Below are 57,671 nucleotides of genomic sequence, written 5' to 3'. Positions count from 1 at the left end.
AATACAAAGCTCCGTGGCTTTTTTTATATTGGCGGAGAAGCCATTACTTCCATCACTTATATAACGGGACTTTGCCTAGGAGCTTATTTTGTTTCTAAATCAATGATTACAGTTGGTTCGCTGCTCACCTTTGTTACTCTGATGCAGCATCTGATCTCCCCGCTTACCGGTTTAGCAGGAATTTGGGGCAGCTTCCAAAGTTCAGCATCAGCAGTTGAAAGACTATCAAACGTATTAAATGAAGAAGTTGAACTAAACCATCTTCCTGAATACGTTCCATCAAAAATCAAAGGCTCTATTCAACTGAAGAACATTACCTTCAGTTACGATCAGCAAAAAAAATCGATAGATAACCTTACTTTAGATATATCAGCGGGCCAAACAGTTGCGATTGTCGGGCCAAGCGGTGCAGGAAAATCAACACTCTTTCACCTCATCCAAGGCTTCTATCAGTCAGATAGCGGAACGATCATGCTGGATCACAATCCAGAAGAACACCTTCCGCCCTCTGTGGTAAGAAATTCTTTTGCATATGTTGCGCAAGAGACCTTTCTTTTCTCTGGAACAATCAAAGATAACCTCTTGCTCGCACGGCCAAACATCTCAAATTCAGAGCTGATCACTGCAGCAAAACAAGCAAACATTCATGATTTTATCATGACATTGCCAAATCAGTATGACACAGAAGTCGGCGAAAGAGGCGTTCGCCTTTCAGGAGGACAAAAACAAAGGCTTTCTATTGCAAGAGCCATCCTAAAAAAGGCACCTATTCTGTTACTAGATGAAGCAACATCAGCACTAGACAGTGAGAGTGAGCACTTTGTCAAAGAAGCATTAGCCGCAATCAAAAACAAAACAACACTCATTATCGCCCATCGATTATCAACGATTCAGCATGCAGATCTTATTATAGTTATGGATGAGGGGAAAATTGTTCAGTTGGGAAGACATGAGGAGCTGATTACTCAAGAAGGTCTATATAGAAAATTATTACACCTGCAATTTAAAGCAAAAGAAAAGCTGCCTTCATTACAAGCAATCTCTCAATAAGGGATGGATGAAAGATGATCATACACTTTTTACAATCAATATATAATCAAACTAAATTACCAGAAAAGGAAAGTGATTATCAATATTTAATAGAAGACATCCATCACTTTTCAATTGAATCTCAAGTTTATTACCTATTAAAACAACATGACCGTCTTAATGAAACACCTGCTTTTTTCACTGACTACTTAAAGAAAGCAACAGATCAAATCTTGCTTCAAAACCTTTTTATTAAAGTACAAATGGAAAAGATATTAAAATTATTTGAAACTCAAAAAATAGACACCATCCCTTTAAAAGGTGTCTATTTTGCGGAAAAATACTTTGGCCATATCGCAGCAAGATCTACTTCTGATATTGACTTACTGATCCATCAAAAGGACAAACAAACGGTTGATGAATTACTAAGAAATCGAGGATTCATCTATGAAGATGAGGGTCCTAAAGATCACTTTCACTGCTGCTACAGATTGGATTTGCCTGGTTCTTCCATTCCATTAAGAGTCGAAATACATTGGAACCTATTAAAAGAAAATACCTCAGATCTGGACATTATTGAGTTTTGGAATGATGCGGTTCCTATAATGGCTTATCAACATATTAAAGAACTCTCCCACCAGCATGCTTTTTATATGATTGTGCTTCATGCATGGCGTCATAATTTAGATTCCCTGAGGCATTTTATTGATGTGATTCAAACGGTGTATATTTTGGATAATAAGATTTGCTTTGAATCTCTGTTTAACCAGGCAAAGAAAGATAAAACTTTGAAAAGAGTTCAGAGAACGTTGAAAATCGTTTATAGGGTGTTTGATGAAATAATATATCCTGAACAACTCTCGGTACCAGAGAATTACGGTAAGTGGTGGGAATATGAGAAGATTAGGGATCGGGAGTATCGGAGTTTGAGGGTTTATTTGGATCTTGTGGATTACTTATTGTTTAGTGTTGATAACAGAATATAAATAAAAGCCACTATAAAAGATTTATAGTGGCTTTTAACGTTATCTTTCATCTATTTGACGTTAAAGACTTGCATCTTTTTGATTGTTTAATAATTTCCCAAAAAGATTTTTCTTATCTTTCGCCAGCTGACCAAACTCACCTTTTTGAATGACATTCCCTTGATCTAAGACAATTACCTGATCTGCGTTTCTTATTGTTGACAGTCGATGAGCAATGACAATGATTGTCATACTTCCTTTAAGCCTTTCTAATGCTCTTTGAATATTTGCTTCGTTTTCATTATCTAAAGCACTTGTAGCTTCATCTAAAACAAGTATAGAAGGCTTCCGTAATATTGCTCTGGATAGGACAATTCGCTGTCTCTCCCCACCTGATAAACGAATACCCCTATCTCCAATTAATGTTTCTAATCCATTGGGCAGTTTTCTAACAAATTCAGCAGCTGATGAGAATTCTAATGCTCTCCATATTTCTTCATCTGTAGCATCAGATACAACCATTAGAAGATTTTCTTTAATACTCGCATTGAATAGAAATGGATCTTGCGGCACGTAACTAACAGCTTTACGCATTGAAAGCAGGTTTTCACTCGTCAGAGGTTTACCGTCTATTAATACTTGACCTTTTTCTGGAAGATTTAATCCCATCAAAATATCTATTAATGTACTCTTTCCTGCGCCAGATCTTCCGACGAATGCTGTCATTTTATTCGAAGGTATAACAAGATTGATATCTTCTAATGCATAGGAATCTAAGGGTTTTTGAGAATAACGGAAATATACACTTTTACATTCAATTTCTTTCTTGATTTGAATAGGACTAATTGAAAGGTTCTCAGATTCTTTGAATTCAACAGCTATTCTGGATTCATTTTGTAGATTCTTCACAGCATGAAATGAGGGAAGCATAGTAGCAATCTGCTCTAAAGAACTTTGAATACCTGCAACTCTTGGCCATAATCTTGAAAAGATCACAATAATCAGCATTAATTCCCCCGCCTGTGCATGAAACATGTTTGCTGCAATGAAAATAAACACAGCTATAAGTACAGAAGAAGCCACTTTGTAATAGAGTTGGGACATAGTCCTTAATGTGGTGTATTCAATCTGTTCATCTTGCATTCCTTTAGTAACATTTAGAAACCAATTCATTTTGGATTTTTCAAGAGTATTGCTTTTAATATCCTTAATACCATTAATTTGGTCGGTAATTCCAGCAAGGTATTCTTTCCCTAGAGAATAATTTTTTTTCCCTAAAGCTAGTGACATCTTTAAAAATTCCCTGTTTAGAAAGACAATAAAAGCCCCGCAAAGCAATAAGAAAAACGTAATACTGGGAGAAAGAAAGAAGGCTAGACCGATTTGAATAACAGTAAAAATTAGAGATGCCAAAAACAGCAGCAGCGAATGAGTTCCGGCGCTAGAACGGGCAACTTCAGTTGTTAATAAATTGATTAAGTCGGATTTTCTATTTTTTATAAAAAAAGCCCAGTTTGCGTGGAGCAAAGAATGATACGTGTTTACTCGCAAGTGGCGAAAAAAACCATGCTGGATTTTTATGTTCTGAATCGTTATGTAACGATGTAAAATATTTTGTAAGATCACGATAAGAACAAAAATTAATAGAATGAAAGGCAGACCGACACTGCTTGGAATACGGTCAAAAAAAGAGAAAATCTCGTTAAAAGGGGTATTCCCCACATTAAAATCGATAATGCCAGTAATGCTTATCATGGGAATAAGCAATAAAATACCTACACCATCTAATAAACTTATAAACACAGTAGCTAATAAGTTTATATATAGTCTTTTCCCAGCATAAGATTGTATTTGCTTCAGAAAATACAAGATTAGATTCAAGATTTTTGCCCCCTAAGGTATCTTGTTTCTCTTTTCGTTTTCCTCCATGCCCATAAAAAGGGGCGTAAAGGAAAATACAAAAAATGAAGTCGATTTGGCAACCGGAGTGTTTCAGCGTCCTCTGGCAAAGGATGAATGCAACTAAATAAAAAGAGTAATTTTTGTTTTGGCGACATTAAACTAAATAAATGTTTTGCATGATATTTCCAGATCTCATCAGGCACAGGATCAGTATGTAAGTTAACCATTCTTTCAAAATAAAAAATTGCCTCCTGAGCGAGTCCTCTTGATTTTTTATTTTCCACCATATGTGTCATATTGGTTTTAACGTCTGCATTTAACAATTCCGATGCTAAAACCAAAGCTTGTGAACCTTGATTAATGAAATGGTGCTTTTTTAGCAATACCTGTATTTTATTCCAGTCTATATCCTGCCCCATCATATGCTGAATATCTGACAGCCACCTTAATCTTGACCATCCATGCCTTGCTCCGTGCGACACCAGAAACAAAAATAAGTCTTCTTTTCCTAAAAAGTAAATTGGTGAAGATGTCAGTTCACTTTTACGCCTTTCCTTCCATAGATCTTCAAAATGAGGTTCAAGGCCAGGTCCAGGATTCAATCGCCAATGAACTTCAGCTTTAGTTTTTTTGACAGGATGAAAATAAGTAAAATGATGATGTCTCCACTTCCAATCGCCCAGCACAGAATGTATATATTCATCTTTTTCATACCCAAGGGTTTTCAAAAGTTCTTCTGTTCTTTCAAGTTTTTCAAAAGGAACGAGAAAATCCAGATCACTAGAAGTCCGGAGAGATATATCTCCGTATAAATCGTGGGCAATTACTGGCCCTTTTAAAAAAAGAACACGTATCTGGTGTTCTGAAAGTTTCTTGCTCAGCTGCTCCATTTCTGCACTTAAGAAAAGCATTTTGAATGTATTATTCCTGTATTTGTCAGCCAGATATTGAATAACGTTTGATGGGATTATGTCTTCAGGAAGCTGTTTTAAGCGGGGATAAATCATTGTATAAACACGATGATGTATACTTAATTTTAAAAATAGAGTCCAATCAATCTTAGTAAACAAATACCTGCTTTTTTCAACTAAGTTTTCAATACTTTCGTCTTTTAAAAGTTCGAAAATGATCTTTAATTCTCTAGGCACCTTTGCTAAATTAAGTCTCATTCTCTAATCCTCCAATTTTCTTAGCAAATTTGCCAACAACCGTATAATTCTCCTTACCTTCTGAACCCGTGACAAAATATGGTCCACTTCGCAGCCAAGCATGAGCTACAAGTTCCCCTGACTCATCTCTTGCTGTTCCCAAATATAAAGTGCTTTCGATGTTACGCTTCTCCAGCATTTTCATTGCTGCAATAGCTTTTACAAGACATTGGCTTTCCCAAAATGTATATTTGCTCATTATATTAATTGCTTGAGAGACACTGGCTATAGTTTTTTTGTTAAAATTAATAGTTTCATACGCTGTCTCTTCCATATGCTGCCCCAACGAAGGAGCTACTTTTGAAAAAGGTATGCTTTTAAGATATCGACCAAGTCCTAAGTAAAAAAAAGATTCTGCCAAAAGTAATTTAGTCTTCAAATCCATTGAATGAAGCAGTACTAATTTATTCAAGATCTCACTATCCCTTACATAAAATAGATCCCACTACACTAGATATCTTTTTCTAATTTAATTAATTTTTCTTTATTTAAGGACTCTAAAAAAGAAAGTACCTGTTTCTGACACTCATCTCTTTCAACTTGATATTGTGAAAGCAAACTTTCGATTAATTGATTAAAGTTTATAGGGCTTTCTATAAGATCCCAAATCACACTACCCATTTCACCTAGATTATAGTATTTTCCATTACTTATACTGAGCATCACTTTTTCCCCGTTCATATCACTTACGATGTTTCCTTCTCCTTGGCTTACAATAGAATTTGTTAAAGAGATTACTGCGTTATCCATACAAAATTTCCTCCTCTTTGATAGCATTTATTATTTCTTCAGCCAGTTCATGTGAAGTGAAACGGTTAGTTGGCCTGCTAAGCTGGTATAAATTGATTTTCTCAGCCATTGCTACAGTTGTATTAAAATGCCATTCCATCAAACCCATTTGAGCGATAAAGAAATTACGATATGTATGTTTGAACAAAGTTTGAAGACTGTTTAGTTTATGGATTGGGTTTACTATTATCTCTGTATTGTCCGATTTAACTAACTCAAAAACCCCCGAAAGCTGAAGCTTCTGAGAAACGAATTGATTTTTTACTGGAACTGCGTATTTAGTTTCTCTATTAAAAATCTGTTTATAACCATTTGCATTCATTCCAAACTCATTGAGACTTTCTAACCAAAGTTTTTGCTGAGGATAAGCCGGAGTTATTAAGGGAAGTTTTTCTTCATTTAGAGTTACGGGAATGACATCATCACTGATAAGTTGATACCCCATATTTATTAAAGAAGAAGCCAGAGTTGATTTGCCTGCTCCTGAGTCACCAATAATTGCGTATGCTTTACCGTCGATTGCGATAGCACTGCCGTGCAATGGTAAAACTCTTCTTTGCATTAATATTGCACCCATGCATGTTCCAAGCAGGTAAAGACGAATTAGATCATCTTCGGCATCCGCCAAGGGCGAATAGAGAATTTCTCTTCCTTTTTGCACCAAAAAAATACCAACTGATTGTATTTTGAACAAGATAAATTCCTTTTTAATAACAAAAGATTTGTTTTCATCTGATAGTTCTTTCCAAATCAAAGTCAAATCTGATATTTCTATTATTATTTGAGGTTCATTCTCTTCTATTTTAATTAGAGGCAGTTCCAGCAAATCTATATCCGACTGTATATTAAATCCAAAAGCATGGTACAGCTGTGTCTTCAATCGAATTTTATTCAAGAAAACATCCCCCGAATTTGTATTAAAAGCATGTAGAAAAGATTATCTGTAAGTACCCCTATACTAGAAATGTATAAGGGTACGTTTTAATTTCATTAAAATAATTAACTATAATGGATCGTCTCATCAACGTCGGGCTGAACAGCATCAGGTGTTTTTATCCCTGGTCCAGCCATTGTCAAACTAACATCTAATACCTCAAGTTCTGGAGTTTGCCAAGATTTCATATAATCACCTCCCTTCAATTTTATTTAAAAATCTATATAATATTAAACTTCGCATTAAAATTCTAAATTCAAATTCAAAGATAAGCCTAGGTGTGTAGTCCATTTCAATTCTCTTAATGTATTTCGCCAATAGTTCGTTATTTACAAAAGATGAAACATTAGGATCTTTAAGTAGGTTGTAGAGTTCATCTATAAATACTTTCCATGAGCTTATCATTCTATGAACTCCATCAGCCCCTTGTACTCCACGGGATCTTTGATTAAGTCTTATATCTTCTGGCAATAGTCCGTTAGTAGCTCTGCGGACAAGTGCCCGATCAAGTCCCCTCTGAACGAATTGTTCATCTGGAACAGATAGACAAAATTGAACTACCCTTATATCGTTTGTAGGATCGCGCTCCCATAATGAATGTCTTAATGATAATTTGGTGCCAATGGTCCCGTTTAATCCCCAAAAATGTAATTGATTAAACTGATTATTTTTTATATGATAAGCATCAGTCGTATTTGTCCCACTAATATCGATTTCCTGCTCTTCCAGTTTTTCGAAAATTTTAGTACGAGATGCAAATTCAGGATTTATCCAAATAGGAAAACATTCTTGATTTTTCGAGTTAGAGAGTCTTGCAATTTCAGGAAACGCTTTCCTACATACAAATTTCATAATTCTTGATTTTTTCACACCTATATTTTTACTGTATAAGTTTACTTCTTTGTATAAGCTCGGAAATTTGAATTGCCTTAACAAGCGGGCATAGTAATCTAGAGCTGGACCAAAAGAAATCGTCCAATTGCCTCTTTGGCCATTTAGCAGTAATCCAACTCCCTGACTACTTGCTTGCTCATAAATTCCTTTTAGCCAAAAAGAGTTTTCAAAAAACTTATAAGGCATCTCCATAGTTTGCAGCCAATCATCGATTTCAGAATATGGATTAGTATCCGGAAAGCTTAAATACTTGTCATTAATGTTACCTACAAAGTTAACCGTCGATTCAATTAACGGTCTCTCATTAGCCACTCTATATCTATGTGTCCAATCAACAAAGTCATCCACTGGAACGTAACTAAATGTATGTAATCTCTTCTTTTTCTCCTTCAAAGCTTTAGCTGCAAAGCTAACCACTGAGCCAGAATCTAACCCTCCGCTAAGATGAGCCCCAACACTTCGATGAGTCCGCAGTCTATCAACAACTGCTGTATTAAATACTTCTTTAAAAGCTTCCTCATATTCTCCATTAGATTTTAATTTCAATTTAACTGAATAATCAAATTTTGAATATTGTCTTAGGTATAAACGTCCATTTTCTAATTTAATTGTATGTGAAGGCGGTAGTTGCTTAATATTGTTATAAACAGTCGTGTCGGTGGAAATGGAATCCGTTGTAACAGGTATTGCAATAAATTCAGCAAGCCACTGGTCATTCAGTTTTTTACTAATATTAGAGATGGAGAAAAGAGGTTCAATAATTGTACTAAACGCAAATTTTGAACCATCATTGTAGAAATAAAGTGTTCTAGTACCCGAAAAGTCTCTAGCCCCAAAGAGCAATTGACGCTTTTCATCCCAGATCATAAAGGCAAAATCACCAACTAAATACTTTGGGGCTTCTTCTCCCCATTTTTCATATGCAAGCAATATTAATTTGCTGTCGGTAATATCTTTTCTCAAAAATTTAGCGACTTGTAATCTATCAAATAGTTCCATACGGTTGTCAATAATGACATCCGCAGTAATTGCCATTTTTAACTCATAATCATAGTAAGGCAATACTTCGCCAACTGATTCAGGTGTGATCCATTGTGCGTGGCAGCCAAGAAATAAATTCTTATTAGTCCATGTCTGAACATCATCTGCGGGAAACTTTTGCATAGTTTTCATTACATTCTTACATTCTTCAATTCTTATTGGTTCACCGTCAAAATGATAAATTCCAACTATTGCACTCATTTTCCCACTCCTACAAATCCTTTCAATAGCAAAAAATTCTTATTAAAGAACGAAAAAACTATGCGGATTTGAATATATTCTATATTAAGAACATTACATTACTTTTATACTAAAATCAACAAATTTTTACCTTTTTTACTGGATTAATTAATATATTTTCAACTTTAAATTCTAGCTATACTGTGGTTTTTATTATCTGCTTATCTGAAACAGGAATTGATGAAAAAGAGCTTATTCGTTTTTCATTGTCAACCTCATATCCATTTGGATTATTCAGCTGCCAACGCCAAGAATCACAACACATTTCTTCAATTCCTTTTTTTGCAACCCAATCTAACTCCTTTTGAGCTTTTGTAGAATCCGCATAACTAATTCCAATATCCCCTGATCTCCGGTCAATTATTTTGTATGGTATATTCTTACCTATTACTTTTTCAAATGCGTGGATCATTTCCAATACACTATACCCTTTACCAGTCCCAAGATTATAGGCACTAACACCTACAGAGGATATTACCTTTTCAAGTGCTTTTATATGACCAGCTGCAAGATCAACAACGTGAATAAAATCTCTTATTCCCGTTCCATCATGGGTATCATAATCATTACCAAAGACGTTTATCTCTTTCCTCTTTCCTATTGCAACTTGTGTAATGTAAGGAACTAAATTATTTGGAATACCATTTGGATCTTCACCTATTAGGCCACTAGGATGAGCCCCAACAGGATTAAAATACCGCAGGAGTGCTATGCTCCATTTATTGTTTGACACATATATATCTCTCAAAATCTCCTCGATCATCAATTTGGTTCTGCCATATGGATTGGTTGCTTCAAGAGGTAATTCCTCTGTAAGTGGAACCTGTTCTTGCGTACCGTAAACGGTTGCTGATGAACTGAATACAAGGTTTCTTACTCCGAACTTTTCCATCAATTCAAATAGAATAACAGAACCTGTAATATTGTTGTGATAATAATGCAGCGGCATTTCTACTGATTCTCCTACAGCTTTAAGCCCTGCGAAATGAATTACAGCTTCAATTTTATTTTCTATAAATACAAATTCTAAAGCATGTTTGTCTAATAAATCTAAGTTGTAAAATTTGAAATCTTTATCAGTAATTTCTTTAATTCGGTCTAGAGAAGTTTTTTTTGAATTAGATAAATTATCAATAATAATTATGTCATGTCCAGCATTTAACAATTCAACACATGTATGTGAGCCTATGTATCCTGCACCGCCTGTAACTAAGATTGCCATATGTTTCTACCTCCTAGTAAATGTTTTTATTATATTAACAAGATTAATTCTTAATAAAGAACGAATTGGGTTTATACTATTTTAATGTCAAGCAAATTTCTTTTAGTCCAATCAAAATACCTCTACTTAGAATTTAATATAATGAAAACTAAATATAAGTGAGAGGGAAATAATTTATTATGACGAACTATTCTGGATCCTATCTTGTAGAACTTGACCGTTGGGGAATTAAAAATGATGGATCAGATGCTCCAAATACAACTATTGGAATCAACAATGCAATCATTTGGGCAGCAAAAAATAACTTTAAAGAAATCATTTTACCAAAAGGAATTTACTTAATAGATGAAACTAAAACTCTAGAGCCAGAAAGCTATATGACACTAAATTTAAATGGGTCAACATTAAGAATAAGAGATAACAACTTACCTAATTATGCGATAATTAGCTTTAAAAGAAATCAAAAGTTTTCAAGAATTACCAATGGGAAGATTGAAGGTGATAAAAATTCCCATGATTATTCATCTGGAGGAACACATGAAGGTGGTTACGGCATTCAAATTGGCAGCTTTACTCCATCAGCAGATGGTGGAAATAATACAAGGTTCATAACCGTTGACAACCTTGAAATTTTTAATTGTACGGGAGATGCTATAACTGTAAATAGCACATTTGGGCAAATATTTCCTACACCTACCAATCTAGCCGCTTCCTGGGAGCAAGGCGGTATCAGTACAACTAATGGAACTCTAACGTCTGATCTTAATAAAATCAGATCTAAATTAACGATTGATTTGTCTCAGACACTTATAAAAAGATATGGTTATTTTGGATTGTATGGAAATGGATATGGAGCTTTAGGTTCAGGTATTCTATGTGATTACTTCGATGTAATATTTTATAGAACAGATAACACCTTTCTTTCTTCAAGAAAACAAGTACAATTCTTCGATGAAATAGAAGTACCTTTAGGAGCCAGCTATGCAAAAATTATGTTACATCAGAATCAAATCCCTAATAGCAGTAACTGTTTAATTAATGTAAGAGTACCCTCTTTTCCTCAACACTCTTATATAGAAAAATGTAATCTGCATCATTGTAGAAGACAAGGCATTAGTCTTTGTGGTACTAAACATATATATATAAGAGATAATCAAATTCATCATATTGGAGGAACACCTCCTCAAGCAGGGATTGATGTCGAGGATGGATATGATTTAAATCAATATATATATATAGAAAGAAATAATTTTCATGATAATCACTTTTATGATGTTGTCGTGGTAAACGGAAAATCAATCTTTATAAAAGAAAACAAAATCTCATATACAATTGGTGGCGGAGCTTCATTAGCAATCAATGGTGGTGCGGATAAAGTAATTATTACGAACAATAATTTGCATAACGCCAAAGTAATTCTATCTGGAGATCTTACCTTTGAGAATAATAACCTTTTTGCTACTCAGATAAACGTTTTAGGAACTTACAGTACAAGACCTATAAGTTTATACAATAATCTCTTTCATAACTGTAAATTAGTGATTGATAACCCTTTTCCTTATTTAGTTAAAATTGATGCTTGTAGGTTTTTCAATGATAATGAGAAATTAAATGCTTTTTCAAGTCTTCAATGGACGATAGAGTTTAAAAATGAGCCTCAAATCATATCAAATTGTTTATTTGAAGGACTTGATGTATTTTATTTGACATATGCTGCAGCAACTACCTTTAAAGGAGGATGGATATTTGAAAATAATACATTTAAAAATGTTAAAAACCCATCACTTTTAGCAGGAACCTATACCAACTGTTCATTTATTGGCATTGATTTTTTAGGGACGTTTGCAAATATTAATGATGATCTAGTACTAATTAACTGTGAAATTCACAGTAATGATGTCAATAATACACTGATTAACCTAAATAATCTAAAGTCATTTGTTATGAAAGGGTGCACTATACACAAAAAAAATGGTCATATTTTAAGAATAGTAAATATTACAGATTATATATATCTTAAAAATAATATTTTTAAAGTAATAGATGATACTCTACCAAGATCAATACTACAAATACAACCTTCCACAAGTGGCAACTTAATAATAGAGAATAATATCATTTCTGCTAAAAATCTTAATCAAATAGGTATGGAAATAATGGAATCTAATAATATTGAGTCAATAATTAGGAATAATATTTTAAAAAAGGCAATAATCAAGTTTAGCGGTAAAGAGATACTTGACCATAATATAATAAATAGTGTAATTGACCCTTATTACAAAATGTCAGCAGAACCAACATCTAAATACTTTAGATATGGTCAAAAATTAGAGAACACTAATTTAATGGGATCAACATTTGAAGGTTGGGTATGTGTTAAGGCTGGTTTAGCCAACAATTCATCCTGGAAAGCTAACACAGTTTTCTCATTATATGAAATAGTTAACGCAAATAATAAAGTATACAGATGTATAGTTGCTGGAAAGAGTGGCCTAACTGCTCCATCTCATACATTTGGAACAGCTGCTGATGGTACTGTTACTTGGCAGTATGTTGATGAGAAAGCAATATTTAAAACTTATGGTTTTATTAATAACTAAAAAGAGAAAATGAGGTTTGTTTAACCCCTTTTCTCTTTTTTAAATACAGGTACCATTTAATACTTTATAATTTTTTTAGACCAAATTTGCCTCTCATCATCAGCATTTACAAACATCAAATAGACATGAATGCTTTGAGTAAACCTATATTATTAATTAATATAAATTAATTACTTTTTCCTCCTAGACATCTCTAGCTAATTGCCAGTATTTAAACCTTAGAATAAGTGTTCTTAAAATATTGAATAAATATTTAAACTCATCTGTCTTTTTAAACAACATTAAAAATAAGATATTAGGAATTATTAAAGAACACAATCCCCTAATAATAATGATATTAATTGGTTCAGGATAAATCAAAATGGTAAGACCCTCAATTAATGCTATACAAATGACAACTAGCAAAGAATAACATGTGTATCTTATAAAATATGTTTTAACTGATTTTTTAAATACGAATTTAAAAATAATATAAGGATCATACCAAAAATATGTACAAATCCTACTAAAAACTGTTCCTAAAAAAACTCCTGCTATACCTATTACTTTTGCTAATATTATAGAAGCGACAATATTTATTACGGCAGCAATAATAGGTCTATATTTTCCTTTTTTAAATAAACCCGATGCATCCCTAAATGCAGTAGCAGCATCTTGCATACCAGCAGTATAAAAATTTACTATTATTGCAAATACTATAAATTTATCAAACAGGTAATTTTCTCCTAGCCATAACGTTATAAAAGGATTAATTATATTCCAAAGACAAACAGCGCAAAAACCATAAATCCAAAAATTCGCAAAATTCAAGACGCGGAATATAAAATATTTTTTCTCATCATCTTCCTGCACAATTAAATTTCCAATACTAGCTGTAATAGAATAAAATAAATAACTCAAAAAAGTAGTTAACGTTGCAATAATTAAAAAATAATTAGAATAAATTCCAACTGCTGCAATTCCAACAAACATTGAAATAATTAGGTTATCAGTTCCATTTATAACTACACCACTTATTTTATATAGTAGTAGTGCATATAAATTTTCAAAAAACATTTTTTTTTCATTACAAGTTAATGTAGCATTGTTTTTTCCTTTTAAATATGGATATAGTAAATTTGCTTTATGAGCAATATATCCATTTTCCACTATTCTACATATGATTTGAGTTGAGAGAATTAAGATATAGTTTAATCCAATTAATAATAATGTTATTTGAATCAAGTTAGAAATAAAAATAAACATACTGTGGATTTTAGAAATGATATGATTTCGCTGATCTGCAATAATAATAGAATGTTTATATACAAAATAATAAGATGAAACGGAGTTAAGTAAAAACAAAATATAAATAATGTTGATATTACTAATAGTTGTAGCACCATCAGTAATATATGGAAGAAATGGTATTAAAGATAATCCAATTATTAATACGACGATTGCAATAATCCTATATGCTTTTTTATATAAATTCATCAAAGCTTGTATTTTGTATTTATCTTCTTCAGCAATTGGTTTATAAAGGCTATAGATCATAGCTGTATCGAAACCTAAATTAGCTAGAGATAACATGATTAATATACTCGTAAAAAGTCCCTCAATACCTAAGTATTCAATACCTAATGTATAAATGAATACAGTTCTTACAATAAAACCCATAATCATACTAATGAATTGTCCTGATAAACCGAAAAATATATTTTTTAACGAATTTTGTACTCTCATAAAATTACCTTCAATTTAGACATATTTTTATGCAAATAATCTATTTACTTTTTGGGAAATTTTCCGTTTCAAAATTGGAAAAAAGTTTTCTGTTCTATATTTCAACAATGTTTTTTTACGCTCAGTTACAAAGTCATAATCTAAAAACCATTCCAGCAAATCCCTATATAGTACATTATCGTAATTTTCTTTCATTCTATTTTGAATGTTTACCCAATAAATATTAATAAATGTATTTGTAAAAAATTTAACCTCATAATTCAAGCTTGTTTTAATACTTTCAGATGTGTTATTTTGGATACTAAATCCGAAATCATTAGGATTTTTCCCTTCCGCAATAATGCCCAAAATAGTTCTAAGACATTTCTCGCATTTACAGCAGTTTTCTTCATTTTTAAAACAAACTCTAATATTAGCAATCTCTTTTTTATCTGAATAATAATCAACTACCACTTTTACCTTATCTTGCCTAGTCAGCTCATATCCATCATGAAATACCATTCCAGATGCATACCGAATTTCATTGTCTACAGTAGGATCAGATGCACATGTTACTTTATATTGTGGAGAGTTAGAACTTGCAATATATATACATTTAATCTTTAGCATAAATGCAATAGGGATTGCTGCTGAAATGATAGCTAAACCATGATGCAGTCCATGCCACCAAGAATCTCCCAACTTTTTGCTGAAATCCCTATTAATTTCTTGCCCCATAATAAATGTCCCATAATTTGATTGAACTAGTATATTATCTAATCCATAATTTTCTCCAAATTGGATTGCGTTATTCTTATCAGCTTCCCAAACTTTACTAAATTGTACGTTATTCTCATGCCATCCATACTCCGTAATTAATATGGGGTTTTTATCTTTAATTCTGATAAAAGTAGTAAGTGCATCAAGCCCTCCACTAAACAAAGATGCTGATTCTCTTTCAGGTATATACGTATTAGTAACAACTTCATTTACTACTAACGAGCCTTTAAACTCAATATTAGGAAACATATTTTGATATGCATGCTTAATATTCTTAAGACACTCAAAAAAGTTTCTATCTAATTCATCAATTAATATTCTTGCATCTGAAATCCATACTAGAGGAATTACATTTGAAATAAAAGGAATAGTTAAAACGCTTTTGGGAATATCTTTAATATCATAATTATATTCAAGAAACATATGATTTTCTTTTTTAAAATACTTTTGCATTCTTCCATTAACACTAAAAAAATAATCTACTCTGTTATTTTTGATTTCTATTTTATCGAGAATTATTTCGTTCATTTTATCCTCCATTTTAGTGTTATTTTTAGATTTAAAATTGATTTAGCCATTCATTTACTACATCAAAATTAACATTTACATTTGTTTTTATTTCAGAATTAATCATTGTTTCAAGGTTAGTAAGGTCTTTTCTATCTAATATATTTAGATTATAGCTTTCACTCATTCCACTAGCTCTTTCATCGATTGAAATTATTATCGATCTTTTTTTATGCCGCATTGCAAATATACCACCATGTAATCGAGTACCAATATAATCGACATCTTTGCTAAGAACATTCTCATAATCTTCAATAGTAGGAGGCACTATTTTTACTTTTTTAATATTTTTTAAAGAATTTAAATAATCAAGATCTTTTATATCTTGAATCCAAAAATAAATATCTTTGTAATTTCGATTCAGAGTATCTATTAATAATTGATCATTTATAGTGTCTTGAGAATGATGCGTAAGAGTAAAAATTACTGAATCTGATTTTGTTTTTGGAATTTCATTACATAGCTCTGGAGTCAGTGACCATAAAGTAGCACATCCTGTATTTAAGGCTTTAAAACCAATATCCTCCAAAATTTTCTTAGTTCTTTCATCTCTTACACTATGAACATACTCATGTGACAATATTTTTCTATATAACATTTTTGTATATCCGCTTATCTTCGTACCTTTACCTGCACCTACACCTACCAATATACTTCCTTTCAATGGTTTAGAATTAAAGATATTTATATTCCACTGAGGAAAATGAGTAAGCATATCCATCGTTAACAAATTGGAACCACCCACAAATTTATATTTTGAATTACTATATACCTGAACTCTGTAAGAATTTCTTGCAACTTGATACCAATGAAAAGGAGAAGTGTGAGTAGGTAAAGTTAAAACATATGAATTTTTTGTTTTAACTGCTAATTGCTTTTTTACACACTTCATAATGATGTCATCACCTTTGTTTAATGATCCAACTGAAGTATCTAACAAAAGAATATTATCCATTAAATCTAAACCTCTTTTCTATTTTTCTATTTCAAATATTATTATCTATTTTAAAAAAATTTATATAATTTGTTTAATTCAAACTGATTATAATAATTCGTATTTTGACAGTTCCTCATCAAACTTTCTCTGAGATTTTCATCTTTGTATAATTTTTCTATTCCATCTACAATGCCGTTGATAGATAAATCGGTAATGTACCCATCAATTCCATCTTTTACTTGACTTGGTGCAGTTGAATAATTTGTAATTACAACAGGTTTATTAAGTATTTGAGCTTCTCCTACTGTTACGGCTTTTCCTTCATATCTAGATGGTTGAACATATAAGTCAGCCACCCTAATATATGGATAAGGATTGGATTTTTTTCCAAGCAAGATAAAACTATCTTCAAGTTTAAATTCTTTAATCAAATCCTCAATTAAAGATTCATCTCCTCCGTACCCTACAACATACCAAGAAATATCATTGTAACCCTTTTCTTTCATGATCTTTAATGCTTTTACAGCATAATCAATTCCTTTTGCGTGAGAAAATCTTGCTACAGTTACAATTTTAAACCTATTGTCTTTCAACATGGGGTTGTTAACTGGTTCGATTGCCATTTTTCTTATGAAATCTGGAGATGTAATATTTTCTATGACAACTACTTTATCTTTCAAACTACTATATTTAGTAAGAAATGCATGTTTACAAGCCTCAGAAACTGCAATAATGTGATCAAATTTCCTCCACAACTTTAAATCAACAGAAATATTTGTTTCTACTGTAGAATAATCCGTATGAATCCAAGCTATTTTCTTTTTTGCCTTCACCTTTTCTGATACATAATAATGAGGCCACAAATAACTGATTGCAACATCATATTCTTTTTCTTCTTTTGGTAAAAAAGGTAAAGCATATAACCACATTAGCTGCATTTGATAATAGCCTGGCTCTTTAATTTTTTTGAGTTTTCCTAAGAAATTTGAATTTACCTTAGATAATAGTCTTGATATTGCTATTCCAAACTGTTTATCTTTTATAGTTTGACCGATTGATTTTCTGAATGAAGAGTATTGCTTAACTTCATCTAATAAATTAACTTTATTATGAACTAAATTTAAAAAGTCTCCTTGGTGCCTATATAACATTAAATCAACTGAATATTTTTCGTAATTGAAATTATTTAGCAAAGCTACAAGACTTCTTTCTACACCCCCTACTTCCATATCGTATGAGGCTACTAATATCTTTTTCATTTCTGCCACCTATACCTGAGAAATTATTTTTCTGATTTTCGCAATATTTTTTCCGCCTATCACATTCGCTGCTACTTTTTTTATGTTGCTTTTCATTCTTGAAGTGGGCGATAACCAGCTTTTATGAAAATGATGTATTGCATAAGTGTTTTCAGTAACAAACCTTCTATAATTTATATAATCAAATGGAGAAAAATAAGTTTGAGGGTAAAACACACCTAAATTTTCTATCTCTTGATATTCTCCATTCAATTTTAAGGACCTTTCTTCTAGTATCCTAGAAACAATAGCAACGTTTGTGAGTTCATCGAAAGTTCCATCATTATTTTTAAAATTTTTATCTCTATATGCATCCAAGAAAATTTTAATTAACTGATTACCCTTTGCAGCACCTATTGTACTAGTAGCGATAAAATTCTCTTGTTCAAATCCCCAAAATGAATCATGATGTAGTAGGTCATCAAATGATTTAAAAACCTCTACATCAGTGTCTAAGTAGATCCCTCCGTAATGATACAAAGCATATACTCTTACAAAATCACTAACAAAGGCAAACTTTTTTGCTTCATATGCCTGTTGAACAAAAGGATTACTATTCATATCAAAATTTTCTTCATTCCATTCTTTAAACTCATAGTCAGAGAGATTTTCGTTCCAGCTTTTTAAACACTTCTTTATAATTTCTGGCTTCTCATTTCCACCAAACCAACAGAAGTGAATAACTTTGGGAATCCTATGTTTTTTTTTCATACTGAAATCTCCATCATTGCTGTTTTCACACAGGAAATAACTCTCTCTTTTTCTTCTTCAGACATATTCGATCCTGATGGCAAACAAACGCCATTCTTAAACAAAAGATCAGAAATGCTTACATCTTCATCATGAGGAAAGTATTTATTTTCATTAAAAAGAGGCTGTAGATGAAGTGGTTTCCACACATTACGAGCCTCAATATTCTCTTCTGCAAGTAAATTTAAAATAGATTGAACTGAATCAGACGTTTTATTTCCTTTAATAGTAAAAGCGGTGAGCCATCGGTTCGATTTCGTGTGTTTTAATTCTGGCATAAATTCAATTCCTGGTATTGAACCCAATTCTTTTTGGTACCTGTCATACAAAGTCCTTCTTGCATGAACTCTTTCTTCCAAAACCTCTAATTGTCCTCTACCGATCCCAGCAAGGATATTGCTCATACGATAGTTGTATCCAATTGAGCTATGTTCGTAATGTGGGGCAGGATCTTTAGCTTGTGTTGCCAAAAATCTTGCTTTTCTTATTGCATCCACATCATCAGAAACAAGCATTCCACCACCTGAAGTCGTAATAATTTTGTTTCCGTTGAACGAAAAAATGCCGAATTTCCCAAATGATCCGCTGGCTTTCCCTTTATAAAAAGACCCAAGAGATTCTGCTGCATCTTCAATTATTGGTACATCATATTGGTTACATAATGCAATAATTTCTTCCATTTTTGCACATTGTCCATAAAGATTTACCAATACCAGTGCTTTGGGCAGCTTTCCATTTAATGAAGCTGATATTAATGCCCTTTCAAGTGCTTGAGGAGACATGTTCCAAGTTTCAGGTTCAGAATCTATGAAAACCGGTATTCCCCCCTGGTAAAGAATTGGATTAGCACTTGCAACAAAGGTTAATGTGGAGCAAAATACCTCATCCCCTTTTTGCACATCTAATAAAGAAAGAGCCAAATGAATTGCTGCAGTACCTGAACTTACGGCAACAGCTTCACTGACTCCTACATAACTTGCTATTTCTTTTTCAAAAGCATCAATATTGGGACCTAATGGCGCAATCCAATTTGTTTCAAATGCTTCATTAATATATTTTATTTCTTTACCGCTCATATGTGGAGCAGATAAATATATTTTTTTCTTAATCTTATTCCCCTCCTTAAGAGTAAGTAGCTTCTTTATCATAAGTAATAAAAAGATGTTGGAATTCCGGTATGACTGATATTTTTTTCAAGTTATTAATTTTGTAATGTGCCATGTACTCCTGTTTTTCAGTTATATTTGAATAGACTCCATTTTCTCTTTCGACATGAACAGTTTTCCAACCCAGTTTATTTGCTGTAACAAAATCCTTTTTTACATTGTCTCCTATATACATACATTCATCATGCGAAACTTGTAAATTTATACATATTTGTTCATATGGTCTTTGACTTGGTTTCCAATGGTTCCTACCGAATTGATCAGTAAGTATAATAGAATGGAATTTTTGAGTTAATCCCAATGATTGAACTTTGTTTATTTGCGCCTCAAGAAATCCGTCAGATATAAGTCCCACTTTTACTTTTTTTTCTATATGGTTTAAGACCCATTTGGCATCATCCAATAAAAGAATTGAAGGTTTATGAGATCGATAAACATTTATCATTTTTTGTATTATTTTCTCATCGTAAGGAATTTTTAATAAATCTAGGGTTTTATTAAATATGTATTTGTTCTCTCCAGTTTCAAAAAAATTCATTGCAATACCGTAAAATCCATTAACACTATAGTTCTTCATAACCCATTTTTCCAATTCATGCATGCCGCTTCTCACATAATCACTTTCATAATAAAGAGTATCATCCATATCAAAAACAACAGCCTTAATTGGCATAATTAATTCTCTCCGTGTAAACTGCTTCATCAAATCTAAGCATTGTTAGATTTTCTTTCCAAGAATAATCTTGAACCGTGAAATTTTCTCCTTTACAAGCTTGAATCGTCCATAATGGAAAATTTGCACCAGCTTGAATAGATAATGGAATTCCACCACCAAACCTCGGATTTATTTCAATAAATGTTATATCTCCATTAGTCTTCTTAAAGAGCTGCAAAGTTAAGCAACCGACTGGTTGTGGTAATAAATTTACTACTTCCTCAACAGCATTAATTATAATTCCATTCTTTTCTGTTACTCCTTTACTCACTTCACCTGCTCTTGTTTCTATGCGCATCCTAGGCACAATCGTCTTAATATTTCCTTTAAAATCAACCATAACATCAACTGTATACTCAGTACCCTCAACAAATTCCTGTACCATAGCATTTGGAATATACTCACAAAAAAAATCAAGCTCTTTTTCATTTAAAATTTTTGTAACACCTTTACTTGAACTTCCATCAAGAGGTTTAATAAGTAAAGGGAACCTAAATGCTTTTTTATCAAGTTCTTCATTAGTATAGACTTTAGGAGTTTGTAATCCTTTTTCAACAAAGAAATCATAAGTTTTCGTTTTGTCAGATGCGATCTCGTTTAATTCAACACTAGAAACTAATACCTTAACTCCTATTTCTTCAAAAAGGGTACGACTTTTAGCTAAGAGTGTTAATTCAGTATCAATTAAAGGAATAATTAAATGTATCGATTCTTGCTTACAGATATTAATTAGTTCCTCCAAGTACTTAGGGCTGCTTATTTTGGGTACTATCATATGCTTGTCGCTAAAATAAGCTGATGGGACATTATTTTTTAAATCAGCAGTTATAATTTTCCCTCTTATATTATACTGATTATAAACCTCTTTAAAATTATTTATTAACGCAACTCTTCTTCCAGAACTTGTAAATAATATATTTATCTCATTTTCCTTTTTCATTTTTTAAACTCCCTCTAAAAACTGGCATAGTTGCATGTTCACCATGCTTTATTCCTTCTGAAATTATTACCTTTTTAATTGTTAAAAACAAAATTTTTAAATCTAGGAAAAAACTTTGATTTTCAACATACCACACATCTAATTCGAACTTTTCTTCCCACGAAATACTGTTTCGACCGTTTATTTGAGCCCATCCAGTAATACCGGGTTTGACTAAGTGACGCTTTTTCTGTTCTCCAATATAAAGCGGTAAATATTCCATTAATAAGGGTCTAGGTCCAACTAAACTAATATCGCCCTTTATAACATTAATCAATTGAGGAAACTCATCAATACTTGTTTTTCTTAAAAACTTTCCAAAAGATGTTAACCTATACTGGTCATGTAAGAGTTCACCAAATTCATTTTTTTCATCAGTCATTGTTCTAAATTTATAAAAGTAAAATGGTTTACCAAACAAGCCAGGTCGCTGCTGTTTAAAAAAGATAGGTGATCCTAACTTATTTTTCACTAGAATAGTTACTGTAATCAAAATAGGAGAAAAAAGTATAAGTATTATTATAGATGCAGCTAAATCAAAAATACGTTTCATCTTCTTCCCCTTTCATGCTATTGGAATTTGCCATAATTTCAAGTTCTATTTCATTAACGAATTCGAAAACACTTATATTTTCAGACTGCTGTCCTTTTTCATAAACATTCTGGAGAAGTTTTCGTAAGTTCTCTTTGCTTATTATTTTATCTACTAATTCCATAACATTACCTCTTAAAATTTAATATAATCACTTCTGTAAATAATCCCTAATGAAATTACATGTTCATACACAAAATATATTAGGTAACAAACTAGTAACGAATAATATATGAACTTCTTATTACTTTCTTTAAATAAATGTATTAACCAGGAAATCAGAATTAAATTGTATAAACTAAAATAAATGTTAAATCTTGCAAATATCCAATTTTGTGTTGCAATAATCATGAAAATGACACTTATCATGGCTAAATTTACAATAATATCACTCTTTGGCCAAAGTTTTCGAAGCTTTTCACGACCCAAAAAAGCTATTACTAAAGGAACTGCTTCAACAAGTACCCTTAATTTATTGGCACCTCCTTCAGAAAAGCTTTCATAGTCCCCATATTGTGAATCTTCTATTGCCGAGAATATTAATTGAGAAAATTCATTAAATCCCATAACAATTAAGACAGTAGCTGTTAGCAAAATTACTGTAACCTTAGTCCAAGCTTCTCTTCTGACTATGAAATAAATTGGCAATAAAATAAGTGCGCTTTGATGAAAGGTACTTGCGAAGATCACAAGTAAAAAATACTTTTTAACTTCGCCTGCTAGCAAAAATTTTGTCCCCCAGAAAATTATCGATGCTGCTAAAAATTGACGTATACCATTCATAGAAACAGTAAACATACCAGAAGTAATATATACATATAAACTCAGTTCGAACAATCCGGTGTATTTATAAAGTGTTACTACGATTAGTAAATTGGTCGCTAATGCAGTAATGAAAATTAAGACTTGAGGATCGGAAGTTAAACTTTTTAACATCATCTGAAGAACTCCAAAAGCTGGGTCCTTATTCTCTAATATGTAATCCCATGTAAAATCAGTTTCTTGATAAGCATGCATATAAAAATAGGTATCACCAATTGTATTTCTTAGTCCTGAAACTAAAGCTAAGACTGAGAAAGTCAAAAAAACTAAAAATTTATTTGGAGAGACAAAAGTTGAGTAGGTAAAAGTACCATTCATTTTCGCCGAATACCTCGAAAAAAAAGCAAGCACAAAAACCAATAATAATGTAATCCAAAGAACTGTCACTTAAAATGACCTCTTCTCAATGCTTTTTTAATAATCTGATGCAACTGTTTTAAATAAAATATGAAAATAAAGTGCTATTCCGAATGGTAATGCTAAAATAGTAAGAAGTTTATTTGGTGACTCGTATATAAACTTACTATTTTTATAAAATAGACAGCTAGATACATAATGAATACACTGTCTATACTTAAATCCTAGATTTGCTGATTTTAATTTCATTAATTCTTTTCTATAGAAAGCAAACCCCTTTGGATTCTTTCTATATTGCTTTAACATGTTTCTTGAAGAGCCATCTTCCAAGTATTCTACGCAGCATAATACCTCATTAAAGAGAAGCATTTCATATTCTTCATCCAGTTTGAAGTACTTGTAAGCAAGGCCTACATATTTTTCCCCTTTAAAAATTGGATAGGGATAGTTTTTTGATACTTCAGTTCTGTATACGAGTTTTTTGTCACCTGTGACTCCATATTTATTATAGAGGTCAAATAATGTTGATTTTTTTAGATGTTCCGGCAGTTTTGATCCAATGATTTGTCCATTTGTATTTGAGTCAATTCCAATCATTCCGCTTACTTTATTGGATCCATTAATTGACCAAAATTTTATTATCTTTTCTACGGCATCATCAGGCATATAGTCATCAGAATCGATACAGACATTAAGCTCAGTTTCGATATGGTTGTATGCCGTGTTATGGGCTCCATGCATTCCTTGATTAGGTTGCTGGATATATTTTATATCAATAGTTCCTTCATCTATCCAGCTTTTAACTAAACTTGGAGTATAATCTGTAGAACCATCATCAATAATTAGCCATACAAAGTCCTTGCTGGTTTGACGCTTTAAACTTTCATAACAATGGTGCAAGCAATAAGCGCGATTAAAAGTTGGTGTAAAGATTGTTAACATTTTCATATGCTTCACCTCGAGATTGCTAAATAATATTCTTTAGTCCATGCAGAACTGTGTTGGATATCGTAGCCTTTATCAGAAAGATTATTAAAGTTTATATTCCTATTGATTTTGAGCTTTTGTACCTCATGTATATTTTCAATCCATTCTGACATATTTGTGTTAGAAGTATATTTAATTAAATTAACATCCATATCAACTTCATTTGAAATATTATCAGAGATGATACAAGGTAAACCTGATGCCTGTGCTTCAACCAGCGTAACCGGCAACCCTTCATGCAAAGAAGGGAAAACAAATAGGTCGAATGCTTGTAATAAAAGTTCTACATCACTTCTAATGCCTAGAAATTGAACTTTATTTTCGATATTTAAATCTTTAACCTTATCTTCAATTGTTGACCTTAATGGCCCATCACCAACTAATATTAATACTGCATTTGGAACAGCTTTTAATAATTCGTTAAAAATATCAATCAAAAATATATGGTTTTTTTGATGATTAAATCTGCCTATATGACCAATTGCTACGCTGTTTTTTTCAATTCTAAGGTCTGCTCTTACCTGATCTCTAATAGCCTGTGAGAAAGCAAACTTGTTAATCTCTATCCCATTTTTTAGGATTGTTGAGGAGCTTGCTTTACTTTTGAAAAGCCAATTTGCTGCTACTCTCGAACATGCCAGATAATGTGTCGATGCTTTAGAGATTTGACTACCCGCGTAACTTTTATAAATCTTAGCAGGAATTCCGCCTTCACTTTGAGTATTATGACTATGTGCAATTCGTGTGGGGATACAAGCCTTTTTCGCAGCACGCAAAATAAACCCGCTCATTTTATCCATATGGGCGTGAACGATTTTGTACTGGCTATTCTCTTTAAAAAATTGATCAAGATGTTTAATGTAATTTCTATGACCGCACTCAGTGATATAGGGAATCCTATGAATTCTACCTCCCAATTCAGTGATCTCATCATCAAATACTCCTGGTTTACTTGTTAAGAAATCAAATTGAACTTTTGAACGATCTATATTTCGATACAAGTTCATAATTAATGTTTCTGCACCACCGCGGTTCATGTTTACTACGGCATGCAAAACTCTTATAGGACCGCCCACTTCAAGGCCTCCGTTTCTCTCATGTATTTCTTGTAGATTTTACTTTTTTCATCAAGCACTTGTTTAATGCTGTACTGGTTTTCGATTAATATCCTGCCATTGCTACCATAGATTTTCCTTTTAAGGTGATCAGTTGCAAACGAATAAATTTGATCTTTCATTGTCTGAACATCATTGTTTCGAACAATATATCCATTCACCCCATCCACCACAAGCTCCCCATGCCCACGATTCTCAGTGGCAACAACAGGCAGCCCGCAAGCCATAGCCTCCATAATATTGACTGGGAGTCCCTCACGTAGACTTGATCCTACTGCTAAATCGCACATTGGTAAAATGGTATCGATATCTTTTCTGAATCCCAGAAAATGAACCATTTTCTCGATTCCCAGCGTCTTAGTAAGCTGTTTACATTCTTCTAAAAGAGCTCCTTCCCCAGCCAATAGAAGTTTAGCATTTTGGAGGTTATCTTTTAATCGTGACATAGCATGCAGCAAAAATTGCTGGTTCTTATTCTTGTTAAACTCTGCTGCGTAGAACAGAATGAAGTCATCTTGCTCCATTCCGAATGTTTTTCTTCTTTTCATTTTTTCATTTTCCGAAATCGGTTTGAACTTTTCAGTGTCTACCCCTACTCCATGAACGTGTTCAACTTTTCCTGCTGCAAATCGCCGTTCCATTGCCAGAAGATAATCTTCTTCATTAATCGTAATCAGACAATCCGTATAAGCTGAAAGCCATTTTTCGATTGGGTAAAAAGTCAGCCAATTTTGAATCGGCGCTCCTTTGCAAAAGTGAAAGCCATGTGCCGTATAGATGACTTTTGTGCCTTTTTTTCTTGCTTCTCTTGCAGCTAGCCGGGTAAGAACGCCACCAACAGGTGTATGGCAATGGATGATGCTGTAGTGATTTTGATTAATGATGTTCTTTAGCTGGCCAAATGCAATCGAGTTTCTACTATTAAATGGTGACCGTTGAATGGGCAGGTTGTATTTCTGGTCAACGTATGGAAGCTCAATATTCCCAAGTGCAGCTACATGAACTTCCCAGCCTTGTTCTTTAAACCATTTTAGTATTGGTAGATGAAAGCTTTTAAAGTGGTAATCAACTGTTGCCGTAAAAAGCACTTTGTCAGGCATTTTTATCACCCTGCTCAAACAAAAAACACTCAATTGCACGAGTGTTTTAGTTCATTATTTTTTGGAGAATTCTTTTTCCATTAGATTTGATAAGTAATGAAGCAAATCGTATTTCAGTTCGCTATGTTTAAGAGCAAATTCAATGGTTGTTTTGATGAAGCCGAGTTTTTCACCTACATCATAGCGGATGCCTTCAAAGTCATAGGCATAAACGGCTTCTATCTGATTAAGAGCGGCGATGGCATCTGTAAGCTGGATTTCTCCGCCGGCTCCTGGCTTTTGATTGTTTAATAGATCAAAGATTCTTGGACTTAAAATATATCTGCCCAGGATGGCTAAATTAGATGGCGCTTCTTCCATTTTTGGTTTTTCAACTAAATGGTTTACATTGTATAAACGATCGCTGATTTTGGAGCCATCAACAATCCCATACCTGGAAACCTCTTCATCCGAAACATGCTGCACGCCAATAATAGAGGCATTATAGCGTTCATATTGTTCGATCATTTGTTTTAGACAAGGTTTTTCAGCTGCTACAATATCATCACCAAGTAAGACAGCGAATGGTTCATTTCCAATGAATTTGCGTGCGCACCAGATCGCGTGTCCAAGTCCTTTTGGTTCTTTTTGACGTATATAATGAATATCCACGAGTTTAGATGACTTTTGGACTTCATTTAATAGCTCCAGTTTCCCCTTCTCCAGAAGGTTTTGTTCGAGTTCAAATGAGTTGTCGAAATGATCTTCAATCGCTCTTTTTCCTTTACCGGTAACAATGATAATGTCTTCAATCCCTGATTCTACTGCTTCTTCGACAATGTATTGGATGGTCGGTTTATCTACGATTGGAAGCATTTCTTTCGGCATCGCTTTAGTGGCTGGCAGAAATCTTGTGCCAAGTCCTGCTGCCGGAATAATGGCTTTTTTGACTTTCATAAGTAATCTCCTTTTAACTAGGTATCGACAATAGCGCCTTAATAGAAACACGATGATTAGCAAGATCTAACAGCTGTTCACGCAATTCGTTTTTCTCCATTTCAGAAAATGTATCGATGATATGTTGGATTTCCTCTATATAAAGAGTAGCTGTTTTCCCAACGTAAATCTTCGGATACACTTGCTGTTCATGCACTTCATCATCTTTAAGCAATTCTTCAAACAGCTTTTCGCCAGGCCTCATGCCGGTGACTTCAATATCAATGTCATCAAGTGAATGTCCTGACATTTTTATCAGGTTTTTAGCGAGATCAATAATTTTGACAGGTTCCCCCATATCAAGAACAAAGATCTCTCCGCCCCGTGCGAGTGCTCCTGCTTGCAAGACAAGCCTTGAAGCTTCTGGAATGGTCATAAAATAACGGACCATATCCGGATGCGTGATTGTTACGGGACCGCCTTTTTCAATTTGCTTCTTAAAAAGCGGTATCACGCTGCCTCTGCTTCCCAAAACATTTCCAAAGCGGACGGCTACAAATTTTGTCTTGCTGATCTGGTCAAAGTGCTGGATCAGCATTTCAGCGAGTTTTTTAGTTGCACCCATGACGCTAGTGGGATTTACTGCTTTATCCGTTGAAACCATGACAAAGATCTCAACATTTGCCCATCTCGCAGCACTTGCAGCATTACGTGTGCCTATAACGTTGTTTTTGACAGCTTCTTCTGGATTTCGTTCCATTAACGGTACATGTTTATGGGCGGCTGCATGGTACACAATATAGGGCTGATGCCTGCCCATGACATCAAACATTTTTTTCTCATCCTGAAGATCCGCAATTTCGGTGACAAGTTCAATCTGATGTTTTTCTGCTTCTGCTCTCAGCTCCATTTCGATGGAGTAAATGCTATTTTCTCCGTGACCCAAAAGGATCAGCTTCTTTGGTTTAAACTTTGCAATCTGTCTGCATATTTCTGAGCCGATTGATCCTCCAGCCCCAGTAACGAGAACGACTTTTCCTGAAATGTTGTCAGAAATGCTTTCTATATCAAGTTCAACAGGCTTGCGTCCTAAAAGATCTTCTACACGGACTTCTCGGATTTGATTGACAGATACTTTTCCGGTTATTAAATCTTCAAGCATGGGAATGATTTGTGTTTTTGCTTTTGTTTTTAGGCATTCGTTGAAAATATTCTGCAGTCCTCTTTTGTTTAAAGAAGGTATGGCTATAATAATATTATCAATTTCAAACTCACGGACTTGTTCTTCAATTGTGCATACCCCGCCTATAACGGGAATGCCAAGAATATCAAGCTTTTGTTTATGAACATTATCATCAATAAAAGCAACTGGATACATATCTGTATCAGCACTCTTTTTCAGCTGTCTTGCGACCATAGTTCCAGCTGAGCCTGCACCAATTATTAAGGTTCTTTTCTTGCTGCTTGATTTGCTTATGTATGTATCACGGACCATTCTCCAGCAAAAACGAGAGCCTCCTATCAAAAGCATATGAATCATCCAAGTTACTGCCAGCAGTCTGAAATGAATTTCAGTTTCAACCAGCTGCTGCATGACAGCAGTTGCAGCGATTGAGTAAGTTATGGCTTTAAAGATAATAAGCAGTTCCCCGATGCTCGCGTATTCCCAGGCCTTGTTATATAGCTTATATATGAAAGAAAAAATATGATGACTGATTAATAAGGTCAGTGAGCTGATGACTAATGGGATTGTAAGGACATGCAGGTCTGCCTCTAGAAGAAATCGGCTGAAGAAGATGGCAGAAAGAACGATAAATGAATCAACTAAAATTAATAATGAAAGCCTTCGATGGTAGGTCATCAGCTCATCCTCCTGCGCATTCTTTTTTTTCTTTCGGTCCCTTTTGAAAGAAGCAGCGATCTTTTATAAATGGAAACATTGATGAGTTTTTTTATTTCATTCAGCTGCTCTAAGCTTGCATCCTGCTTAATATAGCGGACCATTTTTTTCAATGATTTCGGGTACTGATCAAATGGATTCAAGATAAACACTCCCTTCTCTTTAATATAAATCTTAACTTTATGCTCTTTTAAAGAACATAAAGTTAAGATTTATATGAATTGGGGCATTTAACCCCTCCTCACACCACACTACCGACGACTCGCGTCTAAGGCTTTTTGGCCCACAGCATGATCGAGTGCCTCCATTGATATTGGATAGGAGACATCACCAGATATTCTTAATTAAGAACGAATTTTGCAAATTTTTTTATTTGTATTCGTTGAGCACAATTCCGAGCAGTGTTGCTCTTACAGCTGACAGGATTTTGTTTGCTTCTAACGCTTCTTCTTTATCTGTTTTGCCGTTGTTAACGACCAGTACTACTCCATCACATTCATTGGCTAAGATTTTCGTATCAACCACATCAAGAACCGGCGGACAGTCAAACAAAATCAAATCGTATTGATCAAGCAGTTTGGCCATTAAGTCTTTCATTGCCTGAGATGCTATGATTTCGGAAGGATTATGCGGAATCGATCCGCTTGTTAAAATAGCCAGCCTTCCAATCTCTGTTTGGTGAATCGCTTCACCTAAAACGGCATTTCCTATTAAAACATTTGTTAGTCCAACGTTATTTTCAAGTTTAAAAGCATTATGTATGGCAGGCTTTCTTAAATCACCGTCAATGAGCAGTACTTTTTCTCCCTGAAGGGCAAATGAAACCGCAAGATTTGTGACAGTGGTTGACTTCCCTTCTCCATACCCTGGAGAAGTAATGAGAAGAGAACGATACTTTTGATCAATAGAAGCAAATTGCAGATTTGTTAAAATCGTCCGATACTGATCTGAAATCAGGCTGTTTGGATTGAAGTAAGAAATTAAGCTTTTTTTTCTTGGCGGAACGGTGTTAAATGGATTTTGAACCAAAGGTTTCACTCCTTAAAGGCTGTTTCTTTTTTACATTTCCTTTTGTTGTATTCCGCTTTGACATTTTTGAAACAGCACCCAGAATTGGTGCATCAAAAATCTCTTCTACCTCTCTTTTGCTGCGGATGCTGTCATCCAGTGAATCCAGCAAGAAGACGAGGCCAACTCCGATGATGATTCCTGCAATAATCCCCATCATAATGTATCTGGAATGATTTTCATTGATAGGGTAATAGTTTGGCTTGGCTTTAGCCAATATCTCCATGCCATCAATGACGATAAACTCCGGAATTTCATCTTTAAATATTTTAGCTGTGGTATTAGCGATTTTAGCTGCAAGTACTGGATCTGAATCTATCACAGAAATATTGATAACTTGTGAGCTTCCTATTGTTTCAACATTTATTTGACCGCTTAGAGCTTCACCCGAACGGTCCAAATCCAGTTTTGCTGCTACTTTCTCAAGAACAGCTGGATCCTTGATAATGACGTTAAGTGTGTTAATTGTTTCTGCAGTTGTATTAATCATGATACGAGTCGATGTTGCATATAAAGGATTTGTATAAAAATAACTGTAAAAACCTGCAAACATAGTGGTCAGCAGCGTAATCACCGCAATCATCCAAAAACGCCTTTTAATAACTGTAAAAATTTCTTTAAGATCGATTTCCTTTTCTTTGCCAGAGATCAGAGGTTCATCATGAAAATTAGGATTTTTCATAGGTTCCACCTTTCAAAGTGAGAGTTCTTCATAAAGAACATTGATAGTAAATAAACAGAGATTCGATTTCCTAATATGTTCTTTATTTTAGTTCTTTATAAAGAACGTGTCAAGCAGATAGTTCTATATATTATTATGAATTTTTCAAATATATTCTATCATTCTATTTTTGTTTTCTTCTTATAGTGACAATTATCTTGTTTTCGATAATATGAGCTGTTCTTAATGTATGCTATTTTACCTAGTTGTAAAAACTGTCAAAATTCTTTGTTTTTTCGTTAAAAAGAACAATTAACTCCCGATTACTCAGTAATACTCGCTTAATCGTACAATTTTAATATTTTATAAAGAACAATATGTTCCTTATAATGAAAGAGCAAGTTACTATTTTATCAGAATTGGCTGATTAAGGAGACAAGAAATGGTTGGTGATCGCTTACGGGAGTTAAGACAGGAAAAGGGGTATTCAATTAGCGAGCTTTCAGAGCTTGCCGGAGTTTCAAAATCTTATTTAAGTTATATAGAACGCAATATTCAAAAAAATCCTTCCCTGCAGTTTCTTCGTAAAATTGCTATGACACTCGAGGTAGATTTAGAATATCTCCTAGGGCATGAAAGGAATCAGTTTAGTGAAAACATTGATGATGAGTGGCGGGAGTTATTGAACAAAGCAATTGAAGATGGACTAAGTAAAGAGGAATTTAAAGACTTTCAGGAATATGCCAAATTCAAAAAGTGGAAGCATGGAAAAAAACAGATATCTGAATTTATTATTGATGATAAGACTCATGGTTCCAAATAAAACATGTTTCCAGTTTTAATAAAGAAGACCTCTCATCCTATAGGATAAGAGGCTTATTTATTATATCCTTCTAAACACGACATCCCCCTTAACAACCTCTCCCCCATCCTGATTCACAGCCCTTACATGAAACTTTGCCAATTCGTCATTCATCTCAAAAAGATCCGCCTGCATAGTAATCACATCACCCAGGAACACCATTCCTTTAAAACGGATGGAATAGTCTTCTATATAGCCTTCTTCATAGAACGGAGAGAAGAGTTTGGACATGCTGCCCATTGTCCACATGCCGTGTGCAATGATGCCCGGAAGACCTGCTTTTTCTGCTTCTTCGTCAATGGTGTGAATTGGGTTGTAGTCGCCTGAAGCTCCGGAGTATTTAATGAGATCCATCCGTGTGACAGGCGGAAGTGTGATGTCCTCTAAGGGCTCTCCCAGCCGAAAGTCAGCGATCGTCATACGCTCATCACCTTCCTGACTGCTTCTGTAAGAATAACAACTTGTTTCATTGAAAAAATCAAATCTCCTTCTTCTGTCTCTCCCAATCTCTCAATTGTAAGCATGCCCATACTTCCTCCTCTCCCCGTCCGCTCCTTATAGTTAACAAGTCTTGAAGAACAAAAGACTGTATCGCCGACTAACAGGGGTTTTTCATAATGAAAAGACTGTTCACCATGTATCAGGCCTTTAGCCGGCAGCTTCAATCCCTCAATTGTGCCGTAATTTAAGGTAACGGGAAAGGTGGGCGGTGCCAGAATCCGCTTGTATTTTGAACGTGCGCCGGCTGCCTCATCTATAAAAAGAGGGTTCTCATCTCCGATCGCTTCAGCAAATTTTCTGACTGTTCCCTGCTCAATTGAGTTCTTCACTTTTTCGGAAGCGCTTCCAATTAAGTGTTTGAACATGGGTTTCGCCTCCTTTTTTAGATGAATTGTCCGATTTTGACATTTCCTTTTAAAAGATTGCGGGAAAGAATTAAGCGCTGAATTTCATCCGTTCCGTCATAAATTCTCCAGAGGCGGGCCTCACGATACCAGCGTTCAATCGGGAGTTCTCTTGTATAGCCCATTCCGCCATGGATTTGGAGAACACGGTCGACAACTCGATTCCCCATATTAGAGCCGTATAATTTGGCCATAGATGCCAAGTGACGGTTGTCTTCGCCTTGGTCAAGCGTGAAAGCAGCATTTAGAACCAGCCATTTGGCAGCCTCAATTTCAGTTGCTGAGTCTGCAATTTGCCATTGAATGGCTTGACGGTCAGCGATTGGCCTTCCGAATGTTTCACGTTCTTTTGAATAATCAATGGCCATCTGCAGCAGGCGTTCGGCTGCTCCGACAGCTGTTGCCCCTACGATCCATCTTGCAAAACCGATCCATTCGAGCCCAAGTTTATACCCGCCGTGCAATTCCCTGAGTATGTTTTCTTCAGGAACACGGACACCATCGAAAAATAAGCTGGCCGGTCCCCACTCGCCCATTGTATGAATATATTCAGACGTCCAGCCCATATCCCGGTCAACGATGAAACATGTTACGCCGTCACGGCCTGTTGCCCTGTGCTTTTCTTTATCTGTTATCGCAATAACCATAACGAAATCTGCTTCATTTCCGCCTGTAATAAACGTTTTTTCACCATTTAGCACCCATTCATTGCCGTCTTTTACTGCTGTCATCTGAATATTTCTTGTATCAGATCCTGCTGCTGGTTCTGTCATCGCAAAACAGGATTTTTTGTCGCCATTAATTGTTGGAATTAAATACTTTTCCTTTTGTTCTTCATTCGCATAATAGAGAATGTTGTCTGCTGAGCCGCCAAAGCGGAACGGAACGAATGTTTTGGATACTTCCATTTGTACAATGGCAAGCATCATCTGGCCAATATCTGCACCGCCGTATTCTTCAGGCGTATTAATGCCCCAGAAGCCGGACTGCTTCGCCTTTTGCTGAAGCTCGTGCATTTTTTCTTTAGAGAGACTTGGCTTTCCTTCTAATTCATTTCTAAGTACGGTATTTTCAAGAGGCATTAATTCATTTTCAACAAATTTACGGATTGTTTTTTGAACCATTCTCTGTTCATCTGTTAAACGCAAATGCATAACATTCACTCCATCCATTTAAAATACTAACCAGTTGGTATGTTACTAGTGTATTTTGAAATTTCAGAAAAAACAAGCTTTAATTTAGAAAACTTACATGTTTGTATAGAGATGATTCTGTAATTCCAGTCTAATAGCGTCTGGAATTCGTTCTGATTGTTTTTCATGAACATTATAATGCACATAGATAACTGTCCCTTTTGCGCATAATTCCCCGTCCTGATGAATTTCCTCATAAAGCTCTAAGCTTGAGTTTCCGATTCTTTTCACCCAGGAATAGACTTCGACTTTTTTTCCGTAATAAATTTGACTGATAAAATCGACATTCATGTTTAAAATAATCATTTTCCAGTCTTTAAAAGACCGTTCAGGGTTGAATAAAGCAAAGAGCTGATTTCTTCCTGCTTCAAACCAGACTGGCACTGTTGTATTGTTGATATGGCCGACGCCATCTGTTTCGGAAACTCGCGGTTCAATTGTTGTATGGAACATGCTTCATCACTCCTTCTGCCTTTAACGTTCCATATAGGGCTGCATAGTAGACTTGTTTCACATCCTGGAGCTGAAAGGCTCTTGGACTTCTTGCAAGCAGTCTTGTTTGCTTGATGCCGCCCGCCGCTAATTTTTCAATATCCTCTTCAGTAATGCCATATGCTTGAAGAGTATGGGGCAGGCCAACATCTTCCATCAGATTTCTAATTTCTAAAACGGCTGACTGCGCGAACTCACGATCGTTTTTACCTTTTCTCTCAATACCCAGCGAAGTAGCAAGAATCGTCATTTTATGTAAGCAGGACGGCAAAATATAGTCAAGAACATATGGAAGCAGCACAGCGTTTGACTCTCCATGTGATACTTTAAACAAGCCGCCGAGAGGATAAGCTAAAGCATGTACACCGGCGACACCCGCATTAAAAAAACTGAGTCCCGCAAGCATGCTTCCCCATGACATGCTGCTCCGGGCTTCGCGGTTTTCGCCCTGCCAGACTGCAGTGCCGATACTCGAAGCAATTTTTTTTACTGCTTCTAAAGCAAGAGTATCTGTAATAACCGTTGCATTGATGGATAAAAAGGATTCAATCGCATGTGTCAGCGCATCAATCCCGCTTGCAGCAGTTACTCGCGGCGGCAGAGAATAGGTTAATTCCGGATCTATGATGACGGCATCTGCGAGCAAATAGTCATGAGTAATGACATCCTTTGTTTCTTCTAATGAAAAAACGGCTATATCCGTCATTTCTGCACCGGTGCCTGATGTTGTCGGGATCATGATTTTAGGCAATCCCCGCTCTGACAGTTTTTTTGATCCTGATAAATTCAAAAAATCCGCAATTGTGCCTTCATTTTTTGCAAGAACGGATGCAGCTTTAGCTATATCAAGACAGCTTCCTCCGCCTATTCCAATGACAAGATCAGCTCCTGAGTTCCTGAGAGCTTTGACTGCACCATCACCAATAGAAACTTGCGGTTCAGGCTGAATTTCTGTATAGCATTCGAATTGGATTTTATTTTCTTCAAGCGTCTGTTCTATTGGAGAAAGAACTCCAAATTTGATTAAAATTGGATCGGCAAAAATAAAAACTTTAGAAGCGTGATATTCTTGAATAAGGTGAAGAAGATTTTGAATTGATCCTTCACCAGTTACAATTTTATTAGGTGATCTGAATGTTTTCATAATGCTCCCTCCTGTTCTTTGGAACAAAAAGTTTGAATAACACGGCCATTTACCATACGCTCTGTATAATCCCCTGCTGTAAACTCTCCAATAACCTTTCTCCAAAAGCTCTGAGCCGGTTTATTCTTTTCCACTTGCAAGACTTCCCATTTTCCGCTATGCAGCTGAAAAACATTGTGGGCAATTTTTTTACCGAGCCCCGATTGCCGAAATTTTTTCATGATGAAAAACTCCGCCATCGAAAAATAATTTCCAGATGCATCGTACCTTACCATGACAAAACCTGCATACTCTTCCCTAACTTTGATCAGATAAGGATACCGGCCTATTTCAGTCCAGTAGTTTTCGAAATAAGGATAATCATTGAATCTGCCTTGATCATTTACTCTATTGTGATTAAATTCAGTAAAATCATAAGAGTAATATTGCAGCAGGTTCTCTACAATGGTCCTTTCAGAAAAATCCGCAATCTTTAAGCTGAATTCCATTCTCCTTCCACCCTTTTCATTTGTTTATAAAGGGTACTTATTCGAGAAAAATAATCATGTTCCTCTTTTTATGAAAAGGAGACCTGTGTCAGAAAATGCTTAATGGTTTTTTCAGAATGCAGCCTCGCTGCTACATAGGGAGGCTGCACTCTGTTTGCTCCCGCAAATGGCTGTCCGAGCCATAATATTTGGTCATCAATGATAACAAATGGAAAAGGCAGATTTTCTTGAATCCAAGTACATTTAAGCACTGGCTTACTGTCAGAAATGACCGAAAGAGTGATTGCATGTCCAGCTTTTTTCAGTACATTGGTCAAATCCTTTTCGAGACTCATAGATTTCGGCAGTGAAAGAATGATCCGGTGCTTGGCAGAACGGATGTCTTCAAATAGAGGTTCCTGTTTTGGAGCGTGCATCCATTTCAATTTTGGATGATGGTGCAAAATCCATTTTCCAATATGCTGATGAGTGACGGACTGATGATTTTTCTCCTGATGATCCACTAGCTGTCTGAGCGCTTTGCTTCGGTAAACGTTTTTACGGATAAAGTCTGTATTGCTGACATGTATGAACTTTCCCTTCGTCCTTGTAATGGCAACATTGATAAGTCTTGCACTGTCCTTACCGGTAGTCAGCATTCCGGCACGATTCTCCGGAAAACTGTCAACACTGTCAAAAATCATCACATCCCGCTCGCTGCCCTGAAATTTATGGACGGTTGCTGCAAGAATATCTGCATTCAATAGTTCTTCTTCATATAAATCCCCTAAAAGCTCTTGCATCAGGGAAGCCTGTGCCCGATATGGTGTCACATATCCGATTGATCTTACACCAGAGAGATAGGATTCGTGGATGCTTTGAAATGAAAGCAGCAGATGCCACAAATTAAGCTTGGAATGCGACGTCCTTTCTTTTATACAATGCTCGCCAGTATAACTTGCATCAAGCAAAATAGATGCTCTGTTGGGAAAAGGAGCGTTTATTACTAGCTGATTTCTGCTTTTTTTGACACTCTCATGGTCGCCTACTTGATTTTGATAAACATATTGATTGGTGAATGCAGAGATTTCCGGATGCATTCTTCGCTGTTCTTTCAATAGAAGCATTTGCGGGTGCAAGTCTTGTTTGATGTCTGAAACTCCTGAGCGGATGAAAATATCTTCTTTCAGCCATTTTTCAACAAGTTCATGACGTGAAGAGGCAATAGGCGGCAGCTGTTTAAAGTCACCGCACAGAATCACCCGCTGGCCAAGCGATGCAGCAAACGCTGCCTGCGGTACGTAAGCCATACTTGTCTCATCGACAACAACAACGTCAAATTCGTCTTCATATATGTTTGAATCACTTGCTGCTTTAGCAAGGGTTGTTCCAACTATAAATGCTTCTTTTACAAATTCAGATTCCTGCTTGCGGATTTTCTCAAGGACTCTGCTTATTCTGGTTTCAAGATCAAGCAGCTGATTGGAATCCCGCTTGCTGAATGTATCCGATAAATCCTTTTTTAAGAGCTTTCTTTCATCAAGAAGCTGATGTCTGTCCTTTGATAATGCAGGGTCTTTCTGCAGAAGGAGTTCACTTGTTGTAAGGGGTACAGGAAAGGCTGTGACTGCGCTCCCAGTACCATAGCGAAGCAGCTCCCCCTCTTTAAATTTCTCCTTTTTGTGAATAAAAGCTGCGATTTCCTTCATTAATACATCCACAGCACTGTTGCTGTGTGACAGAATCAGCACCCGTTTTCCTTTAAAATAGTGATTGGCTGCTGTTCTTGCAAGCGTATAGGTTTTCCCCGTGCCGGGAGGTCCCCAAACGAAAGTGACCGGATTGTATTTGGACCTTATAAACAATTCATGGACTGAGCTTTTCCCTTTCTCTGCCGGATGTTTTGGGGGCATCGAGGGATCCATCAGCTTTTTGATTCTGGCCCGCTTAATCTTGCTTTTTTTCATGTCCTCAAGCCTTGCAATCAGTTCCTCAAGCAGTTCCCACGGGTCATGGAAAAGAAAAGCCTCATGGATGAGATCTCCAAACGATCTTTCAAAGGATAGAATGATGCTTTGTCCTTCTGAAGAGAGAACTCTTCCCTTGTGCTTCACGCCGTCCCATTCTAATTTGATTGAGGATCCAACAGGAATTTTCAGGTAACCGCTGCTTTCAAAATAGTAAGTAAAGGCATCTCCAGTTGATAATAGATGTCCATTTGCAACACGGTATTTCGTGCTCCCATATTTCTTTAAATAGCCGATTTCAATTTGAAGGGCCTGCTGCCATTCTTTTATATAGGTCTTCGTTGTAATCAAGGTAATCTGCTCCGTTCAATGAAAGAGGCAAGCCCGTTTAGCTGAGCCTGCCTGTCTGAGCTTTTAACTATACAACATTTTCACTTTGCCGTCATGTTAATTGAACCAGCGCTGTGTAACCACTTTTTTCCTCGTGTAAAATTCAACGCCATCTTTGCCGTTTGCATGAAGGTCTCCATAAAAAGAATTTTTCCAGCCTGAAAATGGAAAAAAGGCCATTGGTGCAGGGACATTCACGTTGACTCCGAGCATGCCTGCTTCAATTTTTTCACGAAATTCCCGTACTGCTTTCCCGCTTGATGTATAAAGAACGGCGCCATTGGCAAAATCAGATTCATTTGTCAGCTCAATGGCTTCCTGCAGGTTTTTCACACGGACAATACTTAATACCGGTGCGAATATTTCATCCTTCGAGATGGTCATCTCTTTTGTTACGTTATCAAAAATGGCAGCCCCGATATAGTATCCTTTATCATGTTTTTTTGCATCGATTCTGCCGTCTTTAATAAGATTTGCTTTTTCCTTTTCTCCTCCCTTTTTATAAAACGCTTACATTTTAAGCAGGTGAATCAGCTGTTTATCCCGGATGTCTAAGCTCCCGTCTTCTGTGCCGCTATATTCATAAATACCTTTGCCGGTTTTTGAACCCAGGTTCCCCTGCTTGACGCTTTCCACAATAAACCGCGGAGCTACCGTGCTGCAGTCAAGTTCGGGAAACAAATTTCCAGTTACTTTTTCCCAAATATCAAGCCCTCCCATGTCCGCAATCCGGAGAGGTCCGTTCAAGGCCCATCTCATGCCGGGTCCTTCTGACATGACCTTATCAATGTCATCTGCATTTGCGATCCTTTCTTCAAGCAGATAAAAAGCTTCCCTGACTACTGCAGCCTGCAGACGGTTCGCAATAAAACCCGGAATGTCCTTATTGAGCAGGACAACTTTTTTGCCGGCAGCTTTTAAGAGATGGATAACCTCTTCTGCAGCCCAGGGAACAGTGTGCTCATGTTTAACTACTTCAACCAGTTTGACTAAATGAGCAGGGTTGAAGAAATGTGTGATGAGCAAGCGCTCAGAAAAAGCGCACTCTTCAGCAAGCTTTGAAATCGGAAATGTGGAAGTGTTGGATGCGACGATTGCAGTTGAACGTATCCTCGTTTCAAGCAATTTGAATAACTGCAGCTTAAAATCAAGCACCTCAGGAATCGCTTCAATAATCAGATCAGCGTCATAAACAGCTTCGCCAAGGTCCGTTGAATATGAGAGCCTTTCAAGGGTTTTGTTTTGTTCCTCGCTGTTTATGTAAGATTCCTTTTTCATCACCTCTAGATTCTGATTGATCATTTGCCGAGCTTTTGTTAATAGGTCTTCTCTTAAATCATAAATGGTCACTGGACATTGAGCAGCAGCAAATACTTGGGCAATGCCGTGTCCCATTGTTCCAGATCCAATGACAGCAACCTTCTTAATCAAACTTAGCTCCCTCCTTATTTCTGAATTATCGGTATATTCTATCATTATATCTCAGTTCGAAAAAAATTGTCAGTTAAGAAGTGATGTTACCATTTGACGGGTTAGCTCGAATATTCTTTAAATGGGAGTTTTCGATAATAAATACAGGATTTTCGATATGAAAAGTTCTAGTAATAAATAGCCCGCAGAGACATTCAGCTCCAAGTCTATAAAAAAAGCACTGCTTCTAATTCAGCAGTGCTCCCTTTTCAATATTAAGCATAGACTCCGACAAAAAATTCCTCATAAAGGGCCTGAACAGCTTTTTTCTCCTGAGCTTCTTTTACACCGAACATCATGCTGACTTCTGATGATCCCTGGTTAATCATTTCGATATTGACGCCTGCTTCTGCAAGAGCTTTTGAAGCACGGGCTGCTGTGCCGATATTATGGCGCATGCCTTCCCCCACCATCATAATGAGAGACAGATTGTGTTCCACTGTCACCTCATCCGGCTTTAGGTCTGTGCGGATCCTCTCTAGAATAAGCTCTTCAGTCTCTGCATTCATTTGTTTTTGTCTCAAAATAATACTTAGATCATCAATTCCAGATGGACTGTGCTCATAGGTTAACCCGAAATCCTCTAAAATAGAGAGCAATTTCCTTCCGAATCCAATTTCTTTATTCATTAAATATTTATTTACATATATACTGCAGAAATCATCATCGCTGGCGATGCCGATAACGGGTCCATTCGTATTTTTTCGTTCGTTCACAATTCTGGTGCCTGCAGCTTCCGGATTATTCGTATTCTTAATATGAACAGGAATACCGGCCTCAAAAGCAGGAATCAGCGCTTCATCGTGAAAAACCGAAAATCCTGCATAAGAAAGCTCCCGCATTTCCCGGTAAGTAAGCTCGCGGATTTCTTTTGGATTTGGAACCACATTAGGATTAACAGAATAAACCGCATTCACATCAGTGAAATTTTCGTAAAGGTCTGCTTCTGTTCCATTTGCAAGAATGGATCCGGTAATATCTGATCCGCTTCGCGAAAACGTCACAACTTCGCCTGCTTCGTTGTATCCAAAGAATCCTGGAAAAATAAGAATGCCGGGAAGTTCCCTTAAAGCTTTCAGATTTTCGTACGATTTTTTCAGAACTTGTGCTGTTCCGCAAGTTTCTTCTACAAGCAGCCCTGCATCTTTTGGATTTATATAAGAAGCTTGAATGCCTCTGCTTTTAAAATATTCAGCAATCAGCTTTGCATTGCTGTCTTCTCCGCTTGCTTTTATAGCGTCTATGTATCTGGCTTGCCGAGTCTTATCTGCATCAAGCAGTTTAATAAGATCATTTTCTATTTTGGAAACGATTTCAGTCGGCAATTTCAGCTCTTCTGCCACTTTTGAATACCGGGCAATAACAGCAGTCAAATATTCGGGTGCTGCATCCCCTCGCAAAGACCTTTCGCCAAGTTCAATTAAAAGATCCGTCACCTTGCGATCTTCTGCATACCGTTTGCCAGGCGCTGACACAACGACCACTTTTCGATCAGGGTCAGATGTAACGATATCAAATACCTTTTTAACCTGATTTCCCGATGCTAATGAACTTCCTCCAAACTTCACCACTTTCATGCGAACATCCCCTAATGTTTAATTTTTTAGGTAAATTTTAAAATCTATTTTACTCTTTTTACATGAACATTCAAGGGTTTCTTCTCCAAAAGCATTTTTTATTTGATTTTTTTGATTTCTCACCTCTCATTTTGTGGTAAAATATTTTTCGTAAATCGAAATATTCAGTTGAGAAAGGACTTATAAAATGGAAAACGCAGCTTCATTAAAAAAACCGGTTTCAAAACCGTCTCCGACTATTTACAACATCCTTTTCATTATTGGTTTATGTCATTTATTAAACGATTCGATTCAATCCGTTATCCCTGCGATGTTTCCGATTCTTGAAAATTCGATGGGGCTCACGTTTACACAGCTTGGCCTGATTGCTTTTACGCTCAATATGGTTTCCTCTGTCCTTCAGCCGGTTGTCGGCTGGTATACAGATAAAAAACCAATGCCATATGCCCTGCCTATCGGGCTTACGAGCAGCTTAATCGGAATTGTCGGCCTCTCTTTTGCTCCTTCTTTTTCAATGATCTTATTAAGTGTCTTTTTCATTGGACTAGGTTCTGCGGTCTTTCACCCTGAAGGGTCAAGAGTGGCATATTTAGCAGCTGGAGAAAGGCGGGGCCTCGCGCAGTCAATCTATCAAGTTGGAGGAAATACCGGATCCTCTTCTGCTCCGCTGATTACAGCGCTTATTCTCGTTCCATTCGGGCAGTTTGGCGCGATTTGGTTTACTATTGCAGCAGCTCTTGCAGTTATTTTTCTTATTTATATAGCAAACTGGTACACATTGAAACTTTCAGACATTAGAAGAGAAGAAAAGAAAAATGGCACTAAGAAAAAAGAAGTAAAACTGACGAGAGCCATTTATTCTGCCTTAGCAGTTATCGTATTTCTCGTTTTTGCACGTTCATGGTATGGAAGTGCCATTTCAAATTTTTACACGTTCTATGTTATTGAAAAGTATGATCTAAGTATTGCCCAGTCACAGGTTTATATCTTTATCTTTCTTGTCATGGGTGCACTTGGAACCTTTGCAGGGGGACCTTTGGCAGACCGGTTCGGCAAACGTACCATTATCCTTTATTCTCTGCTGGCTACAGCGCCTTTTGCCCTCATTTTGCCGTTTGCAGGTCCAATTGCGGCATATCCGCTGATCGCTGCAATTGGTTTTATATTAAGTTCAAGCTTTTCTGTAACAGTTGTTTATGCACAAGAGCTCATTCCGGGAAAGATTGGCACAATGTCCGGTTTGACAGTTGGGCTCGCTTTTGGAATGGGGGCAATTGGTTCCGTTGCTTTAGGCTCATTGATTGACGCTTTTGGATTAACATCTGTTATGACTGGCATCGCTTGTCTGCCGGTTTTAGGAGCTCTTGCTTACCTGCTCCCCACAGATCAAACCTTAAAAGAGTGGCAGCAATAACCGACAGCCTTTGACGATTTGCCATGGATTATTTTCATTAATTTGTCGTATATTGAATGATTTAACAGATTTGTAATCTAAAAGGCCCCTTTTTTGTGGTATAACTAAAATACAAGAAAGGGGTTGTTTTATGAGATTTTCAATGCGTATGATTGCCGCGCTTTCTGTCGGTTTTGTTACTCTATCAAGCTATAACACTGCCCTAGCGCAAACGAATCAGGACACCTTGCATAAAGCTGAGAAGCAGCTTGACCAAAATCAGGAAGTGCTGAATCAAAAAGAAAAACAAAAGCAAGCAGTACATACCGCTGTTCAGAAAATGGAAAACGAACTTCAGAACATGGAAGCTCTTGTTGTAAAAAATGAAAAAGAATACGCCTCCATTCAAGAAAAGATTAAAAAAACAAATCAATTAATCGATGAAAAGAAAATAGAAATTGTGGCACTTCAGGACAAGGTATTAAGCCGTGAGGAAATCATGCATGCAAGGCTTGTTGCCCTTCAGGAGAATGATCACGCTGATATTGTCATTCATACATTAGTTAATGCAGAAAGTGTTTCGAACTTTTTTGAGAGAATTGGAGCTGTTGCCACTCTCCTAAATGCTGATAATGACATTCTAGAGCAGCAGCAGGCTGATTTAAAGAAAATCGAAGAAGATAAAAAAGAGATCGACAGACAAGAGGTTCTGCTGACTGAACAGAAGCAAACATTAGCATCAAGCGGTGTCAAGCTTGAAGAAGCGATGCAAAACAGACAAAAGAAAATGACTGCCCTTCAAGCTGAATATCAAAAGATTTCAACAGAAGTGACGCTTGCTGAACAGGAAAAATCAGCCCTTCAGACTCAAATGAAATCAATTGAAGCAAGCATTAAAAAAGAACAGGAAGCGGCAATTGCACGGGCCGCAAGTATTGCCGCTGCGAAAAAGAAAGAGCAGGCCGCTTTTCTTGCTGAAGCTAACGCCCGTGCAGAAGCTGCAAAAGCAAAGGAAGCAGCAAAGGCCAAAGCTGCAGCAGCGAAAAAGAAAGAAGCTGCAGCTGTAGCAGCACCGGCCAAGCCTGTATCTGCTGATAAACCTGCTGCCAATGAGCCTCCAAAAGAAGAAAATGATGAAAGCAAAATCTTCTATGTAACCGCTACTGCTTACAGCCACGAAGATACGGCCAGCGACTATACGGCTATTGGCATAAATATTAAAGAAAATCCAAATATGAAACTCATTGCTGTTGATCCAAAAATCATTCCTCTGGGCAAGAAAGTCTGGGTTGAAGGTTATGGAGTTGCTATTGCAGGTGATACAGGCGGTGCAATCGTCAATCATAAAATTGATGTTTTGATGCCTAATAGTGCAGAAGCAAGAAAATGGGGCCGTAAAACGGTAAAAGTCGAAGTATTAGATTAATAGAATCCAAAAAAAAGAGAACATCATGTTCTCTTTTTTTGATTCTATAAGATTAGATGGACGAACCATTCCTTATAATCCAAAAGCGTAAAATAATTTCAATATAAAGACTATTTCAAAAGAACAGGGTCTTTCCTGAACAAATTCTTCATCATAGCTGTAAACTGACAGGTTTGAAACTCATAATCTGATCCGCTGTGGACGTTTCTCATTCTAAATCCTGAAGACATCAGGACAAAAAGTTCAGCAGTCTGATTTGCATCAATCTGCTCGCTGATCACTCCATTTTTTTGACCGGATACAATCCAGAGCTTTGAAAACTCAAACATCCATTGATCAAATTCACGGAGAGCTTCCTTTGCATTTTTTTGTTCATTCCTGCCGATAAAGTATAACAGGATATGATTCACTACATCTTTTGGATGATTAATTGCTTCGAAACTTTCCGATAAAACATCGATAGGGTCCGTCATATCCTCTTTGCTCTTCCCCATTTTTTCAAAGAATTTTTCATTTGTTTCATGAATCCTCGCTTCAAGCACTTTAGCGAATAGCTCATCTTTGCTTTTAATATAATGATAGATGGCTCCCTTTGACAGGCCTGTCCTCTCCATGATTTCTGAGAGGGTGGTTTTTGCGCATCCCACTTCTTTAATCAATGCAGATGCAGCTTCAAGCAATGCCTTCTCTGAACGCACTCTTCTTTCAAATTGCTTCATGATTCGACGCCTCCTTTCTACATTTTAAAAACAGACCGCCGGTTTGTAAAGTAGATTTATGTCGCCTATTGTTGATTGAAGACTGACTAACGCAATTGATGTTCAGAAGCCGGTTCTGATTATACGAAACTCACAGACCCAAAGTATGTTGTTTCCTTAATTATAGAATTTAAAGAAATAGACTTAAAAAACAGGGCTGAACGCATTATAGTAAATTATATTAAAAAAATAATTCATATAGCATTTTTACAGTTTTTTTTTGACAATTCAATTTTAATAGTAGTATTATTATACATGGTAAAAAGGAGGCTTCTTGCATCATGTCATCGATTGACAAAGACAAAATTGTACAAAGTGTACCGCAAAAAGGTTTTTTCGGTCATCCTAAAGGATTGTTCACGCTATTCTTCACAGAATTTTGGGAGCGTTTTTCTTATTATGGGATGAGAGCTATTCTTCTGTATTATATGTATTATTCCATGAAAGATGGCGGACTTGGTCTTGATCAGACTACTGCTCTTTCCATTATGTCCATCTATGGTTCCCTCGTTTATATGTCCGGAATCATCGGAGGCTGGATATCCGACAGATTGCTAGGAAATACACGAACTGTTTTTTATGGCGGAGTTCTTATTATGCTTGGTCATATTATTCTTGCTTTCCCTGGAAGCATTGCAGCATTTTTCGTGTCAATGTTCTTCATTGTAATCGGTACCGGGTTGCTTAAGCCGAATATTTCGAATATTGTGGGTGATCTATACAGCAAAGATGATAATCGCCGCGATTCAGGATTCAGCATTTTCTACATGGGAATCAACTTAGGCGGTCTGCTAGCCCCAATTATTGTTGGTACTGTAGGTCAAAAATACAATTTTCATTTAGGTTTTGGACTTGCTGCAATTGGTATGGCCTTAGGATTAATCGTCTTCTTGCTGACAAAAAAGAAAAATCTTGGATTGGCCGGAAATGCAGTTCCAAACCCGCTTACTCCTTCTGAAAGAAAAAAAGTTTTCGGAAGATTGGCTATTGGTATAGCTGTTATCGGAATTTTAGGAGCAATTTCTATTTCAACCGGCTATCTGACGATAGAAAGATTTACTTTCTTAATCAGTATTTTAGGTATTTTAATTCCTACGGTTTACTTCATTGTGATGTACCGCAGTCCTAAGTCAACAGATGTTGAACGCTCTCGCCTTATTGCTTATATTCCACTGTTCATTGCGGCAATGGTTTTCTGGGCGATACAGGAACAAGGAGCTACGATTCTTGGAGCATACGCTGATACTCGAACTCAATTAAAATTTGGCGGTTTTGAAATTCCATCATCATTATTTCAATCGTTAAATCCATTATTCGTTGTCTTCTTGGCGCCGGTGTTTGCATGGCTCTGGATTAAACTAGGCAATCGTCAGCCATCTACATCGAAAAAATTTGCATTTGGTTTGTTTTTTGCAGGTTTATCATTTTTGATTATGATTATTCCTGCTTACGTGAACGGAACAGATTCACTTGCTAACCCGATTTGGCTAATACTTAGCTTCTTCCTGGTTGTACTCGGAGAGCTTTGTCTGTCACCTGTTGGTTTATCTACAACGACAAAGCTTGCTCCAGCTGCATTCTCAGCACAGACAATGAGTCTATGGTTCCTGACAAGTGCATCTGCACAAGCTATTAACGCTCAAATTGTAAAATTCTACAAACCCGAAACTGAAATTCTCTATTTTGGTATCATCGGCGGTATAGCGGTACTTTTAGGAGTTCTGATGCTTCTTCTTTCTCCTAAAATTCAAAGTTACATGAAAGGTGTCCGCTAAGATGCCGAACAAGCCTGTTCCGTTTTTAGGAACAGGCTTGTTTTTTGATTACACTGGAGAGACTTATACTGATGCAGCCTCGCTTGCTTTTTCTCTGCAGCTTTTCGCGGCTGTCACCATCACTTTTAATGCTTCAATCGTTTCCGTGACTCCTCTTGTCTTCAGCCCGCAGTCAGGATTGACCCAAAAAAGATCCGGATCTAAAACCTGCAGGGCACGTTCAATATTCATGACGAGTTCGTTTTCAGTCGGGACTCTTGGGCTGTGAATATCGTATACGCCTAACCCAATCCCTTTCCCATATGAATTTTTCTCAAATGAATGGATGAGTTCACCGTGGCTTCTTGAAGTTTCAATTGAAATGACATCTGCATCTAATGCATCAATCGCTTCGATAATATCTTCAAAATTCGAATAGCACATATGTGTATGAATTTGTGTGTCCGGCTGGACGGAAGCTGTTGACCGCTTAAATGCCGTCACCGCATCTTTTAAATACTCATTCCATTTCTCCGATTTCAGCGGGAGGCCTTCCCTGAGTGCCGGCTCATCTACTTGTATCATCGCAATACCAGCTTGTTCAAGTGCCTCAACTTCTTTTCGGATGCAGAGTGATAATTGATTAAGGACACTTGATTTAGGGAGATCATTTCGAACAAATGACCAGTTTAAAATCGTGACAGGACCTGTCAGCATCCCTTTTACAGGTTTTTCAGTAAGACTTTGAGCAAAAACGGTTTCTTTTACTGTCATTGGCTTCTCAAGTACTACATCTCCATATATAACTGGCGGTCTGACGCAGCGCGAGCCATAGGATTGCACCCAGCCAAAAGTCGTAATCGCTATACCGGATAATTTTTCACCAAAGAACTCCACCATGTCCGTCCTTTCAAATTCTCCATGCACCAGAACGTCCAGCTCAAGATTTTCCTGAATTTCAACCCATTTTTTTATTTCTTCTTCTATATAAATACTGTATTGCTGTTCACTCAATTCGCCTTTTTTCCATTTAAGGCGCTGAGCCCGAACCTCTTTTGTTTGCGGAAAGCTCCCGATCGTTGTTGTAGGAAGCAAAGGAAGGCTGAACCGGTTGTTTTGCAGTTTTCTCCGCAGGCAAGCTTCCATTCTCTCTGTTGAAAAGGAATCCAGCTGATTCATCGCATCCTGAACAGCACTTTGGTTTCTCAGCTTTGATGATGATAAATGATCAGTAGCTGAATCATATTCTTTAAGTACCTCTGCTTCAGTTTCAAAGTTGAAAAACTTCGTTAAGACACTCAGCTCGTAAAGCTTCTCATCCGCAAAAGATAATGCACCTTTTACAAGAGGATCTAACTGCTGTTCATGTTCTGCAGTCACTGGCACATGAATTAAACTGCATGAAGGCTGAAGAATAAGCCGGTCCCGATCAACAGCTTCAAGGATGGTGTTGACAAGATTTACGGTCTTTTGCAGACTTGCCTTCCAAACATTACGTCCATCAATGATCCCTGCAGCAAGAACTTTGTCCTTTGGAAATCCTGCCGTTATCAACTTTTTAAGCGATACACCACTGTCATGAACAAAATCGAGTCCAATGCCATCAACGGGGAGGCTGACCAGATCCTCGTATTGCTCAACACTTTCAAAATAAGTTTGGATCAGCAGCTTTGTATTTTCTGACTCTCTTCTGATCGTTCCGTAAATTTCTTTAGCCTTTGAAAATAATGCACCATTTACATTCGATGTCACAAACACCGGTTCATCAATCTGTATCCACTCAGCGCCCGCATCTGCAAGCTCCTGAAGCACCTGAACGTATAAAGGAATTAATTTCTGAAGTACTTGGTCTTTATTTTCACCTTTTGATAAAGCAACTAAGGTAAGCGGACCGACAATAACAGGCTTACCGTTTATGCCGAGCTCTTCTTTTGCTTCAAGGTAAAGATGCAAAAGCCGGTTTTCGGTCAGCCTTGGCTCTGCCTGACCCAGTTCCGGTACAATATAATGATAATTCGTGTTAAACCATTTTGTCATTTCAGCCGCCACTTGCTCACTGCTGCCTCTTGCAATATCAAAGTAGGTCTGAAGGGAATTTGCATCCTGATTCTGGAACCTCTCCGGAAGAAGACCAAACATAACAGCTGTATCCAGTATATGATCATAATAGGTGAAGTCACCAATAGGAATTAGGTCAATTCCTTTATCCATCTGCTTCTGCAAATGAGACAGCCTGATCTCTTTCATCTTCTGTTCAAATTGCTGCTCAGTTAAATCGCCTTTCCAGAATGATTCTAACGTCTTTTTCCACTCTCTTTTTTCTCCGATTCTCGGATAACCTAAGTTTGAATTTTTAATGCTCATTGCTGCTCCCCCGTTTCTAATCTTCTCAACTTTCGGCGCATGAAAAAAACTCTCTTGCAAGAAGAGAGTTTGATGGACATAGCTAACTTGAGTTGAGACACAAGACAGGTTTCAACATATCGCATCACCCTCCCTATTCCGCGTAGGCATGAAGTGCATACGATAGGCAGGTCTCCTGACTCAGGTTCATTGTATTCTATTCCCTTCCCATTTTTCATTAGAAAAACAGTGGGCTTTTATAGAATTCTCCCCATTACAGTGGCGCGACCGTGTCGGATTTTCAACCGAGCTTCCCTTTTAAGCTAATACAGACATGCACTCTTGCAATTAGCACCTATCGCTTGAAAAAAATATTAAATTTTTAAAATTCATTAACAATTGTTTCTAAGCATAGCTGAAGTTTCGCTTTCGTGCAAGCATAATATTAAGAGTGTGCTGAGATTCCAAGGACTTTCCATTTTGCAGCCTCATAAAATCCAAGCTGTTTATAAAGTTTTCCTGCTTCTGGATTATTATAAAACAAATAAATGGCCTTTTCTTCATTTGCAATCTCCTGGCAAATGGCACGAATCACTTCAGAAGCATAACCTTTCCTCCGATGAAACGGTGGTGTAGCTACACCGGCTATAATGGCAGTATGGCAGCTTTCAATAAACACGCCGGCCGTTGAAACCATTGTTCCTCCTACTGCTTTGTAGAATACTTTCAACTTGCCTGATTCTATGTTTTGATAGTGATCATTTGCAAAGAAGTCTTCATTTGGGCCAATCATTTTATATTCATCGACATCCATGAACAAATCGTATAGTTTTCGGCATTCCTCAAGACTAGTAATCATTTTAACATTCTTGCTTGCCTGAAAATCTCTGCTTCCTACATATCTGAGCATGAACGAATCACTCTCAAGATCTATTTGAAAGTGACATTTAAACTCTTCGATCAATTCTTTTTTCCCGACAATTTTCCTGATGCCGGTTTCCCGGATGATTAATGCAAATTCTGCTAATGGGAGATTGATAACGGGGCTGTAGTAATAAATTTTTTCAGGATAGATCATTAAAATGGCGTTTAAATGCGCATTCAAATAACCTCCATAAACCATCATATGTTCTTCTGTTAAGTCTTCTATGATTAAGGCATTCAATTCCATATCGGTCCGCAAAAATTCTGCTGCCAGATCGTATTCTTTTTTAGCCATTAATTTAATTTGCATTTGCTTTTTGCTCCATTACATTTCTCCTGACAAAAAAATTTAAAGTCTTTTAGAATATTCTAACATTCTCTAGTAAATTTGATATATATTTTAATAGATAAGTTTTTTAATACTTTTGCGGATAAGGTGAGAACTACATGGGAATGAAGGATGTATTACTGAATTTTTTACTTGTTTTTTCCCCGCTGTTGATTATACAGCTGTTATATATGAGAAAAGAAACGAATAAAAAAAGAAATAAATGGCTCTTTGCTATTTTGCCTGCACTTGCGATTATTTTAAGCATGCTGTATCCGTTTATGATTGAGGATGATTTTTTCTTTGACTTCAGGCGAATTCCCTATGTAATGGGACTGTTGTACGGAGGATATCCTCTTGGATTCTTTTTATTTGCCGTTACCACTGTGACCCGGCTGCTTCTTGGGGGAAACGGCATCTATCCGACTATTGTGATGGCTGGCATTCTTGTTCTTTTCGTACCAATGCTTTCATCCTATTATTTAAAAAGCAGACTCAGAAAGAAATTAATTCTTGTTGTAGCCATCGTGCTGACATCTCTGCTTTTTTCAATCCTGCATATTGAATTGATTTATGGTTCTTTTTTTCTTCTGGAATCTTATATTAAACTTTTTATCCTCCATATATTTGCAGCTGTCATAGGAACGATTCTTTTTGAAACGATTGTCCAAAACTCTAATTTGCTGAAAAGGGTGATTAAAGCAGAAAAACTTGAAGTGGTCAGTCACTTAGCAGCAAGCATATCTCATGAAGTCCGCAATCCTCTGACGACGACAAAGGGGTTCCTGCAGCTGCTCCGAGAAGAAGATATCAGCCAGGAAAAAAAGGAAGAATACATAGAAATTTCATTAAACGAGTTAGACCGAGCGACTAACATTATCAAAGATTATCTGACATTCGCAAGACCTGAAGCTGAAAATAATGATCCGATTGAGATCCATACTGAACTTAGGAACTGCATCAACGTCATGAAGCCTCTTGCACAAATGGAAAATGTGCAGTTTAATGAAAACTTCAGTTCTGATGACATTTTAGTTCTTGGAGATCCTTTAAAACTTAAGCAATCACTGATTAATATTCTCAAAAATGGCATAGAGTCCTATTCTGCAGGCGGTTTAATAGAAGTGTCAACTTTAAAAGAAGACTCTCAAATCAAAATCGTGATATCTGACTATGGTAAAGGAATGACGGTTGATCAGGTGCTGAGGCTTGGGGAGCCCTATTTCTCTACTAAATCGAACGGAACCGGTCTTGGTATGATGGTATCTTTCAGCATTATTAAAGCAATGAACGGCCATATTTATGTGAAAAGTCAGCCTGGTACCGGTACGTCATTTACAATTTTTCTGCCAATCTATTTGAAAATGAGTGTTAACCCGCCTTACTGACTTCCTGCATAAGAAATTTGCTTTTCCTTTCTCTTTGCAGACTGTGCAGATTCAAATGTGCTTTGAGAACATTTCAGAGGATTATGCCATATATCTCTAAAAGTTTTATTCAAAACATTCTCTGCAAAAATAGAGTCGCTGCCGGCCGAATCAATAACTCTCAGGCAGCAGGACTTCGGATTGATAAGTACAATAAACCCGGGGCTGCGGTTTCTTTCTGCAGTATTCGGATTAAAGCTCATTTTCTCGATTCACACCATTCTCCTCAGACGGTTAATAGCACTTAATCATCTAAAGAAAGAAAAATAATCAGGCTGAATCAATTTTTCGATCATGAAAAAGAGAGAGGGGTATTCGTTGGCTAACTATTATACAAAATCAGTCCGCCTGATCATCCGCCCTTATCAGGCATCTGATTATCAAACATGGCTTTCAGCATATAGAAACAGGCGGCCTAAACAGCACAAATACGACGAAGGCAGGCTGGATATGACTGTTTGTACGGAAGAGTGGTTTGCTGCGTTCACCGACAAACATCAACAGCTCATCAACGAAGATAAAGCATATGTTTTCGGTGTATTCAGGTTAGCAGATGGAATGCATGTCGGATATGTCGATTTCTCAACTTTGCTCCGTGATGATTTTCAATGGGCCCGCATGGGATATACAATTCATAATCAATTCTGGAGAATGGGTTATGGCAAGGAAGCTGTTAAAGCAGCCATCGGACTTGCATTTGATCAATTGAACTATCACCGTCTTGAGGCGCACATCAATCTTGATAACCACCCATCTGTAAAGCTGGCCAAGAGTGTGGGGATGGAGTTCGAGTGCCTGCGCAAAGGGTTTCTTTATGAAAATAACGAATGGGCAGATCATCTTGTTTATTATATAAATAATGATCATTTCATGGCATAGAAAAGGCCGGTCTCAAATATGAGACCGGCCTTTTCTCACACTTGCTGCTTCGCATCCATCATCCGTTTTATCGCAAGCTCTACCCCGTCTTGATCATTTGTAAGAGTAATATCCTTGCAGATGGCTTTAATTTCTGGGCGGGCATTCCCCATTGCAATGCTTTTTCCCGCTATTTCAAGCATCGATTTGTCATTCATGCTGTCGCCGATGGCTGCAGTGTCTATCAGTTCAACCCCAAGATGGGCAGACAGTTTCTGTAGAGCAATCCCTTTAGATGCAAGCTTATGCTCAATTTCAAAGTTGTGTGCAGCTGATGTAACCAAAGTGATATTATCTGTGTCTTTAAATTTCTCCCAGCCTGCATCAAGCTTTTCCTGATGAAAAGAAAAAGCGAGAATATTATAGATCTCCAAAGTTTGATTTAGAATGTCCTTATACGATTCAACGAACTTAAAGCCTGTCTGGCTGTATTGTTTTGCAGCTGCCTGCAGAAGCTGAGCGCGGTCCGCATCCGGATTTGCACTTTCGACCCGGTCAATTTCGATATTTATTAGCTCTCTTCCGCTTTGAGGCGTATAGATGGCATCGCAGCCGAACACCTCATAGTAGTAATGGTTCTGTTCCAAAAATTGAAGCGCAGCAGCTACTGTTTCATTTTCCATAGGCTGTGAATGAAATAATACCCCCTCTGGATTATGAATCGTAGCTCCATTTGCAGCTATAATCCATGTTTTTACACCTGTATCCTTAAAAATTTCTACTACATCAAAATGTGCTCTGCCAGTAGCGACGACCACTTCTATGCCCTCTTTTTGAGCAGATTTTATTGCTTTCAAATTTTCTGCGCTGATTTTATTTGCACTGTTTAATAACGTTCCATCAAGATCTATTGCAATTAATTTGGTCATTCCATTTCCTCCTCTGCCACAAGTAATTCCACATTGTGTTTATCAAGCAAGTCTCTGAATGCTTTATCCGGTTCTTTATCTGTTATAAGCAAATCGATTTCGTGAAGATCTGCATAAAGGAAAAAATCAGTAACTCCGAGCTTTGAATGATCAGCAAGTGCGATAACTTGATTTGCCTGGCTGATCATTTTCCGTTTAACCATTCCATCTTCTTCATGAGCGATGGAAAGCCCTCTCTCAGAAATGCCAACAACCCCAATAAACACTTTATCAACCTGATATTTTGATAGTTTTTCCACCACTGAGGATCCATATAAAAAACGATGCTCTTTTTGAAGCTCTCCCCCAAGAAGATGAATATGAATGCCTGGCTTTGTTGATAAAATATCGGCCTGATTAATGGAATTCGTAATAATGGCGGCATTTTTAATATCAATAAATTCTGCACAAGCCTGAACAGTAGTGGAAGCGTCTAAAATGATTCTGTCTCCTTCCCGGATCAGACTGGCCGCTTTTTTGCCGATTAATTCTTTTTCATAAGACACCGTTTGCAGGCGGTTTTGATAGTCTTTGATTTCGGTGTGCGAGCTCGGCAAAATGGCCCCGCCTCTTGTTCTAATAATCAGTTTCTGTTCTTCAAGCTTTACAAGATCACGCCTGGCAGTATCTTTGGATACATCATAAAGCGAACATATTTGATCAGCCGTGATTCGCTTGTTTTCTTTTAAATAGTCAAGAATGGAGATTAAGCGTTCTTCTTGGTACAAAATACCCACCTAACTTTCAGAAATGTTTCTACAATAACATAGAAATTAAGTTGTTATAAGTGATTGTAATTGATATCTGAGCATTATTCAAGTTTTTATAATGATATGTAAGTATTATATGCAGGTTTATAAGGATTATGCACAAAAAAAAGAAGAGGCCGATATGGCCACTCCTAAACAGTAACGCGTTCTTCTATTGCTAACGGGTTTCTCACTTGTCCAAACTCTGAAGCATGCGGCCGGTCATCTCCGTCTCCATACCCATACTCAATCATCCGATTGCGGTTGAGACAGAGCTTTTTAAACGTTGGCCGCAGCAGGTCAAAGAGCAGAAAGCGTTCTTTCAGCTCCGGAAATTGAGCTTGATACGAGAGGATCGATTCCCTTAGCTTATTCCAAAATTTCGTTTCATCAAAGTCTGCTTTTCTATGCAGGATATCAGCTAAATACCTGAAATGGCAGACAAATAATCCAGTGAAAATAAATTGGCACAATCCTTCAGGCGCTTCACTCCTAAGCACGTTTTTAAGCTCAGCCGAAATGGCATTCAGCTCAGGAAGCGGCTGGTCGCTGATATTTACATCATCCACAAAATCTTTAACAGCCAGTCTGTGAGGTTTGGAGTCTTTTAAAATGACAACCGTATTTTGTCCATGGGGTGAAAAAACGGTTCCGTATTGATAAAGATAATGAAGCAGCGGCGGCAAGAGGACATCAAACAGCTGCTTCGTCCATTCTTCCACGCTGAGCCCGGACTTTTCTATCAATTCCAGTGTATACGATTTCCCGTCCTCCCCTTCATATAATAGGGCGGCAAGAGTAATGGCCTGTTCGCCTTCGTCTAAGAATGAGTATATACTTTCGCGCCAAATGACTCCAAGCATCTCCAAAAATTGATAAGGTGCTCCTTCTAGTTTAACGTAATCAGGATGATGGTAATTCATGCTCGCCACTTCTCCAGGAAGAATAACCCGGCATCTATCTCTCAGAAATGAATCGTTATCCCGGATTCCTTGAATATGTGCTGTAATTTCCGGAGCCAGCACCACCCGCTCAGCCGGCAGTCCCCTGTAGACAAGTGTATTCAAAATACTCATTGGCAGCTTTACATGATGCTTCTTCTTATGATTCATGTTGACAAATGTCCTGATAGACTGCTGCGGCAGGTATTGATCTTCTCCTCTGCCAAGGCAGATGATGCGCTGCTCAAATAGTTCTTCAGAAAACAGCGGAACAATTACGTGATTCCATTGCCAGTCGTGGACTGGCATAAAGAAAAAGTTTTGAGGCTGCAGTCCTTCATTTATTAATTTCACATTAAAATCTCTTTTTGCTGATTCCCCGATCTCACTTTCTATTAAACGTTCATACTCTACATCTTTGGTTGAATGGAACGTCCCCCACTCCTTTGAGACGGCAATCCAGACAAGCGTTGTCTGCTGCTTTTGTTCGGGGGCATATTGCAAATAGTCCGAATAGGAGAATCCAATACGCCCTTTGTTGTAGGTAATCCAGGGATGACCTGTCATCTCCCCTTCAAGCTCTGCATAGTCCATATCCGTTAAGTCTGCTGTTGACCTGTGTTGCTGATTTGCGATTATATGGGTATCAGCAAGTAACGTGCGTTTATATTCTTCTATTAAATAGGCAGCTGTAAAAGGTTTTATTTTAATTTCCTTTTGCAGTTCTAATAAAAACTCAATGGGGTTCACAGCTTCTGCCCATGAGCCATGTTTATTTGTTTCGATCGAATGCTCATCAACCCAATAACTGTCCATCAGCCTTTCTTCAGCAAGAAAGCGGTAGGATATTCCGCTGTCAAAGCTCAGAATATGTTTGCCATCCTTTTTTTCCGCCTGAATCATTTCTTCGTATAAAAACTCAGATATCATTTTAGCAAGCAGCCGTCTGCTCGCTTTCTTCCAATGGTCTGCATTCCACTTTTGTTCAACCGTCATCTCACTCACTCTCCTAAACTGTTTGTTTGCTGCGGACAAGATGGCCTGCACCAAAATGCTGAAAGACATTTTTTTCGGGAAGGTCAAACACTTTTCTGCAAGCAAGCTGATTGATAATCTTTGCATTCCGGTAAGCACCTAGTCCAAGATCCGGTGCTCCTACCCCATGAGTATGCATTTCTCCGTTTTGAATAAAGATTTTGTTTTCCCTTTTTTCCTCCAGCTCTATTTCATAGTCTTTTGAAATAACAGGACGATTATTGCTGTCCCATTTCATAAGATTTGATAAGTTTGCAAAAGCGCTTGGCCAAACTGTCTTATAGCCGGTTGCTGCGATGACGATATCCGAATGCAGGTTAAATGCTTCTCCCTGCTCCCATTGATGGCATTGCAGGTTTAAATCTGAACAAGTAATCTCTATATCAATAACTGCCGTTTTGGCCAGTAGCTGAACATCAGGCCTTTGTCCCGCAATCGTTCTTTCATATAAAAGATCATAGATTTCAGCAATTGTATCAGCACTTATTCCTTTATATAAGGAGTCCTGTTTTGGCACGATCGTATCCTTTAATGCCTGTGGAAGTCTGTAAAAGTACTCCGTATAGTCAGGCGAAAAATGCTCAAGTCCAAGCTTTGAATACTCCATCGGGAAAAATCCGTCCGTTCGTGTGAGCCAATTAAGTTGATAGCCTTGTTCATTTTGTTCCTTCAGCAGCTCAAGAAAAATCTCGGCCGCACTTTGACCAGAACCAATGACGGTGACAGCATCAGCATTTAAACTTTCTTTTTTCTTATGCAAAAATTGAGCAGAGTGAAAAAGACTTTCAGATTTTCCTTTCGCTGACCATTCTGGAATATTCGGAGCACTTCCCATGCCAAGGACCACATGCCGGGCAGTAAAGCGTTCCATTTCCCCAGTGCGAACATCTTCTACAAGAACTTCATAACCTTCAGCATGCTGCAAAACATCGGCAACTCTTTTTCCGAACCTGCAGCTTTCAAGTTCTTCAGCCACCCATTGCAGATAGTGATTATACTCTCTGCGCGGAATATGGAACGATTCAAGAAAGTAGAAATGGTAAAGTCTTTTTTGATGATGAAG

General features: G+C 36.7%; 52 protein-coding genes, 1 pseudogene and 1 riboswitch (2 of these 54 cut by a window edge). Of the genes and pseudogenes, 9 read left to right on the top strand and 44 right to left on the bottom strand.

Translation table 11 applies throughout. The features are described from left to right. Both QFZ72_RS14110 and QFZ72_RS14105 read left to right on the top strand, forming a co-directional pair. Nucleotides 1-1,050: the 3' portion of an ABC transporter ATP-binding protein gene (locus QFZ72_RS14110; protein WP_307434250.1), read on the top strand. The gene continues 753 nt to the left of window position 1, outside the view; the window shows 1,050 of its 1,803 coding nt (coding positions 754-1,803); the start codon falls outside the window, past its left edge; it ends in the stop codon at nucleotides 1,048-1,050. Between the two features lie 14 nt (nucleotides 1,051-1,064). After that, nucleotides 1,065-2,015 carry a nucleotidyltransferase family protein gene (locus tag QFZ72_RS14105; RefSeq protein ID WP_307434248.1) on the top strand — a complete coding sequence of 317 codons (951 nt, stop codon included), beginning with the start codon at nucleotides 1,065-1,067 and terminating at the stop codon, nucleotides 2,013-2,015. Between the two features lie 60 nt (nucleotides 2,016-2,075). Here the strand turns inward: QFZ72_RS14105 and QFZ72_RS14100 are convergent, their stop codons facing one another. The 8 genes from QFZ72_RS14100 to galE form a co-directional block, all read right to left on the bottom strand. Further along, complete coding sequence (locus tag QFZ72_RS14100) at nucleotides 2,076-3,875, bottom strand: ABC transporter ATP-binding protein (RefSeq protein ID WP_307434247.1); 1,800 nt, start codon at nucleotides 3,873-3,875, stop codon at nucleotides 2,076-2,078. Further along, nucleotides 3,872-5,065 carry a nucleotidyltransferase domain-containing protein gene (locus tag QFZ72_RS14095; protein ID WP_307434245.1) on the bottom strand — a complete coding sequence of 398 codons (1,194 nt, stop codon included), beginning with the start codon at nucleotides 5,063-5,065 and terminating at the stop codon, nucleotides 3,872-3,874. The genes QFZ72_RS14100 and QFZ72_RS14095 overlap by 4 nt, the downstream gene beginning before the upstream one ends. Beyond that, nucleotides 5,055-5,489, bottom strand: coding sequence for a lasso peptide biosynthesis B2 protein (locus QFZ72_RS14090; protein ID WP_307439767.1), 435 nt, complete (start codon nucleotides 5,487-5,489; stop codon nucleotides 5,055-5,057). Before QFZ72_RS14090 ends, QFZ72_RS14095 begins: the two co-directional genes overlap by 11 nt. Nucleotides 5,490-5,554: 65 nt before the next feature. After that, on the bottom strand, nucleotides 5,555-5,854 hold the full coding sequence (locus QFZ72_RS14085; RefSeq protein ID WP_307434243.1) for a lasso peptide biosynthesis PqqD family chaperone: 300 nt from the start codon (nucleotides 5,852-5,854) through the stop codon (nucleotides 5,555-5,557). Further along, complete coding sequence (locus tag QFZ72_RS14080; protein WP_307434241.1) at nucleotides 5,847-6,788, bottom strand: phosphoenolpyruvate carboxykinase (ATP); 942 nt, start codon at nucleotides 6,786-6,788, stop codon at nucleotides 5,847-5,849. Before QFZ72_RS14080 ends, QFZ72_RS14085 begins: the two co-directional genes overlap by 8 nt. A gap of 104 nt (nucleotides 6,789-6,892) precedes the next feature. Beyond that, nucleotides 6,893-7,015: a paeninodin family lasso peptide gene (locus QFZ72_RS14075; RefSeq protein WP_307434239.1), complete on the bottom strand. Its 123-nt coding sequence runs from the start codon at nucleotides 7,013-7,015 to the stop codon at nucleotides 6,893-6,895. Between the two features lie 4 nt (nucleotides 7,016-7,019). Then, nucleotides 7,020-8,963, bottom strand: a complete 1,944-nt coding sequence (locus QFZ72_RS14070) for an asparagine synthase-related protein (RefSeq protein ID WP_307434237.1) — start codon at nucleotides 8,961-8,963, stop codon at nucleotides 7,020-7,022. Nucleotides 8,964-9,138: 175 nt separating this feature from the next. Continuing rightward, on the bottom strand, nucleotides 9,139-10,224 hold the full coding sequence (gene galE, locus QFZ72_RS14065; RefSeq protein ID WP_307434235.1) for a UDP-glucose 4-epimerase GalE: 1,086 nt from the start codon (nucleotides 10,222-10,224) through the stop codon (nucleotides 9,139-9,141). A 179-nt stretch (nucleotides 10,225-10,403) separates the two neighbouring features. Between galE and QFZ72_RS14060 the strand changes: the two genes are divergently transcribed. Then, nucleotides 10,404-12,824, top strand: a complete 2,421-nt coding sequence (locus QFZ72_RS14060) for a right-handed parallel beta-helix repeat-containing protein (protein ID WP_307434234.1) — start codon at nucleotides 10,404-10,406, stop codon at nucleotides 12,822-12,824. 183 nt (nucleotides 12,825-13,007) lie between these two features. Here the strand turns inward: QFZ72_RS14060 and QFZ72_RS14055 are convergent, their stop codons facing one another. The 19 genes from QFZ72_RS14055 to QFZ72_RS13965 form a co-directional block, all read right to left on the bottom strand. Then, the gene (locus QFZ72_RS14055; protein WP_307434232.1) at nucleotides 13,008-14,549 is read right to left on the bottom strand and encodes a lipopolysaccharide biosynthesis protein; all 1,542 of its coding nucleotides are present in this window, start codon (nucleotides 14,547-14,549) and stop codon (nucleotides 13,008-13,010) included. A gap of 27 nt (nucleotides 14,550-14,576) precedes the next feature. Continuing rightward, nucleotides 14,577-15,836, bottom strand: coding sequence for a peptidase (locus tag QFZ72_RS14050; protein ID WP_307434231.1), 1,260 nt, complete (start codon nucleotides 15,834-15,836; stop codon nucleotides 14,577-14,579). Between the two features lie 31 nt (nucleotides 15,837-15,867). Continuing rightward, a complete protein-coding gene (locus tag QFZ72_RS14045; protein ID WP_307434229.1) occupies nucleotides 15,868-16,830 on the bottom strand; it encodes a polysaccharide pyruvyl transferase family protein in 963 nt (320 codons plus the stop codon). Nucleotides 16,831-16,880: 50 nt separating this feature from the next. After that, nucleotides 16,881-18,071: a glycosyltransferase gene (locus QFZ72_RS14040; protein WP_307434227.1), complete on the bottom strand. Its 1,191-nt coding sequence runs from the start codon at nucleotides 18,069-18,071 to the stop codon at nucleotides 16,881-16,883. 9 nt (nucleotides 18,072-18,080) lie between these two features. After that, on the bottom strand, nucleotides 18,081-18,821 hold the full coding sequence (locus QFZ72_RS14035) for a glycosyltransferase family 32 protein (RefSeq protein ID WP_307434226.1): 741 nt from the start codon (nucleotides 18,819-18,821) through the stop codon (nucleotides 18,081-18,083). After that, nucleotides 18,818-19,936 carry a DegT/DnrJ/EryC1/StrS family aminotransferase gene (locus QFZ72_RS14030; protein ID WP_307434224.1) on the bottom strand — a complete coding sequence of 373 codons (1,119 nt, stop codon included), beginning with the start codon at nucleotides 19,934-19,936 and terminating at the stop codon, nucleotides 18,818-18,820. Before QFZ72_RS14030 ends, QFZ72_RS14035 begins: the two co-directional genes overlap by 4 nt. Before the next feature lie 46 nt (nucleotides 19,937-19,982). Then, nucleotides 19,983-20,699, bottom strand: coding sequence for an HAD family hydrolase (locus tag QFZ72_RS14025; RefSeq protein ID WP_307434222.1), 717 nt, complete (start codon nucleotides 20,697-20,699; stop codon nucleotides 19,983-19,985). Next, nucleotides 20,689-21,681: an ATP-grasp domain-containing protein gene (locus tag QFZ72_RS14020; protein ID WP_307434221.1), complete on the bottom strand. Its 993-nt coding sequence runs from the start codon at nucleotides 21,679-21,681 to the stop codon at nucleotides 20,689-20,691. Before QFZ72_RS14020 ends, QFZ72_RS14025 begins: the two co-directional genes overlap by 11 nt. Next, on the bottom strand, nucleotides 21,665-22,273 hold the full coding sequence (locus QFZ72_RS14015) for a sugar transferase (protein ID WP_307434219.1): 609 nt from the start codon (nucleotides 22,271-22,273) through the stop codon (nucleotides 21,665-21,667). The genes QFZ72_RS14020 and QFZ72_RS14015 overlap by 17 nt, the downstream gene beginning before the upstream one ends. Beyond that, nucleotides 22,257-22,436 carry a YwzD family small protein gene (locus tag QFZ72_RS14010; protein WP_307434217.1) on the bottom strand — a complete coding sequence of 60 codons (180 nt, stop codon included), beginning with the start codon at nucleotides 22,434-22,436 and terminating at the stop codon, nucleotides 22,257-22,259. The genes QFZ72_RS14015 and QFZ72_RS14010 overlap by 17 nt, the downstream gene beginning before the upstream one ends. A gap of 11 nt (nucleotides 22,437-22,447) precedes the next feature. Beyond that, nucleotides 22,448-23,521, bottom strand: coding sequence for an EpsG family protein (locus tag QFZ72_RS14005; RefSeq protein WP_307434215.1), 1,074 nt, complete (start codon nucleotides 23,519-23,521; stop codon nucleotides 22,448-22,450). A 27-nt stretch (nucleotides 23,522-23,548) separates the two neighbouring features. Further along, nucleotides 23,549-24,439: a glycosyltransferase family 2 protein gene (locus QFZ72_RS14000; protein WP_307434212.1), complete on the bottom strand. Its 891-nt coding sequence runs from the start codon at nucleotides 24,437-24,439 to the stop codon at nucleotides 23,549-23,551. Nucleotides 24,440-24,444: 5 nt separating this feature from the next. After that, nucleotides 24,445-25,554 carry a glycosyltransferase family 1 protein gene (locus tag QFZ72_RS13995; protein ID WP_307434210.1) on the bottom strand — a complete coding sequence of 370 codons (1,110 nt, stop codon included), beginning with the start codon at nucleotides 25,552-25,554 and terminating at the stop codon, nucleotides 24,445-24,447. After that, nucleotides 25,539-26,693: a glycosyltransferase family 4 protein gene (locus QFZ72_RS13990; RefSeq protein WP_307434208.1), complete on the bottom strand. Its 1,155-nt coding sequence runs from the start codon at nucleotides 26,691-26,693 to the stop codon at nucleotides 25,539-25,541. The genes QFZ72_RS13995 and QFZ72_RS13990 overlap by 16 nt, the downstream gene beginning before the upstream one ends. Before the next feature lie 54 nt (nucleotides 26,694-26,747). Further along, entirely contained in the window at nucleotides 26,748-27,629 is an 882-nt protein-coding gene (gene galU, locus QFZ72_RS13985) for a UTP--glucose-1-phosphate uridylyltransferase GalU (protein WP_307434206.1), read from the bottom strand. Nucleotides 27,630-27,642: 13 nt separating this feature from the next. Next, nucleotides 27,643-29,469: a polysaccharide biosynthesis protein gene (locus tag QFZ72_RS13980; RefSeq protein ID WP_307434205.1), complete on the bottom strand. Its 1,827-nt coding sequence runs from the start codon at nucleotides 29,467-29,469 to the stop codon at nucleotides 27,643-27,645. Next, the gene (locus QFZ72_RS13975) at nucleotides 29,469-29,651 is read right to left on the bottom strand and encodes a hypothetical protein (protein WP_307434203.1); all 183 of its coding nucleotides are present in this window, start codon (nucleotides 29,649-29,651) and stop codon (nucleotides 29,469-29,471) included. The genes QFZ72_RS13980 and QFZ72_RS13975 overlap by 1 nt, the downstream gene beginning before the upstream one ends. 226 nt (nucleotides 29,652-29,877) lie before the next feature. After that, nucleotides 29,878-30,546 (bottom strand): CpsD/CapB family tyrosine-protein kinase, encoded by a 669-nt coding sequence (locus tag QFZ72_RS13970; protein WP_373464543.1) that lies wholly within the window; start codon nucleotides 30,544-30,546, stop codon nucleotides 29,878-29,880. Further along, nucleotides 30,518-31,258, bottom strand: coding sequence for a YveK family protein (locus tag QFZ72_RS13965; RefSeq protein WP_307434199.1), 741 nt, complete (start codon nucleotides 31,256-31,258; stop codon nucleotides 30,518-30,520). The genes QFZ72_RS13970 and QFZ72_RS13965 overlap by 29 nt, the downstream gene beginning before the upstream one ends. A gap of 421 nt (nucleotides 31,259-31,679) precedes the next feature. Here QFZ72_RS13965 and QFZ72_RS13960 point away from each other — a divergent pair, with 421 nt between their 5' ends. After that, a complete protein-coding gene (locus QFZ72_RS13960) occupies nucleotides 31,680-32,060 on the top strand; it encodes a helix-turn-helix domain-containing protein (protein ID WP_307434197.1) in 381 nt (126 codons plus the stop codon). 60 nt (nucleotides 32,061-32,120) lie between these two features. Here QFZ72_RS13960 and QFZ72_RS13955 read toward each other — a convergent pair whose 3' ends face one another. From QFZ72_RS13955 to QFZ72_RS13910, 10 genes and pseudogenes are all read right to left on the bottom strand, one after another. Beyond that, complete coding sequence (locus QFZ72_RS13955; protein WP_307434194.1) at nucleotides 32,121-32,519, bottom strand: MaoC/PaaZ C-terminal domain-containing protein; 399 nt, start codon at nucleotides 32,517-32,519, stop codon at nucleotides 32,121-32,123. Continuing rightward, a complete protein-coding gene (locus QFZ72_RS13950; protein ID WP_307434192.1) occupies nucleotides 32,516-32,965 on the bottom strand; it encodes a MaoC family dehydratase N-terminal domain-containing protein in 450 nt (149 codons plus the stop codon). The genes QFZ72_RS13955 and QFZ72_RS13950 overlap by 4 nt, the downstream gene beginning before the upstream one ends. Before the next feature lie 17 nt (nucleotides 32,966-32,982). Further along, the gene (locus QFZ72_RS13945; RefSeq protein WP_307434190.1) at nucleotides 32,983-34,158 is read right to left on the bottom strand and encodes an acyl-CoA dehydrogenase family protein; all 1,176 of its coding nucleotides are present in this window, start codon (nucleotides 34,156-34,158) and stop codon (nucleotides 32,983-32,985) included. Between the two features lie 93 nt (nucleotides 34,159-34,251). Then, nucleotides 34,252-34,650 (bottom strand): acyl-CoA thioesterase, encoded by a 399-nt coding sequence (locus QFZ72_RS13940; protein ID WP_307434187.1) that lies wholly within the window; start codon nucleotides 34,648-34,650, stop codon nucleotides 34,252-34,254. Next, the gene (locus QFZ72_RS13935; protein ID WP_307434185.1) at nucleotides 34,631-35,833 is read right to left on the bottom strand and encodes an iron-containing alcohol dehydrogenase; all 1,203 of its coding nucleotides are present in this window, start codon (nucleotides 35,831-35,833) and stop codon (nucleotides 34,631-34,633) included. The genes QFZ72_RS13940 and QFZ72_RS13935 overlap by 20 nt, the downstream gene beginning before the upstream one ends. Then, nucleotides 35,830-36,321 carry a GNAT family N-acetyltransferase gene (locus QFZ72_RS13930; protein WP_307434183.1) on the bottom strand — a complete coding sequence of 164 codons (492 nt, stop codon included), beginning with the start codon at nucleotides 36,319-36,321 and terminating at the stop codon, nucleotides 35,830-35,832. The genes QFZ72_RS13935 and QFZ72_RS13930 overlap by 4 nt, the downstream gene beginning before the upstream one ends. Nucleotides 36,322-36,389: 68 nt before the next feature. Next, nucleotides 36,390-38,618 (bottom strand): AAA domain-containing protein, encoded by a 2,229-nt coding sequence (locus QFZ72_RS13925; RefSeq protein WP_307434181.1) that lies wholly within the window; start codon nucleotides 38,616-38,618, stop codon nucleotides 36,390-36,392. 96 nt (nucleotides 38,619-38,714) lie between these two features. Further along, nucleotides 38,715-39,161 (bottom strand): annotated as a pseudogene (locus QFZ72_RS13920) (aldehyde dehydrogenase family protein); the annotation flags it as partial. A gap of 6 nt (nucleotides 39,162-39,167) precedes the next feature. Beyond that, nucleotides 39,168-40,088, bottom strand: a complete 921-nt coding sequence (locus QFZ72_RS13915; RefSeq protein ID WP_307434179.1) for a 3-hydroxyacyl-CoA dehydrogenase family protein — start codon at nucleotides 40,086-40,088, stop codon at nucleotides 39,168-39,170. A gap of 254 nt (nucleotides 40,089-40,342) precedes the next feature. Further along, nucleotides 40,343-41,704, bottom strand: coding sequence for an aspartate kinase (locus QFZ72_RS13910; RefSeq protein ID WP_307434177.1), 1,362 nt, complete (start codon nucleotides 41,702-41,704; stop codon nucleotides 40,343-40,345). Between the two features lie 187 nt (nucleotides 41,705-41,891). On the opposite strand from QFZ72_RS13910, the gene QFZ72_RS13905 reads away from it, so the two are divergent. After that, the gene (locus QFZ72_RS13905; RefSeq protein ID WP_307434174.1) at nucleotides 41,892-43,118 is read left to right on the top strand and encodes an MFS transporter; all 1,227 of its coding nucleotides are present in this window, start codon (nucleotides 41,892-41,894) and stop codon (nucleotides 43,116-43,118) included. A gap of 130 nt (nucleotides 43,119-43,248) precedes the next feature. Then, nucleotides 43,249-44,523: a 3D domain-containing protein gene (locus QFZ72_RS13900; RefSeq protein ID WP_307434172.1), complete on the top strand. Its 1,275-nt coding sequence runs from the start codon at nucleotides 43,249-43,251 to the stop codon at nucleotides 44,521-44,523. Nucleotides 44,524-44,633: 110 nt separating this feature from the next. On the opposite strand, the gene QFZ72_RS13895 is transcribed toward QFZ72_RS13900, so the two are convergent. Continuing rightward, complete coding sequence (locus tag QFZ72_RS13895) at nucleotides 44,634-45,242, bottom strand: TetR/AcrR family transcriptional regulator (protein ID WP_307434170.1); 609 nt, start codon at nucleotides 45,240-45,242, stop codon at nucleotides 44,634-44,636. Between the two features lie 320 nt (nucleotides 45,243-45,562). Between QFZ72_RS13895 and QFZ72_RS13890 the strand changes: the two genes are divergently transcribed. After that, entirely contained in the window at nucleotides 45,563-47,056 is a 1,494-nt protein-coding gene (locus tag QFZ72_RS13890; protein WP_307434168.1) for a peptide MFS transporter, read from the top strand. 63 nt (nucleotides 47,057-47,119) lie between these two features. Here the strand turns inward: QFZ72_RS13890 and metE are convergent, their stop codons facing one another. Continuing rightward, nucleotides 47,120-49,399: a 5-methyltetrahydropteroyltriglutamate--homocysteine S-methyltransferase gene (metE, locus tag QFZ72_RS13885; RefSeq protein ID WP_307434166.1), complete on the bottom strand. Its 2,280-nt coding sequence runs from the start codon at nucleotides 49,397-49,399 to the stop codon at nucleotides 47,120-47,122. Nucleotides 49,400-49,547: 148 nt separating this feature from the next. Continuing rightward, a riboswitch (cobalamin riboswitch) is annotated at nucleotides 49,548-49,752 on the bottom strand. 71 nt (nucleotides 49,753-49,823) lie between these two features. Then, complete coding sequence (locus QFZ72_RS13880) at nucleotides 49,824-50,612, bottom strand: GNAT family N-acetyltransferase (RefSeq protein WP_307434164.1); 789 nt, start codon at nucleotides 50,610-50,612, stop codon at nucleotides 49,824-49,826. A gap of 137 nt (nucleotides 50,613-50,749) precedes the next feature. Here QFZ72_RS13880 and QFZ72_RS13875 point away from each other — a divergent pair, with 137 nt between their 5' ends. Together QFZ72_RS13875 and QFZ72_RS13870 are read left to right on the top strand one after the other, a co-directional pair. After that, nucleotides 50,750-52,018, top strand: coding sequence for an ATP-binding protein (locus QFZ72_RS13875; protein WP_307434162.1), 1,269 nt, complete (start codon nucleotides 50,750-50,752; stop codon nucleotides 52,016-52,018). Between the two features lie 333 nt (nucleotides 52,019-52,351). Then, nucleotides 52,352-52,936, top strand: a complete 585-nt coding sequence (locus QFZ72_RS13870; RefSeq protein ID WP_307434160.1) for a GNAT family N-acetyltransferase — start codon at nucleotides 52,352-52,354, stop codon at nucleotides 52,934-52,936. A 35-nt stretch (nucleotides 52,937-52,971) separates the two neighbouring features. On the opposite strand, the gene QFZ72_RS13865 is transcribed toward QFZ72_RS13870, so the two are convergent. The 4 genes from QFZ72_RS13865 to QFZ72_RS13850 form a co-directional block, all read right to left on the bottom strand. Next, entirely contained in the window at nucleotides 52,972-53,844 is an 873-nt protein-coding gene (locus tag QFZ72_RS13865; protein WP_307434158.1) for a Cof-type HAD-IIB family hydrolase, read from the bottom strand. After that, entirely contained in the window at nucleotides 53,841-54,611 is a 771-nt protein-coding gene (locus QFZ72_RS13860; RefSeq protein ID WP_307434156.1) for a transcriptional regulator GlcR, read from the bottom strand. The genes QFZ72_RS13865 and QFZ72_RS13860 overlap by 4 nt, the downstream gene beginning before the upstream one ends. A 173-nt stretch (nucleotides 54,612-54,784) precedes the next feature. Further along, on the bottom strand, nucleotides 54,785-56,569 hold the full coding sequence (locus QFZ72_RS13855) for an IucA/IucC family protein (protein WP_307434154.1): 1,785 nt from the start codon (nucleotides 56,567-56,569) through the stop codon (nucleotides 54,785-54,787). A gap of 13 nt (nucleotides 56,570-56,582) precedes the next feature. After that, nucleotides 56,583-57,671, bottom strand: the 3' portion of a protein-coding gene (locus QFZ72_RS13850; RefSeq protein ID WP_307434152.1) for a lysine N(6)-hydroxylase/L-ornithine N(5)-oxygenase family protein. It continues 222 nt past the right edge of the window; 1,089 of the gene's 1,311 nt are visible here — the last part of the coding sequence; its start codon lies off the right edge, out of view; its stop codon occupies nucleotides 56,583-56,585.

The organism is Bacillus sp. V2I10 (genome assembly GCF_030817055.1).
Taxonomy (GTDB): Bacteria; Bacillota; Bacilli; order Bacillales; family Bacillaceae; genus Bacillus_P.
The sequence above is the reverse complement of the archived record's forward strand: the minus strand, read 5'-3'. Positions and strand labels throughout refer to the sequence as shown.

Bases quoted from the DNA above. Each gene is read 5' to 3' on its own strand.
- QFZ72_RS14105 (WP_307434248.1), top strand. From the start codon at position 1,065: ATGATCATACACTTTTTACAATCAATATATAATCAAACTAAATTACCA.
- QFZ72_RS14095 (WP_307434245.1), bottom strand. From the start codon at position 5,065: ATGAGACTTAATTTAGCAAAGGTGCCTAGAGAATTAAAGATCATTTTC.
- QFZ72_RS14090 (WP_307439767.1), bottom strand. From the start codon at position 5,489: ATGGATTTGAAGACTAAATTACTTTTGGCAGAATCTTTTTTTTACTTA.
- QFZ72_RS14085 (WP_307434243.1), bottom strand. From the start codon at position 5,854: ATGGATAACGCAGTAATCTCTTTAACAAATTCTATTGTAAGCCAAGGA.
- QFZ72_RS14075 (WP_307434239.1), bottom strand. From the start codon at position 7,015: ATGAAATCTTGGCAAACTCCAGAACTTGAGGTATTAGATGTTAGTTTG.
- QFZ72_RS14070 (WP_307434237.1), bottom strand. From the start codon at position 8,963: ATGAGTGCAATAGTTGGAATTTATCATTTTGACGGTGAACCAATAAGA.
- galE (WP_307434235.1), bottom strand. From the start codon at position 10,224: ATGGCAATCTTAGTTACAGGCGGTGCAGGATACATAGGCTCACATACA.
- QFZ72_RS14060 (WP_307434234.1), top strand. From the start codon at position 10,404: ATGACGAACTATTCTGGATCCTATCTTGTAGAACTTGACCGTTGGGGA.
- QFZ72_RS14055 (WP_307434232.1), bottom strand. From the start codon at position 14,549: ATGAGAGTACAAAATTCGTTAAAAAATATATTTTTCGGTTTATCAGGA.
- QFZ72_RS14050 (WP_307434231.1), bottom strand. From the start codon at position 15,836: ATGAACGAAATAATTCTCGATAAAATAGAAATCAAAAATAACAGAGTA.
- QFZ72_RS14045 (WP_307434229.1), bottom strand. From the start codon at position 16,830: ATGGATAATATTCTTTTGTTAGATACTTCAGTTGGATCATTAAACAAA.
- QFZ72_RS14040 (WP_307434227.1), bottom strand. From the start codon at position 18,071: ATGAAAAAGATATTAGTAGCCTCATACGATATGGAAGTAGGGGGTGTA.
- QFZ72_RS14035 (WP_307434226.1), bottom strand. From the start codon at position 18,821: ATGAAAAAAAAACATAGGATTCCCAAAGTTATTCACTTCTGTTGGTTT.
- QFZ72_RS14030 (WP_307434224.1), bottom strand. From the start codon at position 19,936: ATGAGCGGTAAAGAAATAAAATATATTAATGAAGCATTTGAAACAAAT.
- QFZ72_RS14025 (WP_307434222.1), bottom strand. From the start codon at position 20,699: ATGCCAATTAAGGCTGTTGTTTTTGATATGGATGATACTCTTTATTAT.
- QFZ72_RS14020 (WP_307434221.1), bottom strand. From the start codon at position 21,681: ATGAAAAAGGAAAATGAGATAAATATATTATTTACAAGTTCTGGAAGA.
- QFZ72_RS14015 (WP_307434219.1), bottom strand. From the start codon at position 22,273: ATGAAACGTATTTTTGATTTAGCTGCATCTATAATAATACTTATACTT.
- QFZ72_RS14010 (WP_307434217.1), bottom strand. From the start codon at position 22,436: ATGGAATTAGTAGATAAAATAATAAGCAAAGAGAACTTACGAAAACTT.
- QFZ72_RS14000 (WP_307434212.1), bottom strand. From the start codon at position 24,439: ATGAAAATGTTAACAATCTTTACACCAACTTTTAATCGCGCTTATTGC.
- QFZ72_RS13990 (WP_307434208.1), bottom strand. From the start codon at position 26,693: ATGCCTGACAAAGTGCTTTTTACGGCAACAGTTGATTACCACTTTAAA.
- galU (WP_307434206.1), bottom strand. From the start codon at position 27,629: ATGAAAGTCAAAAAAGCCATTATTCCGGCAGCAGGACTTGGCACAAGA.
- QFZ72_RS13980 (WP_307434205.1), bottom strand. From the start codon at position 29,469: ATGACCTACCATCGAAGGCTTTCATTATTAATTTTAGTTGATTCATTT.
- QFZ72_RS13965 (WP_307434199.1), bottom strand. From the start codon at position 31,258: ATGAAAAATCCTAATTTTCATGATGAACCTCTGATCTCTGGCAAAGAA.
- QFZ72_RS13960 (WP_307434197.1), top strand. From the start codon at position 31,680: ATGGTTGGTGATCGCTTACGGGAGTTAAGACAGGAAAAGGGGTATTCA.
- QFZ72_RS13955 (WP_307434194.1), bottom strand. From the start codon at position 32,519: ATGACGATCGCTGACTTTCGGCTGGGAGAGCCCTTAGAGGACATCACA.
- QFZ72_RS13950 (WP_307434192.1), bottom strand. From the start codon at position 32,965: ATGTTCAAACACTTAATTGGAAGCGCTTCCGAAAAAGTGAAGAACTCA.
- QFZ72_RS13945 (WP_307434190.1), bottom strand. From the start codon at position 34,158: ATGCATTTGCGTTTAACAGATGAACAGAGAATGGTTCAAAAAACAATC.
- QFZ72_RS13940 (WP_307434187.1), bottom strand. From the start codon at position 34,650: ATGTTCCATACAACAATTGAACCGCGAGTTTCCGAAACAGATGGCGTC.
- QFZ72_RS13935 (WP_307434185.1), bottom strand. From the start codon at position 35,833: ATGAAAACATTCAGATCACCTAATAAAATTGTAACTGGTGAAGGATCA.
- QFZ72_RS13930 (WP_307434183.1), bottom strand. From the start codon at position 36,321: ATGGAATTCAGCTTAAAGATTGCGGATTTTTCTGAAAGGACCATTGTA.
- QFZ72_RS13910 (WP_307434177.1), bottom strand. From the start codon at position 41,704: ATGAAAGTGGTGAAGTTTGGAGGAAGTTCATTAGCATCGGGAAATCAG.
- QFZ72_RS13905 (WP_307434174.1), top strand. From the start codon at position 41,892: ATGGAAAACGCAGCTTCATTAAAAAAACCGGTTTCAAAACCGTCTCCG.
- QFZ72_RS13900 (WP_307434172.1), top strand. From the start codon at position 43,249: ATGAGATTTTCAATGCGTATGATTGCCGCGCTTTCTGTCGGTTTTGTT.
- QFZ72_RS13895 (WP_307434170.1), bottom strand. From the start codon at position 45,242: ATGAAGCAATTTGAAAGAAGAGTGCGTTCAGAGAAGGCATTGCTTGAA.
- QFZ72_RS13890 (WP_307434168.1), top strand. From the start codon at position 45,563: ATGTCATCGATTGACAAAGACAAAATTGTACAAAGTGTACCGCAAAAA.
- metE (WP_307434166.1), bottom strand. From the start codon at position 49,399: ATGAGCATTAAAAATTCAAACTTAGGTTATCCGAGAATCGGAGAAAAA.
- QFZ72_RS13880 (WP_307434164.1), bottom strand. From the start codon at position 50,612: ATGCAAATTAAATTAATGGCTAAAAAAGAATACGATCTGGCAGCAGAA.
- QFZ72_RS13875 (WP_307434162.1), top strand. From the start codon at position 50,750: ATGGGAATGAAGGATGTATTACTGAATTTTTTACTTGTTTTTTCCCCG.
- QFZ72_RS13870 (WP_307434160.1), top strand. From the start codon at position 52,352: ATGAAAAAGAGAGAGGGGTATTCGTTGGCTAACTATTATACAAAATCA.
- QFZ72_RS13865 (WP_307434158.1), bottom strand. From the start codon at position 53,844: ATGACCAAATTAATTGCAATAGATCTTGATGGAACGTTATTAAACAGT.
- QFZ72_RS13855 (WP_307434154.1), bottom strand. From the start codon at position 56,569: ATGACGGTTGAACAAAAGTGGAATGCAGACCATTGGAAGAAAGCGAGC.